Source organism: Massilia sp. (assembly GCF_031995545.1).
Taxonomy (GTDB): domain Bacteria; phylum Pseudomonadota; class Gammaproteobacteria; order Burkholderiales; family Burkholderiaceae_D; genus Telluria.
This window is the reverse complement of record NZ_DAMAGA010000004.1, coordinates 80622-137976: the sequence shown is the minus strand read 5'-3', so window position 1 is coordinate 137976 and position 57355 is coordinate 80622. Positions and strand designations below refer to the sequence as shown.

Sequence of the window (57355 nt, the reverse complement as noted above, 5' to 3'; positions counted from 1 at the left end):
ACCTGCTGTTCTTCCTGCTGCGCGACGGCCGCATCGTCGCTGCGCGCATCCAGCGCGCGGTGCCGCTGAGCGTCGCGTACAAGGGGCGCCTGTTCCAGAACTTCACCACCGTGATCCGGGCTACCGTGAAAGGCAATGTGCTGGTGGCGATGGCGCAGGGTGCACTTGGCGGACTGATCTTCTGGATCCTGGACGTGCCGGGCGCACTGCTGTGGGGCGTGGTGATGGCGATGCTGTCGCTGCTGCCGGCGGTGGGTGCGGCGTTGGTGTGGGCGCCGGTGGCGATTTATTTCCTGGCGACGGGAGCGATCTGGCAAGGGATCGTGCTGGCGGCCTATGGCGTACTGGTGATCGGGCTGGTGGACAACATCCTGCGCCCGATCCTGGTCGGCAAGGATACCAAGCTGCCGGACTACGTGATCCTGCTGTCGACGCTGGGCGGGATGGCGCTGTTCGGGCTCAACGGCTTCGTGATCGGGCCGGTGATCGCGGCCCTGTTCATCTCGGCGTGGGACCTGTTTGCCCGCGCGGACGAGTTCCACGAAGACTGATCACAAGGGCGGGCCCGAGCGGCCCGCCGCCTGACGGCACTTATTGCGCTTGTGCGTGCGCTGCCAGGTGTGCTGCCACCGCCGGCGACACGGCGTCGGCGCCGCGGGTCATGCGGTACAGGGCCCAGACGTTGGTGCTGGTCGCATGACCGGCTGCCAGCGGTGCCGGCTGGAACAGGTTGCGCACGAAGCGCGCCACGGCGCTGGCCATGGCGGACAGTTGAACGGCGGCGGACGGGTGAATGGACAGGGTCGACATGATGTTCTCTCTCAGATAGTTGCGCTGTAATGACGTTAGTATGCGCTCTTAGAGATAGAAATCAAATTGCAATCCATGATACGAGCCATTCACAGATCATCTATCTTGAATTGAAGGCCGGCAATTGACGGAATATGCCGTTGGATCGTCTCCTGTCTGCCATACCATCAGCCTGCGCCAGCCGCCACCGGCCCCACCGAGCGCATGATCTGCAACACTGCCGGTCCCAGCAACACCACCAGCAACGCCGGGAAAATACAAAAGATCAACGGGAACAACAGCTTGGTCGCAATCTTCCCCGCATTCTCTTCGATCAGCTGACGCCGGCGCGTGCGCAGCTGCTCCGACTGCACCCGCAGCGCGGTGCCGACACTGGTACCGAACCGGTCCGCCTGGATCAGCATCTTGGCCAGGTTATCGACATCTTCGACCCCGGTACGCAGCGCCAGGTTGCGCAACGCCTTTTCCCTGGCGCTGCCGGCGCGCAGTTCCAGCGTTACCAGTTGCAGCTCTTCCGCCAGCACCGGGCTTTTCAGACCGATCTCGGCGCCGACGCGCGCCAGCGCCGCGTCCATCGCCAGGCCGGCTTCGACGCACACCGTCATCAGGTCCAGCGCATCCGGGAAGCTCTCGAAGATCTCGCGCTGGCGCGTGGCGATCTTGCGCTTGAGGATAATGTCCGGCACGTAGTAGCCGACCGCGGCGGCGGCAATCAGGTACAGGAAAGTCACACTCATGGTGCGGTTGCTGTCATGGCGCAGCAGCAGGAACACGGCCAGCGGCAGGCCGACCGTCAGCGCGGTCTTCCCGGCGTGGAACAGGCCGGGCGTCGAGGCACCGCGCCAGCCGGCGTTGATGAAGCGAAGGCGGATCGGCGAGCCTTCCCAGCCTTCGGCCGGCACCGACAGCCTGGCCAGCGGCTCGGCCAAGTGCGCCAGGCGCTCGCGCCAGCTGCGGGTGGGAATGCGCGCCACGCTGTCGCGCTCGTCGAGCGCGTTCAGGCGGGTCTTGACCGGGTCACGCGTAAGCAGCAGCATCGCCGCGGCGGCGCAGCCGAAGATGGTCAGGAACAGGACCGCCAGGATCAGGAGTTGGACTTTGTTCATTGCAGAATTCGGTTCAGGATAATGTCGACTGCGGCTTACATGCGGATGCGCACGATCTTGCGGATCGCCAGCACGCCGAAGATCATCATCAGGATCGCGGCGCCGCTCAACTGGCGCCCGACCGGGTCATGGATCAGCACCCCCATGGTGGTGGGGTTGGTCATGTACATCACGCTGCCGGCGCCGAACGGCAGCAGGCACAGCACCCAGGCCGAGATGCGGCCCTCGGCCGACAGCACGCGCACCTGGCCGGCCAGCTTGTGACGGTCGCGGATGATGGTGCTGATCGAGCTGAGCAGCTCGGTCAGGTTGCCGCCGCTCTCGCGCTGGATCAGTACCGCGACCACGAAGTACTGCAGGTCCATGCTCGGCACGCGCTGCGCCAGGTTGCTCAGGGCGTCGCCCATCGACACGCCGAAATTGACTTCGTCGAACGCGGCCTTGAATTCCTCGCCCAGCGGCGCCGGCACTTCCTCGGCCGCCAGTTTCAGCGCGGTCGGGAAGGCGTGGCCGGCGCGCATCGCGCGGCCCATCATGTCCAGCGCTTCCGGCAACTGGCGCTCGAAGCGGGTCAGGCGCGCCTGGCGCGCACGCGCCAGCTGCATCAGCGGCAGTGCCGCCGTCGCCAGGGCGGCCAGCGGCCACGCCGCGCCGGGCAGGCCGAGCCAGATCGCCAGCATCAGTCCCGGCAGCAGAAACACTGCGCACACCAGAAGCAGGCGCGAGACCATGTAGCCGGCGCCGGCCTGCTGCAGCATGCGGTCCAGGCGCCGGGTGCCCGGCAGGCGGCGCAGCAGCGCGTGGGTGTCCGGGTTGTCGCTCAGGCGGCGTTCCTTGACGATGGTGACGTCGAGTTCGCGCACTTCGGCGCCGATCACGTTGCGCAGGCGCCGCGCGATGCGCTCGGCTTCCGGGTTGCGGTGCGCCGCCCAGCCGACGTACAGGCCCCAGACCAGCAGCATGACGGCGGCGAACAGCACCGCGATGAACAGGATGAATGTGGTATCCATTGGTAGCGTCAGTCCCGAAGCGATCAGCGCGGCTCGAAGATGTGCGGCGCCAGGTTCACGCCGAAGGTGCGCAGGCGCTCGGCGAAGCGCGGACGCACGCCGGTGGCAACCGACTGGCCCTGCACCGTGCCGTCGTCCAGCACGCCGGTTTGCTTGAAGGTGAAGATCTCCTGCATCGTGATCACCTCTCCTTCCATGCCGGTGATCTCGGAGATCGACAGCACCTTGCGCTTGCCGTCGGTCAGGCGCGACACCTGGACCACGACGCCGACCGCGGAGGCGATCTGCTGGCGCATGGCTTTTGGCGGCAGGTTCGGCGCCGCCATGCTGATCATGTTTTCCAGGCGCGTGAGTGCATCGCGCGGGGTATTCGCGTGGATGGTCGCCATCGAGCCTTCGTGGCCGGTATTCATCGCGCCCAGCATGTCCATCGCTTCTTCGCCACGCACCTCGCCCAGGATGATGCGGTCCGGACGCATACGCAGTGCGTTCTTCACCAGCGCGCGCTGATTGACTTCGCCGCGCCCTTCGATGTTCGCGGGACGGGTTTCCAGGCGCACCACGTGCGGCTGCTGCAGCTGCAGTTCGGCCGCGTCTTCCACCGTGACGATACGCTCGCTGTGGCCGATGAAGCCCGAGATCACGTTCAGCATGGTGGTCTTGCCGCTGCCGGTGCCGCCCGAGATCACGATGTTCACCTTGGCCTTGCCCAGGCCCTGCAGCACTTCGGCCATGTCGGCGGTCATGCTGCCGTACGAGACCAGGTCGGCCAGGCGCAGCGGATCGGCCGAGAAGCGGCGGATCGACATCACCGGGCCGTCGATCGCCAGCGGCGGGATGATCGCATTCACGCGCGAGCCGTCCGGCAGGCGTGCGTCGACCATCGGGCTCGATTCGTCGATGCGGCGGCCCACGCGCGAGACGATCTTGTCGATGATCTTCATCAGGTGGGCGTCGTCGTTGAAGGTGACGTCGGTCAGTTCCAGCTTGCCGCGCCGCTCGACGTACACCTGCTTGTGGGTGTTGACCAGGATGTCCGACACCGTTGGATCCTCGAGCAGCGGCTCGAGCGGGCCGAAGCCGAGCATCTCGTTCTGGATGTCGCGCGTCAGGGTCTTGCGCTCGGCGTCGTTGATGACCACCATTTCTTCTTCGAGCAGGCGCTCGACCAAGAGGCGCAGTTCCTGGCGCACCTGGTCGGAACTGAGGCGCTGCATGCTTTCCAGGTCGACGCGGTCGAGCAGCGACTCGTGGATGCGGGCCTTGAGCTGGTGGTAGGCGCGGTTGTCGATCGGGCCGCGCTGGGCCACCGGACGCGGGGTGCTGGTGGTGCTGCCGAGACGTTCGCGCAGCGAGATTGCGGAGGTATTCATCGTGCTGCCTTCCTGCGGTCAGGCGCGCCGACACGGCGCTTGAACATGCGCGACATCAGGCCTTCGGCCTGCTGTGGCGCGGCTTCGCCGGTGAGCTGGCGTGCCATCTCCAGCAGCGCGGCGCTCAGGGGCGCCTCGGGCGCCAGGCGCGTGACCGGCACGCCCTGGTTCACCGACTTGGCGGCGGCGTCGTAGTTGTTCGGCATCGTGACCTTGATCTCGGTGTCGAACGCTTCTTCCAGGTCCTTGAGCGTGATGTCGCCGTTCCTGTCGTAGCGGTTGATGATCAGCTCGACCTTGTCGCGGCCGTAGTCGAGGTTGCGGAACACCGTCAGCAGGCGCTTGCCGTCGCGGATGTACGGCAGCGTCATCTGCAGCACCGGATAGATGGTGTCGGCGTGGTCCAGCGCCCGGATGCTGACCGGGTCGAGGCTGCGGCCGACGTCCAGCACCACGAAGTCATACTGGCGGCGTGCCAGCTTGATGATGGCGTCCACGTGCTCGGGCTTGACGTCGCTGGCGTGGGCCGGATCGGACGGCGCGGCCAGCACGCTGAAGTTCGGCGTGACGCTGACCATGCTCGAGGCCAGGAACGACGGGTCGAGGCGGTGGATCTGGGTCGCGACGTCGGACAGCGTGGCCAGCGGCTTGTTGTCCGAGACGAACAGCGAAGCGTCGCCGAACTGCAGGTTCATGTCGATCAGCGCCACGCGCTTGCTGCCGCCCTGCGACAGCGCGTAGGCCAGGTTGGTGGCGAGGAAGGTGGAGCCGCTGCCGCCCTTGCACGAGATGAAGGCCAGCACCTGGCCCTGGGCCGCACCGTGGTGGCCGATCTTTTCGTGCGCGCGGTCGAGCGCTTCGCCCAGCGCCGCGATGCCCGGCGCCGCCGGCAGGACTTCGCGCACGCCGGCGCGCATCGCACGCAGCAGGAACTCCTGCGACAGGTCGCCGGTGAGTACGATGAAAGCCATTCGCGGGAACAGCTGGCCGATGCGCTCGAGCTGGTCGAGTTCACCTTCTTCGGGGCGCGGCTGGTCGACGATCAGGACGTCGGGCACGGCTTCGTCGGCCATGGTCGACAGGCGCGCCGGCGAGCCGGCGATCATGTCGACTTCGTCGCTGCCGGGGCGGTTGCGCAGCTGGCGTGCCAGCTCGATCAGGTGGCGCTCGTCGCGCGAAAGGACTGCGATCTTCACGGTAACCTCTTAGCGCCCGAACGCCGAGCCGGCCTGCTGGGGCTGAGGATTGGCGTAGGAGTCGTTGTAGTTCTTGACGATCTCGACGGCGCTGTTGCCGTCGATGGTGGCCGGGCGGCGCTGCGGCTGCGGATCGGCGATCTGGCGCGCGACGATGCTGCGCACGCTGGCGCCGTCGGTGGCCGGGCCGTCGGTGGCGCAGCCGCCCAGCAGGGCCGCCGCGCTAACGAGCGTCAGCGACAGTACGATGCGGATCTGTTTCATGGCTTGTCCTTTGCGGCGGCATTCTTGACTGCCGCACCTTCGTGTTTACCTTCGAGCAGGAACTCGGCGCGGGTCGGCGCCACATAGGCGTCGGTCGGCAGCGCCGGCACCGCTTCCATCGGCTTGACCAGGTGCGGCGTGACGATGAACACCAGCTCGCTTCGGTCGTTCTGGAAGTCGCTGCTGCGGAACAGCGAACCCAGCACCGGCACTTCGCCCAGGAACGGGTAGCGGCGGATGTTGCTGGTCACGTTATTGCGGATCAGGCCGCCGATGGCGAAGCTCTGGCCATCCTGCAGCTGCACCGTGGTCGAGGCGCGGCGGGTGGTGAAGGCCGGCAGGATGGCGCTGGCCGCGCCGTTCAGGCTGACGCCGATGCCCTCGCGGTTCAGCTCCGATACTTCGGGCGCCACGCGCAGGTTGATGCGGCCGCTACCCAGTACGGTCGGAGTGAAGCGTACCGCGACGCCATACTCTTTCTCTTCGAGCGTGATGGTGTTGTTGCCGCTGGAATTGTTCTGCGCCACCGGAATGAAGATCTTGCCGCCGGCGAGGAAGCTGGCCTCCTGGCCGCTGATCGCCATCACGTTCGGCTCGGCCAGGATCTTGACCAGGCCGTCGCGGTTCTCGCCGTCGATGGTGAGGCTCTTGGCGCCGTTGCCGATTGCGCTAAGGCGGCCGGCGCCGCCGCTGAGCAGGTTCGACAGGATGCCGTAGGTCCAGCTGCCGTTGCTCTTCGAGTAGCCGGCCTGGGCGCCGAGCTGGTCGACCAGCGACTTCGACACTTCGGCGATCTTCACTTCCAGCATGACCTGCTGCGGCGCAGCCACTGCCAGCATATTGATCACCGAGCGGTTCGGCGCCTTGACGTCGGGCTTGCTGGCACTGGCCGGCGCGGTCGCGGCGCCGGTGCCGGCACCGGCTGCCGGCGGGCTGCCTGCCTCGCCGCCGGAGACCAGTTGCGCGCCCTCGTTGAACGCGGTGGCCAGGTCCACCAGCTGGCTCGCCACCAGCGCGTCGCTGACGGTGCCGGACAGGATCAGGGTGTTGCCGCTGTTGCTGATGCGGATCTCTTTCTCTTGCGGGAACAGGGCCTCGAACTGGGCGCGCAGCGCGCCGGTGTCGATGCCGACGTCGATGTCGATCACGGTCGAGCGCTTGTCCTTGCCCGACACGATCATATTGGTGCTGCCGACGCTGCGCGGCACGATCACCACTTCGCTGGCGCTTGGCACCACGACGTCGGCGACTTCGGGCGCGCCCACCGTCACCTGGGAGGCCGGGGTGCAGAAGCGCTTGATCTGCGATTTGCCGCGCACCAGTGCGATGCGCTGCGAGATACCGGCGCGCAAGTCGATGCAGTCGCCCGGCGGCGCAAGGGCGGTTGCGCCGGCAACGGTGGCCGGCGCGCTCCTGGCGCCGGCGGCGTGGCTGGCGTCCATCGCCAGTGCCAGCGCGCAGGCCAGCAGGGTCTTGTTGAAAGCAGGTTTCATGGCGTTCTTCATTCGGATCATTGCGAGGCGGCGCCCAGGCCGCGGATAACCATCACGCCGTCGGCCTGGCGGGCCGGAGCGGGACGCGCTGCGGGTTGACGGGCCGGGACCGGGGCCTGGACCACGGCCGGAGCCGGGGCCGGGGCTGGTACGGCCTTGGCCGGCGGCAGGCCGAGCACCGATTCACGGGTGGCGCCGCCGGTATTGGCCGGCTGCGGGTCGACCTGGTTGCGCAGCACCAGCGACAGCGAACCGATGCTGCGTGCAAGGTCGAGCTTCTCGACCTGTTCCGGCGCCAGTTCCAGCGTCACGGCATTGACCACACGCGGCTTGGTGTCGTCCACCACCGAGTCCTGAGCCACGGCCAGCACCAGGATCCGCTCCAGCACGATCTTCGAGATCGAGGCCTCGCGCCCGCCAAAGTCGGATGCCGGCTGGGTCAGGTTGACCAGGATGTCGACGTAATTTCCCGGCAGGGCGAAGCCGGCCACGCCGACCACGTCATTCACGCGCACCGTCATGGCACGCTTGCCGGCGGCGACCACGGCCGACAGGCCGCCCAGCGTCCCCGGCGGGGCCAGCTTCGACTCGAGCAGCGGTTCGCCGCGACCGATGTCGGAACGCGCCACCCGGCCTTCGAGCAGCTTGGGATCGGTGACCGCGCCCGGTGGCAGCGCGCCTGCCGGCCACTCGGCCAGCTGCAGGTTGGCGGCCGCCAGGCGCGAACCCTGGCCGATGTCGGTGGCGGCCACCACCACGTGGGTGCCGGCGGCGCCCTGCTCGCCCATCCACTTGGCGGCCAGCACCACGGCGCCCAGCGCCAGCACCAGGGCCACGCCGATGATCAGGAATGCTTTTGAATTTCGCATGGTCGTTCTCTCTACGTCTGTCTTATTTGCCGCGCTCGCGGCGTTCCAGTTCAGCGGGGCGGCCAGGGGCGCCCGCGGCAAAATAGTTGTCCCAGGCCCAGTCCAGCGTGCTGCGGTTCAGGGCCGGGGCGCGCTCCTCGAAGCGCGCCAGGTCGCGCAGCTGGCGCACCAGGTCGCGCGGGTAGCAGGCCAGCAGCGGCACGCCGTGCTGGCGGTGGCGCTCCAGCAGATACTCGAACATGCCCTCTTCCACCGTGACGCCGATGCGGGCGCAGGCCTGGCCGAACAGCTCGGCGTATTCGGCGGCCGACGCCGGCGGCACCTCGATCTTGTAGCCCAGGCGGCGCAGGAAAGCGCCATCCGACAGGCGCTGCGGCACGAAGTTCGACGAGAACACCACGATCACGTCGAACGGCACCTGGAAGGTGTGGCCGGTGTGCAGCGTCAGATAGTCGACGTTACGGTCCATCGGCACGATCCAGCGGTTCATCAGCGCTTCCGGGGTGCAACGCTGGCGCCCCAGGTCGTCGATGATGAAGATGCCGCCGTTCGACTTCAGGTGCGGCGGCGCCTGGTACAGCCGGGTGTGCGGATCGAAGCGCAGGTCGAGCATGTCGAGCGTGAGTTCGCCGCCGGCCAGCGCCGCCGGACGGCGCACGCAGCGCACCCAGCGCGCGTCCGGCGCGGCGCCGCGATCCAGGCCGCCGCCGCCGCGTGCTTCGCACTCGCCTTCGACCACGTGCTGCACGCTGTCGAAGAAGGGAATCACTTCGCCGTCGACCATCAGCGCGTACGGCACCGCGATAGTGCCGTGCAACAGGTCGCGCAGGCGCTCCGCGAGATAGGTCTTGCCGCTGCCGGCCAGGCCGTGCAGGAACAGCGCGCGGCCCGAATTCATCGCCGCGCCCAGTTGCGCCAGCACGTGCCCGTTGACCACGATGCCTTCGAACGCGGCATGCATGGCGGCGCGCGTGACGTGAACTTCGGCCACGCTCTGCGCCGCCACCTGCGCCGTGTAGGCGGCCAGGGTCACCGGCGCCGGACCGGCGTAGGCATTGCGGCCGACGGCGGCGCCGGCGCGCGCACGGCCGGCCTCGGTGAGGACATACGACAGGTCGGCATCGGTACCGCTGTTGCCGACGCGCGCCACCTCGACCAGCTTTTCACCCCGCAGGAAGGCCACCAGCGGATCGATCACGCCCACGCTCAGCTTGAGGTGCGCGGCCAGTTCGGGCAGACGCATCTGGCCGCGCTGATACAAGACCTTAGACATTAGCTCGGCCAGGAACAGGAACGGCAGGCCGGTTTCGTCGACCGTGCGCGGCGCCCGCATGTCCGATGGCAGCTGAGGCGGCAGCATCGACTGGACCGCATCGTTCACAGCGGCAGCTCCCCGAAGGTGCGCAGCCACACCACGCAGCCGACCGTCGCCACCGCGATGGCCACCGCATACGGCAGACGGCCGCTGGCCGCCGCCGGTGCTTCCACTTTCAGGGCGCCGCCGGACAGGCCGGACAGACCGCTGTGCAGCACCATCTGCAGCGCATTGCCCAGCAGCTGGCGCAGGCTGCCCTGCCACAGTGCCCAGGCCACAGCCAGCACGCCGCCGGACAGCAGGGTGGCAAGCGCCACTGCCAGGATGTCGCCGGCGCCGACGAAGGCGCCGACCATGGCGAGCAGTTTGACGTCGCCGGCACCCATCAGGCGCAGTGCGTACATCGGCATCAGAATCGCCAGGCCCAGGGCCAGGCCGCCCAGCGCCGACAGGACGCCGAGGCCGCCCATCGGCACCCCGAACAGCCCCTGCCCGGCCGGCAGCAGCGCGTGTAGCGCGAGCGCGGCCAGCGCGCCCGGGAACACGATCGCGTTCGGGATGCGGCGCGAACGCACGTCATGCGCGACGGCGGCGGCGAGCAGTGCGAACAACAGCAGGAGTGGAAGAGATGACAAGGAAAGCTCCGGGTAAAAAAAATCCGGAACGCTCAGGCGTTCCGGACAGCCGCCCGCTGGGGGCACGTAGACGAAACTGACTTAGCTAGGCTTGACGGTGCCGTTAACCAGCTTCGACAGCTTGTCGAACAGCTTGTTCGTCTCCGTCCCCAGTGCAGCGGCGCCAACGCCGATCACGCCGGCGATCAGGGCTGCGATCAGTGCGTATTCGATTGCGGTAACGCCGTCTTCGTCCTTGATGAAGTTCTTGATGAAGGTCATGATAGTTCCTTAGTAAAAATATAGAGAGTTAAAAACTGCTTGGCTTATGCGCTCGTCCATGCGGCCATTGCCGCGATGAAGCAGACGACTGCGACAAGGGCCGTGAGAACGACGTACGACATGGCCGGACCTTCACTTCTCTCGTACTGCTGTTCCGGTTTGTCCTGGTTGTCGTACACGTTTGCTCCTGTCCTGTTGCCGCCGTACCGCATGATCCGATACGCAGCGCATGGATAGAATCTTACGCAGCCGGATGATCGTTGCCATCCGTCAAAACTCCCTTTTTGCACGGTACCTTGTGCCTGGGGCGTCTAGTACATTGGTACTAGCACCCCGTAGGAACGGTCCTTCGAGACCTCTGGGGCGGGCAACCTGTCAGGACAGGCCGTGCTTGGTGGCGTAGACGTACAGTTCGAGCCGGTTGGCCACGTCCAGCTTCTGGTAGATGGTGGTGAGGTGGTTGCGCAGGGTGCGCTCGGAGATGAAGGCGCGTTCGGCCAGATCCTTGTTGAGGGCGCCGTTGCCCTGCACGATCAGCTTGACCACTTCGCGCTCGCGCGCCGTCAGCGAGCCGATGCGTCCGGCTTCAGGATCGACCTTCGGCGCGGCCGGCGTCACCAGCTGGCCCAGCAGCGCCTGCATCAGCGACTGATCCAGCCACAGCTCGCCGCCGTGCACCTTCTTCACCGCCAGCAGCACGTCCTCGGTCGGCGCTTCCTTGCTGACCACGCCGCGCGCGCCGAGTTTGACGGCAGAGGCCAGCGTGGCCTGGTCGCGGTTGGCGCTCAGGATCACCACGCGGCTGACGCCGTTCTCGAGCAGCGCCGGCAGGAATTCGAGCGAGCTGCTGCCCTTCAGGTCGAGGTCGAGCAGGACAATGTCGGGTTTCAGGTCGGCGCACAGGGTGCGCGCCTCGATGCCGTCGCTGGCGCTGCCGACCAGCTCGAAGCCCGGCCCTTCGGCCTGGATCAGGCGTTCCAGGCCCCACAGCATGGTCTTGTGGTCGTCGACCAGCAGGATGCGGATCGTCATGGATTCTCCTTGGTTTCTTGTTTTAGGTGGGGATACGGATGCGCAGCAGGGTCTGCTTGGCATCGGATTCGACTTCGAGCGTGCCGCCCAGCGCCGCGGCGCGCTCCGAGATCGAGCGCGGGCGGAACGGCGCCACGGTATGGCCCTGGGCGTCGCCGGCCGGGTTGAAGATGTCGATCGCCAGCTGGCCGCTGCCTTCTTCCTGCGACACGAACACGCCGGCGGTGCGGGCGCGGGTGTGCTTGCAGATATTGCTGATGCCTTCGGTGACGATCTGGAACACCTCGGCTGCCATGCGGTCGTTGATCGCGGCTGCGGCATCGACTTCGAGCATCACGTCGACGCCGTAGAAGGTCTGCACCTGGCGCAGCTGGCGCCGCAGCGCGATCAGGAGTTCCGGCTCTTCCTGGCGCCCGCTCTTGAAGCGGTGCGCGAAGTCGCGCATGTCGCCGATCACGCCGCTGCACATCGCCAGCAGGCGGTCCAGTTCCGGCGCCACTGCACTGTCGTCGCCGGCCTGGTTGCGGATCGCCGCCACCGCGTGGCGCAGGCCGATATAAGGCTGGATGGTGCTGTCGTGCAGGTCGCGCGCGATGGTCTGGCGTTCGCGGAAGGCGGCCTCCGAGGCCAGGCGGTCGAGCAGGTCGATGGTCTCGATCACCGGAATCGCCTGCTGCACGATGTGCTTGAGGAAGGTGGCGTCACCGCGGCGCAGGCCGCGTCCGGTGACGAAGATCCGCCCCGCCCCCTTGCGCAGCGGCAGCGAGGCGCAGATGAAGGCGTCGCTGTCGAGCAGGTCGGCGATCTGGGCGCAGTCGTCCGGGTCGAGCTGGCGCCATTCGCGCTCTTCGACGGCATAGCGCAGCGCGGTCGGCCGCGCCGGCAGCCAGCGCGCCAGCAGGTCGGCGACGCCCTCTGGCAGCCAGGCCGGCAGCCGTTCCGCCAGGCCGGCGCGGTACAGGGCGGCGCCCTTGTCCAGCGCCAGCAGCGGCCCGACCGCGGCCTCGCTGGCGCGGTTGTGGCTGATCGCACGACCGCTGCGCGGGTGATGCACGGTATTGAGCATCCAGCGCTCATGGCTGTCATGCATCAGCAGCACGCAGGTGGCGCCGCCATAGAAGCGCAGGATCTTTTCCATCAGCGAATCGAGCGTGTGCTGCACGCCGAAGCGGGGATTGGACAGCCGGCTGACGTCGCGCAGCAGCGCCAGGCGGCGGCGCTGGTCGACCGCCAGCCCGCCCCAGAATGCGATCATGTAGCCCAGTGCCAGCACGAAGGTGGCGCGCAGCAGCAGGATGTGCAGCGCGCCCGTGCCCTGGGCGCCCAGCACCGCCAGGGTGACCATCAGCACCGAACCGAGCGTCAGGCGGGCGCCGGCATCGAAGCCGTGGCGGAACGAAGCTGCCAGGATGGCGAAGAAGAAGAACGAAAAGAACGGGCTCACCGCGCCGCCGCTGGCGAACGCCATCAGGCCATACCAGCCGATGTCGATCCAGTACACCACCGGTCCGTGCCAGAAGCCGGCGCGGCGACGCGCGATCAGCAGCAGGACCAGGCTGTGGATGGCATACGCGGCGAACACCAGGCGCGCCGCCGGATTGTCCACCGTGACGGCGGTCGGGCCGATGTACATGGTGAGCAGCGCCGACACCGCCAGCAGCAGGCGCATGCCGAACACCATCCAGACTTCAGTATCGGGTGCCGTGGCGCGCATGCCGGGCACGACAGGCGCCGGTTCGTCGGAGAGCGCTCCGGCGGAGCGCGGATCGGTTACGAAAGAAACGATGTTTTGATACCAACTCATGTTGTGCGGCACCGACAGCGGCGCGTATTTATCCCTGGAAAAATACGAAAATACAGAAATTGCCTTGTAGAATTCCCGAAGCTTACCGCATGCTGCGGGCATATCCACCGAAAAATTGTCCGAATGTCGATGTTTCCGTCCCTCCGCCGTCAGTCCGGCGCCACAGTCGTCGAAATGGCGATTATCGCACCGGTCTTCCTGCTGGTGCTGCTGGCGCTTGCCGAGCTCAGCTTGATGTTCTTTGCCACGCTGACCATGCAGTACGCGGTGCGCGAGGGTGCGCGCTACGCCATCACCGGCCAGAGCAACCTCGACCCCGCCACCAGCAACCAGCAGCGCTACAACGCCGTCATCCAGAGCATGCGCGACAACTCGCTCGGCTTCTACGACCGGCTGGCGCCGAAGATCTCGGTCAACGGTGTCGGCTACGCTGCCGGCGGCTACAACAACACCATGTTCGGCACGGCAGGCACGATTGTGGTGCTGCAGCTCACCTCGCAGTGGCCGGTGACCACCCCATTGCTGTCGCAGTTTTTCAAGGACGGCAAGTACACCTTTGTCGTCGGTGCCACCATGCGCAACGAGTATTTCCCTTGATGATCAAACTTCGCGTATTTCCTTCGCCATGAAGTTCTATCCTAACCGCGAGCGCCAGCTTGGCGTCGCCGCCGTCGAAGCAGCCCTGCTTCTCCCCCTGTTGATGCTGCTGCTGTTCGGTATGATCGACGCTGCGCGTGCCCTGCAGGCCAACATCATCATGACCAATATCGGGCGCGAAGGCGCCAATCTCGTGTCGCGCAGCGGCATCGACCTGGAAGATGGTGCCCAGGACGTGATCTATGCACTCATGGCGAGCGCGCCGCCATTGGATGTCAACAAGCAGGGCATGGTGTACATCACCCGGCTGATGGGCGTGACCGCCAATGGGGTGACCAACAATGTCATCGTCGACCAGTACCGCTGGGACGACGCCAGCCGCAAACTGGGCGCCAGCTTCAGCGGCTACCGCCCGACCAGCAAGGTCTATAGCTGCACCGGTTGGAACACCGCGAACGGCCAGTGCACGTCAATCAGCAGCACCAAGCGCCCGCCGACCACCATCCTGTCCGGCAAGCTCGACAATGGTGAAGTGGTGTACGTGGTCGAGACCTTTTACCGCTACGACATGCTGTTCACCGGATTCGCCGTCGGCGGCCTGAGCCTGGCCGACTTTGGGCCAGACCTGTATTCCTTTACCGTGTTCTGATCGTTCTCGACATGACTTCACTTCTTCACCGGCAGCGCGGCGCTGTCTCCATCATGGTCGCCCTGACGATGCTGGTACTGCTTGCCCTCGTCGGCCTTGTGATCGACGGCGGCCTGGCTTATCTGGTCAAGGCGCGCCTGAACGCGGCGGTCGACTCGGCGGCACTTGCCGGCGGCCGTGCAGTCACCAGCGGCAATAGCCAGGCCGAGCAGATCGCCAGCGCCCAAGCCGCCGCTGCCGATTTTTTCGCCGCCAACATCCCGTCCGACTATCTCCTGTCAAAACCGACGCTGCTGAGTACAAAGGTCACCTTCAACCAGGGGCAGGCCACGATCGATGTCAACGCTGAAGCACCGATGCCGGTATCGGTCATGCAGGTCATGGGATTTTCCTCCCTCAAGCCAACTGCCTTTGCTCAAACCATCCGGCGCGATCTTGACATGGCGTTCGTGGTCGATACGTCCGGTTCCTTGAAGACCCAGGCAGCGGCCGTGCGAACATCCACAAAGACTTTTCTGAACAAGTTCAACGTATCCCAAGATCGTGTTGGCCTGATCCATTTCGCTTCGGGCGCCGAAGTCGATTTTCCAATCAATCAATCGGCACGCGGATTCAACCGGACAGCCATGCTCAAGAAGATCGATAGCTATACGTTTGAAGACGGTACTGCTTCGGTCGAGGGAATGTGGAACGCCCGTAATCAGCTGAACTCGATTCCGACCAATAATCGTTCGACCATGCGCGTCATCGTCTTCTTTTCTGACGGCGCCCCCAGCGCCCTTGGCTCGATCATCAACTTTGTCAATGTAAGCGATTGTCCCTATGCGGGCACCATCGACAAGACAGTCGACAATTCCAGAAACCCTGCGATCGGATACGGCATGAGCGATTTGGACAGCAGCACATTTTCTTACATTAGCACCAGTTGCCAGACAATACGCAACAATAGAATCATGACGCGCAGCCTGCCTGTCTGGTATAACGCCCATGACAATAAGCGCGAATTCCAGGTTGTCACGGACAAGCCGCGTGCAGTGAGCGCCGACCTGACTTCGGTCGATGCCATCAGGCGCAACGTCGAGCTTGCTTCTCGCAACCTCGCGGAAGCCGTTGCCGATAAGGCGCGTGACGAAGGCATCGTCGTCTTTACGCTCGGAATGGGATCTTTGTTAAAGACCAAGGGCGACTACGATGGCGATACCGGCGAGATGATCCTGAAGTGCATGGCCAACGTGGCCGACGCGCCGTCGCGCTGCTACAACCCGAACAGGCCGGTCGGCATGTACTGCTATGCCGCCACCGAGGCCGACCTGACGCCGTGCTTCTCGCGCCTGGCGTCGGCGATCCTGCGCATCACCAAGTAAACTCGCTGCTCAAAAGGAACGGGCCGGCATGCGCGCGCATGCCGGCCCGTCCTTCATCCATCCTGCTGCATCACGATCTCAACGCTGGGCGTTGGTCTCGTCTGCCTTGTGGATGTCGCCCTCCTTCAGCGCTTTGCGCACCTTGGCCACGTCGGCCGCGCCCACCGGCGGCGCCTTGTTACCCCAGGCGTTGCGCACGAATGTCGCCAGGTGCGCGGTTTCCTCGTCCGACAGGCGCCAGGCGAAGCCCGGCATGCCGAGGTCGGACGGCCGCAATTCGGTCGACGGCAGACGCGCGCCGGCCAGGATCACGCGGATCAGCGAGGTCGGATCGTCCTGCAGCACGGTCGGGTTGCCCGGCAGCCCCGGAAACACGATGCGGCTGGCCTGGCCGTTGACGCGGTGGCATTGCGAGCAGTTGTCGAGGTACAGCTGCACGCCGCGTTCCTTGTCGTCGCCGCTCATGATCTTGCGGAAGGTGGCGTCGCTGGCGGCGAAGCTGGTGCGGCCCTTGCCGGTCGCGGACAGGCTCTTCAGGTACAGGGCCATCGCTTCCAGGTCGGCATCCAGCATCTGGCTGGTGCTGTGCACCACCACGTCCTGCATCGGCTCGCCCAGCACGCCGGTGTGGCTATTGCGCGCGGTCTTGAAGGTGGCGACGATGTCCTGCACGCTCCAGTTGCCCAGGCCGCTGGCCTTGTCGCCGCGCAGGTTGACCGCCAGCCAGCCGTCGATCAGCGGGCCGCCGGCGAGGTACTCGGGACCGGATTCGTCCAGCGCCAATTCCTGCAGCGTGGCGGCGCGCGGGGTGTGGCAACTGCCGCAGTGGCCCAGGCTCTGCACCAGGTAGGCGCCGCGCCCGATCTTCTGGTCCGAATACCTGGCCAGGTCCATCGGCGCCTGCACCGGCGCGAAGGTCTTGCGCCAGATCCCGAGCGGCCAGCGCATCGACAGCGGCCAGGTGATGTCGGTGCCGCGGTTGGCCGCGTTCACCGGCGCTACGCCGCGCATGAAGTAGGCGTACAGCGCGCGCAGGTCGTCGTCGCTCATGCGCCCGTAGGACGGATACGGCATCGCCGGGTACAGGGTGCCGCCTTTCGGATCGATGCCGTGGCGGATCGCGCGGTCGAAGTCGTCCAGGGTGTAGTTGCCGATGCCGGTCGCCTTGTCGGGGGTGATATTGGTGCTGTAGATATTCCCCACCGGCGACTGGATCACACGGCCGCCGGCGAAGGCCTTGCCGCCCGGCGCCGTATGGCAGGCGATGCAGTCGGAGGCGGTGGCGACGTAGCGTCCGGCCTCGATCAGGCGCGCATCGACATTGGCCAGGTTGGCCACCGGGCCGGCGTCGATCTTGCGCGTCTCGGTCGCCGCGGTCGCGTAGAAATACAGGATGGCGAATACCAGCAGCGCCAGCACCGGGATCGCGATCAGGATTTTCTTGAGAGGGCTCTTGGTCATTGGATCGTGCCCTTTCATGCCTGGACCAGCGGACCGGGGTTGGCGACGTACTGCTCGCGGATCGCTTTCGCGCACCAGTAGGCCAGCGCGCCGACCATGCCGGTCGGGTTGTAGCCATTATTTTGTGGGAAGGCATTCGCCCCCGGCACGAACACATTCGCCACATCCCACGACTGCAGGTAGCGGTTCAGGGCCGAGGTCTTGGGATCGGACCCCATGATCGCGCCGCCGCAGGTGTGGGTGCTCTGGTACTGGTTGATGTTGTAGTGGCTGCCGGGCTTCTTGGCGTCGCCCTTCATCGCCAGCGGGTTCAGCACCTTGCACATCTCCTGGGCCTTGTCGACCAGGTACTGGGATGCCACGATCTCGTTGTCGTGCCAGTCGAAGGTCATGCGCAGCAGCGGGCGGCCGAACGCGTCCTTGTAGTTCGGGTCCAGGCTCAGGTAGGCATCGTCGTACGACATGCAGGAACCCTGCACCTCATAATAGAACGAGTGGCGCATCGCTTCCTTGGAACCCTTTTTCCAGGCGCTACCCCAGCCCGGCACGCCCGGTGCAGTGGCGATGCCGCGCACCGGACCGGCGCCCGGCTGGCGCGCCCAGACGATGCCGCCGCCGATGAAGCCGCTCTTGGTCGGATCGTTGCGGTTGCCGTTCAGGTCGTCCATGGTGGTGCCGCCGCCACCGATGCCCATGAACTGGTTGGCCTGCACCGTTTCGTCGAAGAACAGCGAGACCCGGTTCAGGTTCTGGTACGAGTAGTTCTTGCCGATCGTGCCGGTGCGGGTCTCGGGGTCGTACGGAGTGCCGATGCCGGACACCAGCATCAGGTGCACGTTGTACAGCTGGAACGCGGCCAGGATCACGATGTCGGCCGGCTGCTCGGATTCGCGGCCCTGGGCGTCGAGGTAGGTGACGCCGGTGGCCATCTTGCGGTCTTCGGTGAGGTTCACCTTCAGCACCTGCGCATGGGTGCGCAGTTCGAAGCCCTTGCGGCCGCGCAGTACCGGCAGGATGCAGGCGTTCGGGCTGGCTTTCGAATAGTTGAGGCAACCATAGTCGGAGCAGAAGCCGCAGAAGTTGCACGGTCCCATCTGGCAGCCGTAGGGATTGATGTAAGGGCCAGATGCATTGGAGGCGGGAATCGGATACGGGTGATAGCCCATCTCGCGCGCAGCCTTATAAAACCATTCGGCGCCGAGGTAGTTCGGGTTCGGCGGCAGCGGATAGTCGCGCGTGTGCGACCCTTCGAACGGGTTGCCGCCCTCGACCTGCTGGCCGTTAATCACACCGGCGCGGCCCGAGGTGCCGCATACGTATTCGAACATGTCGAAATGCGGCTCCAGGTCTTCGTAGGTGACCGGGAAATCCTGGATCGCCATCCCGGCCGGCAGGATCTTGCGCCCGTAACGGCTCTCCATCTGGCTGCGGATCTTGAAGTCTTCCGGCAGCGCGCGGAAGTGGCAGCCCGACCAGTGGCTGCCGGCACCGCCGACGCCGGTACCCGGCTTGAACGAGCCCATGCGCCGGTACGGCACCGCGGTGGCGTTTGGATTGTGGCGCACGGTGACGGTTTCCTGGTGCAGCGACTGCAGGTACTTGCGGTGCACCGAGCCTTCCAGCTCGTCGACCACGCGCGGATAGGCGAAGTCGGGTTGCGTATCGCGGTCGGCGCCGCGCTCGAGCGCCACCACGCGCAGACCGGCGTCGGTCAGTTCCTTGGCCAGGATCGCGCCCACCCACCCCATGCCGACGATCACGACGTCGGTCTTTTCTTGTACGATTGCCATCTGCGCTTACCCTCTCCTTCCCGATTGATCGACCGGCCCCAGCGGGTACGGCTTGTCGCGGATCGTCACCCATTCCAGGTAGTCGGCACGCGAGCCCGGATAGCCGAGCATCTTCCACGAACCCATGTTCTTGTTGCCGCCGTGGATCGGGTCGGAGAAGTAGCCGTTACGCACTTCGCTGAGGAAGTCGGCGAAGAACAGCTTGGACGAGATGTCCTTGAGCTTGATCTTGCCCGCCTCCAGGTCCTTCAGCACCGCCTCCTGCATGCGGACATCGAGATCGGCGAAGGCCTTGCCCGAGAAGCTGGCGGCGCAGTGCTCGTCGACGGCGCGGATGCCGACCCGGATGATGTCCTTCAGCGTCAGCTTGCCCTGGTAGCCGAATTCGGGTTCCGCCTCCATGAACGGGCCCTGCATGTACCAGATTTCTCCGGCCGCGTAGGGCGATTGCAGGTGGCGGTCGAGGAATTCCGGCACGCCGAGTTCGACGGCGCCGGGGCCGTGCTCATCCTGCGGGATCAGGCGGTCGCAGGCGGCGACCACGAACTTCCACTCCCTGGCGTTCAGGAAGCGTGGCCGGTAGGGACCGGAATCGGCGCCCGGCTTGACCTCGGCCGTGGTGCGCGGGTTCGGCGCCCCGGCACCGGCGGCGGGCGCCGGCCCGTTCTGCTGCAGGGCCGCCGCGGCCCCGGCGCCCATGGGCACGAACACCAGCGACTTGATGATGTTGCGGCGTGTGGAAGACTTCTTGTCGTCAGACATGATGGGATGCGCTCCTGTATGCGGCCTGAATGGACCGGATCGGGAAACCGTACTCCTTTCCCGAAAACAGGGGCGCGCCGTTATTGCCATGAACGTATCAAACGGTCGCGGCCGCCATGTCGAATGCGGCGCGAAGACGAGGCGTGCCGGCATGCCGCCTGCTGGAGACGGTAGCGGTGGGAAGCGGCAGCCGGGTGACCCCGGCTGCGCTGGCTCAATGCGGCGTGCTCAGAGCAGCTTGTCGAGCGTGATCGGCAGGTCGCGCACCCGCTTGCCGCAGGCGTTGTAGACCGCGTTCGCCACCGCGGCGGCGGTGCCGGTGATGCCGATCTCGCCGATGCCGCGCGCGCCGGCCGGGGCATGCGGGTCGGCGATGTCGGTCCACAGCACCTCGATCGGGGGCACGTCCAGGTGAGCCGGCACGTGGTATTCGGACAGGCTGGGGTTGACGATGCGGCCGTTGCGTTCGTCCCACAGCGTTTCTTCCATCAGCGCCAGTCCCAGGCCCATGATCATGCCGCCGCGGAACTGGCTGGCCGCGGTCTTGGCATTCAGGATGCGCCCGCAGTCGAACGAACCGAGCAGCCGGGTGACGCGCGGCTCGCCGGTGACGGCGTTGACACGCACCTCGCAGAAGATCGCGCCGTAGGAATGCATTGACCAGTGCTGGGTCTCGAGCGGCAGCGGCGCCTTGGCCATGACTTCGATCCGGTCGCGTCCGGCGCGCGTGAGCAGCGCCGCGTAGCTCTCGTAGCGCCCGGGATCGTCGAGCTTGCACAGGCCGCCGTCGTGGCCGCGCACCTGCTCCGCATCGAGCCCGGCCAGCGGCGAATCGCGCCCGGCCAGCGCCAGCAGCTCGGTCAGCAGCGCCTTGTGCGCGGCGTGCACCGAGATGCCGATCGAGGCGCTCTGCTGCGAGCCGCCGGCCAGCACCGTGCCCGGCAGGGTCGAGTCGCCATACACGAACGTCACCTGCTCGAGCGGCACGCCGAGGCGCGCCGCGACCACCTGCGACTGGGCGGTGGCGGTGCCCATCCCCATCTCGTGCGCCGCCACCTCGACCCGCACCCGGCCGTCGCGTTCGAGGGTGATGCGGGCGGCGCCGCCCGGCATGCGGTAATACGGATAGGTCGCGGTGGCGCAGCCCAAGCCGACCAGCCATTCTCCTTCGCGCCGCATGCCCGGCTTGGCGTGGCGCGCCTGCCAGCCGAAGCGCTCGGCGCCGAGCCGATAGGCTTCGATCAGGTGGCGCGACGAGAACGGCGTGCCCTTGGTCGGGTCCTGCACCGGCTCGTTGCGCCGGCGCAGCACGATCGGGTCTAGCCCCATGCGCTCGGCCAGTTCGTCCACCGCGCATTCGAGCGCGAACGAGCCGACCGATTCGCCCGGCGCGCGCATGAAGGTGTTGGCCACCATGTCCATCGTTGCCGTGCTGACGTTGAGTTTCATGGTGCGCGCCGCATACAGGCAGCGCGCCGGCATGATGAACGGTTCCGGCATGTTGTTGTGCTCGGTCATCGGGGCGACGCCGGTCTGGATCAGGGCCGAGAAACGGCCGTCGTCGCCGGCACCGATCGCCACCCGCTGCTCGGTCAGGGTGCGCCCGCCGACCACGTGGTAGACGCCCTCGCGCGAGAGCATGATGCGCACCGGGCGCCCGGCCAGCCTGGACGCGGCCGCCGCCAGCACCTGGTGCTGCCACAGCGCCTTGCCGCCGAAGCCGCCGCCCACGAAGGGTGAACTGACGTGGACCTGGGTTTCCTTGATGCCGAACACCTCGGCCATCGACCAGGCCGTGTGCGCCACCGCCTGGGTGGCGTCGTGGATCCTCAGCTCGTCGCCATCCCAGGCCACCGTGGCGGCGTGCAGCTCGATCGCATTGTGGTTCTGGCGCGGCGTGGTGTACTTGGCGTCGACCTGGTACGGCGCGGCCGCCAGCTCGGCCTCGGCATCGCCCTTGATGTCTTCCAGCGGTTCGCCCTGGAAGTTGCCGGTCTTGGTGCCGTTGGCCTTGGCTTCGTCGAGCGTGGTCACCGCGTGGGTGCTCTCGTAGCTGACCCGCACCAGCGTGCAGGCGTGGTCGGCCTGCTCCTGGGTCTCGGCCAGCACCAGCACCACCGGCTGGCCGTTCCAGTGTACCGCGTCGTCCTGGAATACCGGCAGCGCTGCGCCGCCGGCCGCTTTCGGCTTGCTCATGAACAGCGGCACCTGCTTCATCTTCGGCGCGTTACGGTAGCTCATCACCAGCACCACGCCGGGCGCGGCCTCGGCCAGGCTGGTGTCGAGGCTGGCGATGCGTCCCTTGGCGATGGTGCTGTAGACCAGCGCCGCGTAGGCCATGCGGTCGAGCGGAATCTCGGCCGCGAACGGCGCTGCACCTTGCACCTTGAGTGCGCCGTCGACGCGCGATACCGGCGCTCCCACCAGCGGATGGTCCTGGGCGATCAAGGGATCGGGGCGTCCGCCCGGGATCAGCATGTCGGGCGCGTGCTCGACCGCCTTCTGCATGATCGCCTGGCCGGCTTTCTGCATGTTCTGGATGATGTTCATGGGGTTCTCCTGGCCGGCGCGGCAATCTTGCACGCGCCGGGATGTGTGCGGTTGGCTGGACGGTCGCTCAGGAACGGGCGGCGCCACGCGCGCTCAGTTCGCCCAGCACCGCCACCATGGTGCGCTGCGCCAGCTCGATCTTGAAGCCGTTGTCGCGCAGCGGCCGTGCGGCCAGCATCTCGGCCGCGGCGGCCGCTTCGAACGAAGCAAAAGCGGCGGGCCGGCCACGCAGCGCGTCTTCCAGCACCCGCGCGCGCCACGGCTTGTGGGCCACGCCGCCCAGCGCCAGCCGCACGTCCTTGACCATGCCGTCCTCGACTTCGAGCGCGGCCGCCACCGAGATCAGGGCAAAGGCATAGCTGGCGCGGTCGCGCACCTTGCGGTAGGCCGAGTGCGACGCTATCGGCAGCGGCTTGAGTTCGATGCCAGTAATCAGTTCGCCCGGCAGCATGACCGTCTCGCGCTGCGGATGGTCTTCGGGCAGCAGGTGGAAGTCAAGGAACGGCACGCTGCGCGCCCCGTTGGCGCCCAGCAGATGCACCTCGGCGTCGAGCGCGGCCAGGGCCACACACATGTCCGACGGATGGGTGGCGACGCAGGCGCTCGACGCGCCCAGCACCGCGTGGTTGCGGTTGGCGCCGTCGAGGGCGTCGCAGCCTTCGCCCGGGTTGCACTTGTTGCAGCGCGCGCCGGTCTGGTCGTAGAAATAGGTGCAGCGGGTACGCTGCAGCATATTGCCGGCCACGGTCGCCATATTGCGGATCTGGCCCGAGGCGCCGGCCGTGATGGCGCGCGCCAGCAGCGGAAAGCGTTCACGCACCACGCGGTGTTCGGCCACGGCGGTATTGCTGGTGGCGGCGCCGATCAGCAGGCCGCCGCCGGGACGCTCCTCGATGGCTGTGGACAGCCCGGTGACGTCGACCAGGGTGGCAGGATGCTCGACATTCTCGCGCATCAGGTCGACCAGGTTGGTGCCGCCGCCCAGGTATTTGCTGCCTGCAGGCGCGCCTAACCGCACAGCCTCGGAAGGATCGTGGGCGCGGGCGAAGGTGAACGGATTCATGCTTCCTCCTGCGCGCGCTGCGACGGCTGGCCGGCGTTGACTTCGGTGACGGCAGCGACGATGCCGTTGTAAGCGCCGCAGCGGCACAGGTTGCCGCTCATGCGCTCGCGCACCTCGTCGTTCGAAAATTCGATGGTGTCGCTGGCCAGGTCGCCGGTCACGTAGCTCGGCACGCCGCGGCGCAGCTCGGCGGCCATGCCGACCGCCGAACAGATCTGGCCCGGGGTACAGTAGCCGCACTGGAAGCCGTCGTGCTCGATGAAGGCCTGCTGCAGCGGATGCAGCGCGCCCTGCTCGGCCAGCCCTTCGACCGAGGTGATCGCGCGGCCCTGGTATTGCACCGCCAGGGCCAGGCACGACAGGATGCGTTTCTCGCCGTCGACCAGCACGGTGCAGGCGCCGCAGGCGCCCTGGTCGCAGCCCTTCTTGGTGCCCGTCAGGTGCAGATGTTCGCGCAGGAAGTCGAGCAGCGACACGCGTGGGTCGCTGGGCAGCGCGACGTCGAGCCCGTTAATGGTGACCGTCGATTGCATGGCATAGCCTCCTGGTCTGCTCAGTAGATAAAAAGCGAAGATGCGCCGCGGCGTCAAAGACCGGTTGGAGCGCCAGAAGAGTTTATAGTTCACTAATTCGCCGCGGCGCACGGTTGAGTGACTGTCGGTTATCAGAAAAGGACCCGGGGATGAACCTGCGCACAGTGCAGCCCGGTTTGCCGCAGTTGGCTATCCTGATGCCTGCCTCGATAGCTTTCACAGGAAACGCCATGACGAAACGGCTTGTCTCGCTTGCCCGCGCCGCGCTGATCGCGCTGGTCACACTGCTCATTCTGATGGCGCCCGCAGCGCGCGCCGCCGAGCCAATCCGCGCGATCACTGACCTCGGCAACGGCATCTACCGCTTCCAGAACGACACCCATTATTCGGTGTTCATCGTCGGCAAAAAGGGCATCCTGATGACCGATCCGATCAACGCCGACGCCGCGCGCTGGCTGCGCGCCGAGATCGATCGCCGCTTCGGCAAGCTGCCGGTGCAGTACCTGGTGTATTCGCACAACCACGGCGACCACGTGTTCGGCGGCGAAGTCTGGAAAGGTCCGGGCACGCGCGTGATCGCCCAGCGCAAGGCCGCCGCCGACCTACGGCGCAACCACGCCCCGACCGCCCTGCCCGACCTCACCTTTGGCGACCGCCTGCAGCTCGACTTCGAGGGCCGCGCGATCGAGCTGCGCTACCACGGCCCCAACAACGGCGCCGGCAGCATCAGCATGTATGTGCCGGACGCGAAATTCCTGTTCGTGGTGGATTGGATCGTGCTGAAGCGGCTGCCGTGGATGGAACTGTATTACTACGACCTGGACGGCATGATCGACTCGCTGCAAGAAGCGCTGGCGCTCGACTTCACGCTGGTGGCGCCGGGCCACGGCGCGGTCGGCGGCAAGGCCGAGGTGCGCGAATTCCTGGCGTACCTGGAAGACCTGCGCGGCGCGGTACTGGATGGGATGAACGCCGGCAAATCCCTGGCCCAGCTGCAGCAGGAAATCCGGCTCGACAAATACGCCGGCTACGCCAAATACCGCGAATGGCTGCCCCTGAACATCAAGGGCGCCTACGAGCAGCTGGCCCGCACCTCGGGCCGCTTCGGCCAGGAGAAATAATGGTCAGGCGGGTGGCGCCGCCAGGTCCATCCCCAGCTTGAGGACGGCGCCGACATTGCGCGCCGCCGAGCGCAGGTTGAACGCCGCGTCGGCCATCGCTTCGGCCGCGGTGCACGCCTTGCGCACCGTGCTGAAGGTGGCGTCGATGCCGTGCGCATGCACGGCTGCGGCGTCCGGCGCCAGGCAGCCGCCGATCGCGATCACCGGCTTGCCATGACGCTGCGCCACCCGCGCCACGCCGACCGGCGTCTTGCCGTTGACGGTCTGGCTGTCGATGCGGCCTTCGCCCGTGAAGACCAGGTCGGCATCCTTCAGCGCTTTGTCCAGCCCGACCGCGTCGGCCACGATCTCGCTGCCGGGACGCAGGCGCCCGCTCAGGAAGGCCAGCATCGCCGCGGCGATGCCGCCACCGGCGCCGGCACCTGGCACCTCGGCCACGTCGTGCCCGGTATCGCGCGCGACGATGGCGGCGTAGTGGCGAAGATTGGCGTCGAGCTGGGCCACCATCTCGGGCGTGGCGCCCTTCTGCGGCCCGAAGATGGCCGAAGCGCCCTGCGGGCCGACCAGCGGATTGCTGACGTCGCAGGCCACCTCGAACACGCTGTCCTTGACGCGCGGGTCGAACCCGGACAGGTCGATCCGTGCCAGGCGCGCCAGCGCGGCGCCGCCCGGTCCGATCTGCGCGCCGTCCGCGTCAAACAGGCTGGCGCCGAGCGCCTGCAGCATGCCGGCGCCGCCGTCGTTGGTGGCGCTGCCGCCCACGCCCAGGATGAAGCGGCGCGCGCCGGCGTCGAGCGCGGCGCGGATCAGCTCGCCCGTGCCGCGGCTGGTGGTGATCAGGGGATCGCGGTCGGCCGGTGGTACCAGCTCCAGGCCGCTGGCGGCGGCCATCTCGATCACGGCGATGCGCTCGCCGTTGGCGTCGCCGCTCAGGCCATAGAAGGCCTCGACCTGGGTGCCGAGCGGGCCGGTAGCGGGCAGCACCAGGCGCTGGCCGCCCGTAGCCGCGGCCAGGGCGTCGACCGTGCCTTCGCCGCCGTCGGCGACCGGTACCTTGACGTAGTCGGCGTGCGGGAAGATCTCGCGCAAGCCGGCCTCGATGGCGCTGGCCGCTTCCATCGCGGACAGGCTCTCCTTGAACGAATCGGGTGCAATGACGATTTTCATGCTTACTCCCTTGTCAACGGTTGACCAGACGCGCCGGCACCACCAGCACCAGCATGGCGCCAACGAACAGCACACTCGACAGCAGATACAGCGCCACGTCGGTACTGCCGGTGGCGTCCTTGATCCAGCCGACCAGGAAGGGGCTGAGGAAGCCCGCGATCTGGCCCATCGAATTGATCAGGGCCAGGCCGGCGGCGGCGGCCGCGCTGCCCAGGAAGGCGGCCGGCAGCGGCCAGAACATCGGCAGGCCGGTCAGCGCACCCATCGTTGCCAGGCTCAGGCCGATCATCACGATCACCACGTTGCTGGAGAAATTAGCGGCCAGCAGCAGGCCGACCAGCGCCATCAGCAGCGGCGCGGTCAGGTGCCAGCGCCGTTCGCGCCGGCGGTCGGCCGAGCGGCCCACCAGCACCATGAACACGCCGGCGAACAGGTAGGGAATCGCACTGAGCCAGCCGACCGTGGTCGCGTTCTCGAAGCCGAGCGCCTTGATGATCGACGGCAGCCAGAAGTTGATCGCGTACACACCCATCTGGATGCTGAAATAGATGAAGCCGAGCATCCACACGTGCCAGTCGCGCAGCACCTGGCCGAACGAATGCACCGCGTGCACACCGCTCGAACGCTGCTGTTCGTCGCGGTCGAGCGCGGCCTGCATGGCGGTTTTTTCCTCGTGCGACAGCCACGACGCCTGCTTGATGCCGTCGTTCAGGTAGAACCAGACGCCGACGCCCAGCAGCACCGTCGGCACGCCCTGCAGCAGGAACAGCCACTGCCAGCCATCCATGCCGCCCTGGCCATGCGCGAAGTGGCTCAGCATCCAGCCCGACAGCGGGCCGCCGATCAGGCCTGATACGGGGATCGCGGACATGAACAGCGCCATCACCTGGCCGCGTTTATGGGACGGGAACCACTTGGTGAAGTACAGCACCATGCCGGGGAAGAAGCCGGCTTCGGCCACCCCGGTGAAGAAGCGCAGCACATAGAATTCGAGCGGGGTGGTAACGAACAGCATGCAGGCCGAGAGCGAGCCCCAGGCCACCATCATCACCGCGATCCAGCGCCTGGCGCCGAAGCGGTGCAGGATCAGGTTGCTTGGCACGCCGAAGGCGACGTAGCCGAGGAAGAAGATGCCGGCGCCGAGGCCGTAGACGGTTTCGCTCAGCTGCAGCGCGTCGAGCATCTCGAGCTTGGCGAAGCCGACGTTGACGCGGTCCAGGTAATTGAACAGGTAGCAGACGAAGATGAAGGGAATCAGGCGCCAGGTGGCCTTGCGATAGGCGCCGTCCAGCACGGCGGCGTCCGGATCCGTACCCTGGATGCCGGGAACGCTCGTGGAATTGCTCATGGTGTCTCCGAGTTTGTTTTGTACAAAAATTCGTGCATGACTATCTACAATTATCGGTCAAACCGGCTACTACCCGCGTCGGCGCTTCGCACCAATGGCGCCTGCCTTCCCACAGCTTTTTTCGTGCATTTACACAACAAGACTGATGAGTCAACGTGCTGGATAGCTTGCGCAGCGGCTTGTGCATAGTCACAATCGCACGATGCACACACTCGACACCGCCCTGGCGCAGGACATCGTCACCCGTACGATGCAGATCATTCCGTTCAACGTCAATGTCATGGACGCCAATGGCGTGATCCTGGCCAGTGGCCAGCGTGAGCGCATCGGCGAAGTGCATGCCGGCGCGCTGCTGGCGCTGGCGCGCAAGGTGACGGTCGAGATCGATGCCGCGTCGGCGCCTGCGCTACACGGCGCCCAGCCCGGCACAAATTTGCCGCTGAGCGTCGGCGGCCAGGTGTGCGGCGCGGTCGGCCTGAGCGGCGAGCCGCAGCAAGTGCGCCAGTTCGGCGAACTCGTGCGCCTGACGGCGGAGATGATCCTGGAACAGGCGGCGCTGACCCAGGAATTGCAGGGCAATGCGCGCTATCGCGAAGCGTTTGTGCTGAACCTGATCCGCTACGAGCCATCGTCGCGCGCCGAACTGGAGGGTTGGGCGCGCCGCCTGGGCTTCGGCATCGAGCGCACACACGTTGCGTTTCTGCTGGAGCTGCATGCGCAGCACGAGGATGCGGGGCAGTCGCTGTCCGAGCTGCAGCGCCTGCAGATGCGGCTGCAGACCAGGCGCGAAGAAGCCTTGAGCGCCACCGTCGGGCCGGGCGAGATGGTGCTGCTCGAATCGATGGACCCGGGCCGCAAGGGCCTGGATGGTCTGCCGCAGCGCCGGCTGCAGGCGCTGTCGAACCTGATGCGCGAAGAATGCGCCCTGCCCTTCACGCTGTCGATGGGGATCGCCCAGGCCGGGATCGAGGGCGCCGCGGTGTCGTACGGGAGCGCACGAACGGCGGCGCGCCTTGGCCGCGTCCGCGCACCCGGCCACCAAACCCACAGCTATTACGAGCTGACATTGCCGGTGCTGCTGTCCGGGCTGGATACCGGCTGGCAGGCGCACGAACTGCGCTTGCCGATCGCGCGCCTGGCGCAGGATAAGAGCGGCGCCATGTTGCGCCTGACCCTCGACACCTGGTTCGCGCGCGACGAAAACCTGGCCGCCACCGCCGCCGCTCTCGGCATCCATCGCAATACGCTGGACTACCGGCTGCGCCGCATCGGCGAGTTGACTGGCCTGAATCTTGGGCGCAGCGAGGACAGGTTGCTGCTGTACGTATCGGCGCTGCTCAGTCCACGCTAGCGTCCGAGGCGCCGCAGCTGGGCCGCCTGATAGGCGCCGAACGTATCGCTGAACAGGCAACGGACCAAGGGATCGTCGACCACGTCGGCGTCCTCCAGATCGCGCTCGGTGTCGGCGTCGAATACAGTGTCGTTGATGCGCATGTACATCGAGGTCAGCGACTCGCCCAGCTCCAGTGCGGCGTACAGCTTGACGGCGGGGATCTCGGTGGTCCAGCCGAGCGGGCCGGCATCCGGCGCGGCCGTGGTCGCGCTCGCGCCGTCGAGCAGATAGCGGAACTGCGTCGCGGCGCCGGCGTGATCGTACAGCGTCAGCTGCCAGATGCGCGGACGGTCGAAGTAGTCCGATGCGGCTTCGACGTCGCCATACTTGTGCAGCAGTCCTGAACGGCAGTATTCCAGCACGCGCTCCTGCTGGGCATCCGTCAGCACTGCGCCGTCGCCCGCCAACAGGCGCGCGATCTCGCTCGTGTGCGGCGGCGCGGCATTGCCTTCGTAGGCATAGTCGACATCCTGAGCGCCGACCGGCGCGATCCAGTCAAGCGGCTTCGCCGGATGCAGGCCGGCGCCATCGAGCCGTACCGAGACGCCCGGGTTCAGCCGCACAACCTGCGCTGCCGGCAGCGCTTCACCGACCTCGCGCGTGAATTGCGCATAGGTGATCGGGAAGAAGGCGCGGTTGTACCACGACCACGGCTCCTGCACGAACTGGCAGGAGCTGGGCACCACGTAGCGCGGCGCCAGCGCCTGCAACTGATCGATCCATTCCTGCGGCAGTTCCGGTGGCGCGGCGGCAGCGCGCGATGGCGCCAGCACTTCCAGTTCGCGCATGGTCTGGAACGGCCACAACACCATGTCCCACGGCCCCTCGCGCACCAGCTGCGCCAGCGTGCCGTCGTCGATCCACGAATCGACCACGTTCAAGACGTTCAGGCCGGCCGCGCGTACCTGGAACATCGAATCGACGTCGGCATCCATCGCCTCGCGCGGCGTCACCGCGAACGGACCGACCGTCACAGCCTCGTTCAGGCGCAGCGGATGGACATCGGTGAAGCCGAGCCGGCGCACCATCTCGAACAGCTCGTCGAAGATGCAGTAGATGTACAGCGGCGTGTCGCGCGCCAGCAGGTCCAGGCTCTCGAGCGAGCAGTGGTCGTCGTGGAAGTGCGAGATGAACACGGCGTCGAAACGCTGCTCGCGGATGCGCGCCTGATCGAAGCGCACGTCCGGAAAGGCGTGGCAGTTACGGCTGAAGGGGTTTTCGAAGATGGTGTCGAAGGCAATACGGGTGCCCTCGCATTCGAACACATAGCCGGCATGCAGAATGCGTGAAACGGTCAGTCCTGTGGCCATGTGTGCGGTCTTTCTTTGCAAAGCCGGCATTCTACAACGGTGCCAACCCGCCGGCAGCCTGTAGAATCGCGGTTTTGCACGAGCTCTTCCATGCGCCCACACGATACGCCGCCCGCCCTTGATGCATCCAGCTCGGAACTGATCCTCGGTCTGGATGACCGCCCGGCCCCGCTGCTCGGCATGCTCGCGGCCCTGCAGCACCTGCTGGCGATCATCGTCCCGATCGTCACGCCGGGCCTGCTGATCTGCCAGGCGCTGGGCGTGGCGCCGCGCGACACCAACCTGATCGTCTCGATGTCGCTGGTCATTTCGGGCATCGCCACCTTCGTCCAGTGCCGCCGTTTCGGTCCGTTCGGCGCCGGCCTCCTGATCGTGCAGGGTACCAGCTTCAATTTCGTCGGTCCGCTGATCGCGGGCGGCGCGCTGATGGTCAAGGAAGGCACGCCGGTGGAAGCGGTGATTGCCGCGATCTTCGGCGTGGTGGTGGCCGGCTCCTTCATCGAAATGGGCGTGTCGCGCATCCTGCCGTTCGTGAAGCGCCTGATCACGCCCCTGGTGACCGGCATCGTGGTGCTGATGATCGGCCTCACGCTGATCAAGGTCGGCCTGATCAGCATGGGCGGCGGCTATACCGCGATGGCCAACGGCAGCTTCGCCAACGGCGAGAACCTGCTGCTGTCCGGCGTGGTCCTGGGCATCATCGTCGCCATCAACCGGGTGCCGGTGGTGTGGATGAGAAGCGCCGCCATCGTCATCGCGCTCGCCGTCGGCTACGCGCTGGCGGCCTGGCTCGGACGGCTCGACTTCACCGGGATGCATGAAGCGCCGTGGTTCCAGGTGCCGACGCCGCTGCACTTCGGGCTCGGCTTCTCGTGGTCGCTGTTCGTACCGATGCTGGTCATCTACCTGGTGACGTCGCTGGAAGCGATCGGCGACGTCACCGCCACCAGCAAGGTCTCGCGCCAGCCGGTCGAAGGGCCTCTGTGGATGGCGCGCATCAAGGGCGGCGTGCTGGTGAACGGCGCCAACTCGCTGCTGGCCGGCATCTTCAACACCTTCCCCAGCTCGATCTTCGCGCAGAACAACGGCGTGATCCAGCTGACCGGCATCGCCAGCCGCCATGTCGGCATGTGGATCGCGCTGTTCCTGGTGATCCTGGGCCTGTTCCCGGCAGTGGCCGGCGTGATCCAGGCGGTGCCGGAGCCGGTGCTCGGCGGCGCCGCGATGGTGATGTTCGGTGCGGTCGCGGCGGCCGGGATCAACATCCTGGCCAGCGTCCACCTCGACCGCCGCGCGCTGTTGATCATCGCGGTGTCGCTGGCGCTGGGCCTGGGCGTGTCGCAGGTGCCGGAATTCCTGGTGCACATGCCGGCCGCGGTGCGCAATGTGCTGGAATCGGGTGTCGCCACGGGCGGCCTGTGCGCGCTGGTGCTGAACTGGTTCCTGCCAGAGACGCCACCGGTCACTCATTCGGGAGAACGATGATGTGGGGACGTCGCATCTTCGCCGCAGTGCTCTCCCTGCTGGTGACTCTGGTTACCGGCTGGGGCGTGCTGGCCCTGTGGTTCCAACTATCGCGTCCTTGGGCGCTGGCGTTCGGGGCGGCCTGGTGCCTGCTTGGCCTGGCCGTGCTGGCGGTGACCTTGATCCCGCAAGGTCGGCGCTACTGGCGTCAGGCCTTGTTGGCCTGCGCCGTCGGCATCGTGGCGATGGGCGCCTGGTGGCAGGGCCTCAAGCCCTCGCATGACCGGGTCTGGGCCGACGATGTTTCGCAGATGCTGGAGTCGCACGTCGACGGCGACATCGTCACACTGGAGAACGTGCGCAACTTCGAATGGCGCACCGAAACCGACTACACGCCGCGCTGGGAAACGCGTCAGTACGACCTGCGCAAGCTGGAGTCAAGCGACCTGATCCTGTCGTACTGGATGGGACCGCACATCGCGCATACCCTGATCGCCTTCGACTTCAAGGACGGGCGCAAGCTGGTGTTCTCGCTCGAGATCCGCAAGGAGCGCCAGGAATCGTTCTCCGCCATCGGCGGCTTCTTCCGTAACTTCGAGCAGGTGATCGTCGCGGCCGACGAGCGCGACATCGTGCGCACGCGCAGCAATGTGCGCGGCGAACAGGTGTATCTGTACCGCCTGCGCGCCAGGCCGGAACAGCTGCGCGCGGTGCTGCTCGATTACCTGGAACGGGCCGAGAAGCTGCGCCAGCATCCCGAGTGGTACAACACGTTGACCAGCAACTGCACCACCATCCTGTTCGAACTGGCGCGCCGCATCGCTCCCGGGCTGCCGCTCGACTGGCGCCTGCTGGCCTCGGGCCACTTCGCCGAATATGCCTACGACCAGGACGCGCTGGCCCCGGATCATCCGTACGCGGAACTGCAGCAGCGCGGCTTCATCAACGAACGGGCACATGAGGCGGATCGCAGCGGTGCCGACTTCTCGCGCGCGATCCGCACCGGCGTGCCGGGCATCGAGCGGCCGTGACGATCCGGCGCGCGCTCGAAGTGTGGTGCGCGCCGATGGAATCTGGTGGCCGGTTTGCGTGCGCTCAAACCGATTGCACGCACCCGGTTGTTGCTGTGGAATTTCTCAGATACAACTAGATCGGTTCAAACCGGGGAGACCGCAATGAGAGACAGATCGCAACAAGGATTCGCACCGCGGGCCATCGCCCTGTTTTGCGGGCTGGCGCTGGCACAGGGCGCAGCGGCCAGCACCTGCTTCGGCACGACCGACAGCGGCCGCATCGAAGGCGCCGTCACCCTGCCCGCCTCGGGGCCGAACTTCGCGCCCTATTCCGCGCTGGGCATCCAGCTCGGACGTACCTATGTGCACGCCACGGTGCGCGACATTGTCGCCGCCGCCTACCGCGACCTGGAGACGATCCAGCCCGGCGTGACCTACGTGTATGGAGAAACGGGCCTGCGCGCCGGCGGCCCGATGCCGCCGCACCGCACCCATGAAACGGGCACCTCGGTCGACTTCATGGTGCCGGTGCGTTCCAGCGACGGCAGCGCGGCGCGGCTGCCGGCATCGGCCGCCAACCGCTTCGGTTACGACCTCGAATTCGACAGCAAGGGCACGCTCGGCACGCTGCGCATCGACTTCGTAGCACTGGCCGCGCACCTCGACCAACTGAGCCAGCAGGCGCGCAAGCACAATGCGCCGATCAAGCGCGTGATCTTCGACCCGGCGCTGACCCAGCACCTGTTCGACACGCCGGCCGGGCCGCGCCTGAAGTCGCTGCCGTTCATGGCATCCAAGCCGTGGGTACGCCACGACGAGCATTACCACGTCGACTTCGCGATCCGCTGCGCACCACGGCGCTAGCGGACCGCGTCAGTCGATTAGCGCGACTGCAGCGCCGCGATGCGCTCTTCGATCGGCGGGTGGCTCGAGAACAGCGCCATCGCGCCGCCCTTGCCCGAGATACCGAAGGCGCTCATGTTCTTCGGCAGTTCGCCTTCGGCGATGCCGCCCAGGCGGCGCAGCGCGGCGATCATCGGCTGCTCGCGGCCCATGATGGTGGCGGCGCCGCGGTCGGCGCGGAACTCGCGCTGGCGCGAGAACCAGGCCACGATGATGCTGGCCAGGATGCCGAACACGATCTCGCACACGATCACCGTGACCATGTAGCCGATGCCGGGGCCGGACGACTCCTCGTCGTTCTTGCGCAGCATGCTGTCGACGAAATAGCCGACGATGCGCGCCAGGAAGATGACGAAGGTGTTGACCACGCCCTGGATCAGCGTCAGCGTCACCATGTCGCCATTTGCGATGTGCGCCACTTCGTGCGCCAGCACCGCTTCGACCTCGTCCTGGTTCATCGATTGCAGCAGGCCGGTCGACACCGCAACCAGGGAGCTGTTCTTGGTGGCGCCGGTGGCGAAGGCATTCGGCTCGCCTTCATAGATCGCCACTTCCGGCATCCCGATGCCGGCCTTCTGCGCCTGGGCCGCGACGGTATTGAGCAGCCACTGCTCGGTGCTGTTCGATGGCTGCGTGATCACGCGCGCGCCGGTCGACCACTTGGCGATCGGCTTCGAGATCAGGAGCGAAATGAAGGAGCCGCCAAAGCCCATCAGGGCGGCAAAGGCCAGCAGCATGCCGAGATTCAGGCCGTTGCTGGTCAGGAAGCGGTTCACGCCAAGCAGGCTTGCGCTCAGGCTCAATACGAGCATGATCGCCATGTTGGTGGCGAGGAACAGGAAGATGCGTTTCATGGATGTCCTTTCGGGTTCAAAAAAATGATTCAGGTATTCGGTTCGGCAGCCGCCTGGGCCATGCCATCAAGCGCTTCGGGATCGAGGCGGCGCACCGCCACGCGCGCGATGCGGCGCTCCTCGATCGCCAGCACCTCGTAGCGCAGGCCGTCGAGTTCGAGCGCCTGGCCGACTTCCGGCATGGTCTCGAAGCGCGCCAGCAGCAAGCCGGCCAGCGAGGTGTAGTCGGCGTCGTCGCTGACCAGGCTATCGGTCTCCAGCACCTGCTCGAGCAGGTGCAGGTCTGCGCTGCCGTCGACTTCCCAGGTGCCGTCGGCCTGCGGGCGGATCGCCGGCTGCTCGTCTTCGTCGGGGAATTCGCCGGCGATCGCCTCCAGGATGTCGACTGGCGTCAGCAGGCCCTGCACCACGCCGAATTCGTCCGTCACCAGCACCAGCTGGCCATGGGCGCGCTTGAGCGTCTCGATGGCTTTCAGCACACCGGCGGTATCGGGCAGCACGATCGGCGCGCGGATGGTGTGGCCGGCCTTGTCGTCGATCCAGCCCTGCATCGCCAGGCTGCCCATCAGGTCCTTGGTGCGGGCGATGCCGACGATGTTGTCGAGCTGTCCGCGGCAGACCGGCAGCAGGCCGTGCGGGGTTTCCTGCAACTGGCGCAGGGTGTCTTCCGGCGCGGCGTCGAGGTCGACCCACGACATGTCCGACCGCGGCGTCATGATCGAGCGGATCGAGCGGTCGGCCAGGGTCAGCACGCCGCTGACCATATTGCGCTCCTCGACCGCGAACGCGTCCTGCTGCTGTTCCTGCTCGTCTTCCGGCACATCGGTGGCTTCAGCGCGCTTGCGGCCACCCATCAGGCGCAGCACGCTTTCCGCGGTGCGGTCGCGCAGCGGCACGCGCGCCTCGTTCTTCAGGAAGTTACGGCGCGCGAACTGGTTCAGGGTCTCGATCAGGATCGAGAAGCCGATTGCCGCATACAGGTAACCCTTCGGAATGTGGAAGCCCAGGCCTTCGGCCACCAGGCCCAGACCAATCATCAGCAGGAAGCTCAAACACAGCACGACCACGGTCGGGTGAGCGTTGACGAAGCGCGTCAGCGGCTTCGAGGCCAGGATCATGATGCCGATCGAGATGATCACGGCCGCCATCATGACGCCCAGTTCATCGACCATGCCGACCGCCGTGATCACGGCGTCGAGCGAGAACACGGCGTCCAGCACCACGATCTGCGCCACCACGGCGGCAAAGCCGGCGTAGACCTTGGACTGGCTGACGACGTGGGTCACGCCTTCGAGGCGCTCGTGCAGTTCGACGGTGGCCTTGAACAGCAGGAAGATGCCGCCCACCAGCAGGATCAGGTCACGGCCGGAGAACGACAGCGGCCCGACCGAGAACAGCGGCGTGGTCAGCGTCACCAGCCAGGAGACAATGGTCAAGAGGCCGAGGCGCATCGCCATCGCCAACGTCAGGCCGATCAGGCGCGCCTTGTCGCGCTGGTGCGGTGGCAGCTTGTCGGCCAGGATCGCGATGAAAATCAGGTTATCGATCCCGAGCACGATCTCCAGGACCACCAGTGTCAGCAGACCCGCCCAGATGGTCGGGTCGAATAGCCATTCCATGTTATTGCCTCATTAAAAATTGTCACGCGGTCCCGGCTACCTGGCGTGCGGACGACGCGCTGCATCGTCCGCCTTGGTGGCGCGGGAAAAGAATCGGCCCGGCGCGCGCGGCCTGCGGCCATCACGGGCGCAGTCGCACAGCGACGTTGGCGGGCAGCGGATTACAGCGTGGGAGGCGGTTTCAGCGGAGGATAGGCGGACTGGCCGTGGACGAGCGGCGCCGCGGGCGCATGACTGCGTCCGGGATGGAGGATCAGCTGGAGGGTGCCGTCTTCGTTTACCTGGTCGTGCAAGTCGGCCACGGCGGGCGGCTCGTCGGAATCGAGGTCGCCGCCGGAGCGGGTGTCGAACAGGTGCGAGAAGAACGAATCGCTATCGGCGTCGACGGGTGTCGCGCCGTGGGAAGCTGCCGACTGCGGATGCGCTGGCTGGGCATGCTGGAACGCGGCGACCGACATCGACATCGCCAGGACATTCAGGGGAAACAGCAGGATCAGACAGATGACGAATAATCGTCGCATACATACATCGGAAATGATAACGGCCCAAGTATAGCATGCGCGGCGCGAGCGCCCTGTGGCGCCCGGCTTTCAGGCATCCCGACGGTCGGCCGTCTGCGCCGCTAGCGCTTACGGCGCCGGCTGCCGATCGTGCGTCGGCCCGGCGGTGACCGGCCGCCCCGCCTCCCACCTGAGCCGGTCGATGCACATGCGGCGCGCGGTCTGCGCCACGTCCCAGGCGTGATAGACGATCCAGGTCTGGCTGCCGTCAGGCGAGGTGGTGAAGCTGTTGTGACCCGGCCCGACGACCGCTCCCGGAACGCTGCGCATCAGCAGCGCCTCGTGCCCGCCTTCGGGCCGGAGGTATGGCCCGAGCGGATGGTCGGCCACCACATAGCTGACGCCATAGTTGTCCTTCTCCCAGGCGCCGCCGCTGTAGAAACAGTAATACAGCCCGTCATGCACCAGCACCGACGCGCCCTCCACCGTATGCCAGTCATAGACATTGCCGTACATGGTGCGGCCCTTGCGGAACACGTGCCAGTCATGGTGCGGACGCGCCACCACGCGCGGCGCGCCGGCCAGCGTGGTCATGTCAAGCAGGCGGTCGACCACAATGCCGGTGCCGACCCGGTGGTCGTCTTTTAGCTCAAGGAAGTCGACGCAGTAGAACAGGTACCACTGGCCATCGGTGTCGCGGAATGGATGGGCGTCGATCGAGAACGGCTGGTCGGGCACCAGGATGCGGCCGCTGTCGACGAACGGCCCGGCCGGATGCTCGGCCACCGCCACCCGCAGCTGCTGGTCGGTACCTTCTGGCGCCGAGCCGGACGAGTAGTACATGTAGAAACGCCCGTCGTGACTCGCCACCTCGGGCGCCCAGTAATGCTCGGCGCCATTCGGTTGCAAGGCGTGGCCGAGCGACTCCCAGGTGACCAGGTCGCGCGAGCGCAGCACCGGAATCTGGCGTCCGTCGGCGCCGCCGGGCGCGGTGCCGTAGGCGTAGTAGCAACCGTCGTGCCTCAGCACGAAGGGGTCGGCCATGGTGTCCGGGTATACCGGATTCTGGTATGTCTGCTGCATCACGTCTCCTGAAAGCCGCCGGCGCCCGTGAGGACGCCGGCGGCGTGTGTGCTACCTTCCAACCTTACATCTTGAAGCGCAGGCTGACGCCATACGTGGTCGGGTTGTAGCGGATGTCGCGCGGCTGGTAGTCGCCCAGGCTGCTCTCGAACTTCTCGCGGGTCAGGTTGATCGCGTCGAACTGGAGCGACACCTTGTCGTTGATTTCGTAGCCGATGCTCAGGTCGACGAAGGTGTTGGCCTTGACGATGCGGTCCTGGTTGTACGGCGCCTCGGCGATCTGCTCGACGTAGTCGCCGCGGCGGGTAGCCGCCAGGCGCGCGGTGATGCCGCTGCCTTCATACAGCAGCGCCACGTTGTAGTTCTGCTTGGCCACGCCCACCAGCGGCGTCTTGGTGAACGTATCGCTGCCGAAGCTGGTCTTCGATTCGTTCTCGCCGTCGATCCAGGTGTAGTTGAACTGCGCACCGAAGCCGCTCCAGGCGCCCGGCAGGAAGTCGAAGAACTTCTGGATGCCGAATTCGGCGCCCTTGAGCGTGCCCTTACCCGAGTTCTGCGGACGCGTCACGCGGTAGGTCTGGCCGTCGATGACTTCGTCCTGGGTGAAGCTTTGCAGGTAGCCGTCGATGTCGCGGTGGAACAGCGCCACCTGGGCGTAGCCGTTCTTCTGGAAGTAATACTCGAGCGTGGCGTCGATGTTGGTCGACTTGGTCGGATCGAGTTCCGGATTGCCGGCGCCGCCGCTGCCCGGCGCATTCACCGTTGGCGTAATCAGCGACAGGGCCGGGTTCAGCTGGCCGAAGTCGGGACGGGTGATGGTCTTACCCACCGACAGGTGCGACTGCCAGGCATCGGTCCAGGCCACCACCGCCGAAGCGCTCGGCAGGAAGTTGGTCTCGTGGGTCGACAGGTCGACGTCGGACACCTGGTCGCCGATGCGGCTCTGGCCGCGCAGCTTGCGATTCAGGCGGATCACGCGCGCACCGGCTTCGCCGCTGACTTCGACGCCGGCGATCTCGGTTTTGTAGCGCCCGGCCAGGTACAGCGTGGCGCTGCGTTCGCGCTGGTCGAACAGGCGCGCCGGATCGTCGGGAATGCGGCCGGCGCCAACGCCGTAGGCTTCGCGCACCGCATCGGCATTGTCGATCAGGTAGTCGCTCGACGGCGTGGCCCATGGGCCACCCAGGCGGTCCAGGCCGGGGACGATCTGCTGGAAGTCGGCACCGAACAGGCCGAGCGGAGTCGGACGCACGCCGGTGAAGTCGGCATGGCCTTCGGCGCCGTGGTAGCTGGCCTTGCGCGACGACAGGCGTACGCCGCCCAGCACCGCGTTGAAGAAGCCGTCGCCGCTCAGGCGATAGATGGCGTCGCTGCGCCATTGCAGCTGGCTGCCGGCCTGCTCGTTCCAGTTCTGCACCAGGCCGCGCAGCACGTACTGGCTCGGGTCGCGCATGGCGTTGGCGCTGCCCGGGGTGGTGATGCTGTTGAAGCCACCGTGGCCGTCGGCGCCATACGCGTACACGCTGGCGCTGGCGCCCGGCACCTGCTGGTCGACGATCAGGGTGTCGTTGACGAACTTCGATTTGGTGTAGCCCAGCTGCGAATCGATCGTCAGCGGACCGTCCGCATACTTCAGGCCCAGGTTCAGGTAGTGGGTGGTGGTGCGTTCGTTCTGGCCCCAGGTACTGGTGGCGCTGTACGGGTCCCAGTCATAGTCGCCGCCGAACTGCGCCGCCGGCGCGTTGGCCGACAGGATCGGGCACACGGTGCCGCCCAGCGCACAGTTGCTTCCTTGCGGCGCCATCACCACGTCCGTCAGGCGCGGCGCCCAGGTGACGTTGCTCATGATGTAGTTGACCGCGTTGCGTCCCTGGTAGCCCATGCCCAGGTACTGGGCGCTGGCCTGCAGGCGCGGATTGATCTTCCACTGGAAGGCGCCGTGGATGCTCTGGCGTTCGCGCTCGCCGCTGTTGTAGATGCCGCCGATGTTGGGCAGCTGGCCCAGCACGTCGCCGGCGCGCGCCGGTGTGAACGGGCCGGTCTCGCCCAGGCGCACGGCGGTGCCGTCCTGGTTCACCGAGAACACATTGGTCGGACGGTCGTTGTACTGCACCGGATAGGCCCAGTTCTCGCGGTTGACGGCGACGTCGAACAGCGCGCCCATCTCGCCGAAGTCGGTGTCCCAGCGGTTGCTGACCAAAAAGCCGCCGCCTGGATTGTGCTTGTTCTTGGTGGCGCTGCTGCCGTTGGTCTTGTTCAGGCGGTCTTCGACGTAGCCGGTGGCGGTGAAGCCTTTCGAGTCGAACGGGTTGCGCAGGCGGATGTTGACCGCGCCGGCGATGCCGCCCTCGAACTGGTTGGCGGTCGCCGATTTATAGACTTCCATGCCGCCGATCGACTGCACCGGCAAGTCCTGGTAGGCCAGGCGGCGGCCGGCGGCGGTGAAGATCTCGTTGCCGTCCAGCGTGGTGGCGACGTCCGGCAGGCCGCGGATGATGACGGTGCTGGTCTGGCCGCGGTCGCGTCCCACCTGCACGCCGGCCACGCGCTGCAGGGCGTCGCCCGCGGCGCGGTCGGGGAACTTGCCGATGTCGTCGGCGTTGATGGCGTCCACCACCTGCACCGCGTCGCGCTTGATCGTCTCGGCCGAGCGCAGGCTCTGGCGCAGGCCGGTCACCTGGACCACGGCCGCATTCGCCGGAGCCGGGGCTGCCGTTGCCGTTGCATCGGGCGTAGCCGGCGCGGGCGGCACGGTCTGCACTGCCGGCGCATCCGCTTCCGCTGGAGCAGCCGGCGCGGGCGAGGCAACTTGCGCGGCCGGCTCGGTGGCCTGGGCTGCGGCGGTTGCGCTATCGTTCGCGGTTGCGGTCTGCGCCAGCGCGGGCGCGCCGTAGGCCGACATCATCATGATGGCGGCGCAGATCGGCTTGACTTTCAATCGGGACATGCTTTCTCCTTGTTTCTGTATGAAGTCCCCCAGGCCGGTCTGGCCGGCGCGGGGCCGCGTAGCATATCAACATCTCAACAATTGCGGCGTCCGCCAGAGCGCGGCGCACGCCTTCCAACCACTCACCAACATGTCAGCGCGCCTGTAATGACAGGGCTTCTTCGCGCTCGGTCCACCCCGGTGCGAACACCGCGCCCCCGGCATCGAACAGGAAGGCGCGGCTGGCCGGGAACACCAGTTCGACCTTGCTGCCCGGCGCCGGTGGCGCGATATCGGCATCGCATTTCACCGCCACCATCTCGCCGACGCTACCGGCAGCACTGGTGGCATCGTCGACGTGGGCATACACCAGCGTCACGTCGCCCAGGTACTCGACCAGGGCCACGGTGGCGCCGATGGCGCCGTCGTGGCGCCCGTCGCTTACGCCGGAACGCACGATCTGCAAGTGCTCCGGGCGCACGCCGAGGGTGACGCGCGCACCGGGCGCCGCACGGCCAACGTCCGCCGCCACCTGCACCCGCGTCCCGCCGGCCAGCTGCACGCTGGCGCTGCGCCCACTCTCGCCGGCCAGCGTGGCTTCGAAAAAGTTCATGCGCGGCGAGCCGAGGAAGCCCGCCACGAACTTGTTGGCTGGCCGCTCGTACAGGTCAACCGGGGTGCCGACCTGCTCGATGCGCCCTCCATTCAGGACCACGATCTTCTGGCCCAGCGTCATCGCCTCGACCTGGTCGTGGGTCACGTAGATCATGGTGCTTTGCAGTTCCCGGTGCAGGCGTGCCAGCTCGACCCGGGTCTGGCCGCGCAGCGCGGCGTCCAGGTTCGACAGCGGCTCGTCGAACAGGAACACCTTGGGCTTGCGCACGATGGCGCGTCCGATCGCCACGCGCTGGCGCTGGCCGCCGGAGAGCGCTTTCGGTTTGCGCTCCAGCAGGTGCTCGATCTGCAGGATCTGCGCCGCGCGCCCCACCCGCTCGGCGATTTCGCTCTTGGGTACCTTGGCCAGCTTGAGCGCGAAGCCCATGTTCTCGGCGACGCTCATATGCGGGTACAGCGCGTAGCTCTGGAACACCATCGCGATGCCGCGCCGGCTCGGCTCCACCGTGTTGCTGACTTCCCCGCCGATCGACAAGGTGCCTTCGGTGATGTCTTCCAGGCCGGCGACGATGCGCAGCAGGGTCGACTTGCCGCAGCCGGACGGGCCGACGAAAACCACGAACTCGCCGTCCGCGATCTCGAGGTCGATGCCCTTGATCACCTGGTTGTTGTCGTACTGCTTCCTGATGCCGCGAAGGCTAACCGATGCCATGATGCGTTCCTGCCTTTCCTGATACTGTCATTGCCGCCCTCACCCTTTCAGTCCGCTGGCCGCCAGGAAGCCCTGGGTCACGCGGCGCTGGAACAGCACGTAGGCCAGTCCCACCGGCAAGGCCCCGAGCAGCGCCGCCGCCATCAGCTGGGCGTAGCGCACCCCGAACGCGTCGTAGGTCTGGGTCAGGCCGAGCGGGATCGTCATCATCTCGTTGGAGGTGACGATGATGAACGGCCAGAGGAAGTTGTTCCAGGCGCCGATGAAGGTGACGATCGCCATCGCCCACACGATGTTGCCGGAGATCGGCAGGTACACGCTCCACAGCACGCGCAAGGGGCCAGCGCCGTCCATCACCGCCGCCTCGCGGAAGTCGGCCGGGATCTGGTCGAAGAATTGTTTGAATACGTAGATGACCACGGGCGAGACCACCTGCGGCAGCACCAGGCCGGCATAGCTGTTGATCAGGCCAAGCTGGTTCATGGTACGAAACAGCGGCACCAGCAGCGCCTCGAACGGCAGCAGAAAGGCCAGCATGGCCACGCCGAACAGCAGCGCGCGGCCGCGGAAGCGCAGCTGCGAAAAGGCGTAGGCGGCCATCAGGCTGATCGCCATCGTGATCACCGTGACCAGCAGCGCCACCAGCGCGCTGTTGAACAGCCAGCGCGGCATGTTGCCGGCACTGAGCGTGATGCGGAAGGCGTCCAGGGTCCAGTCCCGCGGCAGCCAGTGAAAGACTGCGGACACGGTTTCGTGCTCCGGACGCAGCGCGGTGGACATGGCCCACAGCAGCGGGAACATCCACAGCGCCGCCAGCACCACGCAGGCAACGACGCCGGCGACCGTCCAGCCGAGTTGAGTGCGCCCCTTCATGCTCTTCTCCTGATCACGCGCACCATCCAGGCATGCAGCAGCGACAGCCCGATCACCACGAACACGAAGGCCATCGCGATCGCCGCCGCGTAGCCGGCGTCGCTGTAGGTGAACGCGGTCTCATACATATAGTGCAGCGTGACGCGGGTGGTGTTGAACGGCCCGCCCACGGTGAGGATGTAGGTCTGGCCGAAGATCTTGAGCGAGGCGATCAGCTGCAGCAGCAGCGCGGTGCCGATCACCGGCCGCAGCTGCGGCCAGGTGATGGTGCGAAACAGCGTGAAGCCGCGCGCGCCGTCCAGCGCCGCCGCTTCGTACAGCTCGGCCGGGATATTGCGCAGGCCGGCCAGCAGCATCAGCATATTGAAGCCTACCGTCCACCAGATGGTGCCGAGCGCCACCGCCGGCATGGCCCAGTCGACGTCGGCCAGCCAGGCGCGCTGGCCGCCGACGATGTGGTTGATCACGCCCGACGACGGCTGCAGCATCCAGTCGGCGATCAACGCCATCACTGAAATCGGCAGCACGTAGGGCAGGAAGAAGGCGCCCTGCAGCCAGGCTTGGAAACGCGTGAAGCGGTGCACCAGCAGCGCCATCAACAGGCCCAGGCCGACCAGCGGAATCACGGTCAGCAGCGAAAAATAGAAGGTATTGGCGAGCGAAGACCAGAAGCCGGGATCCTGCACCAGGGTGGCGTAGTTGGCCAGGCCGACGAAGCCGCTGGTGCGGGTCAGGCTGCTCTCGGTGAGACTGAGCCAGAAAGTCTGCAGCGCCGGCGCCAGGAAGAACAGTAAAAAGGCGGCGATGAACGGCGCCAGCAGCAGCGCGGCGGACAGGCCCTGGCTGCGGGTGGCGCCGGCGCGTGCGGAATGCGGCGCGCTGGCCTGGCGGGCGGGCATGGCGGGCTGCATCGGAGCGCCCGCATTGCTGGATGAAGTCGGCATCGGCGTCTCCATCAGTAGCGCGGCGGTGCCTTGCGCAGCAGGCGCGCGGCGTCGGTTTCGAACATGCGCATCGCCTCGAACGGCGTCAGCTGGCCGGAGAGCGCGCCCGGCATGAACTTGGACGCCATCGATTCGACCGGCCCGGCGGCACCCATGTACCAGCCGTCCGGATCGTAAACTACGTTCTGCGCGGCGGCGGCGTATTCTGCGTTGGGCATCAAGGCGCGCGCCTGCGCCGATTCGGCCACTGGGCGATAGGCCGGCACGTGACCGCCCTCGGCCCAGCCCATCGAGTTGCGGCTCACATAAGCGACGAAGGCCAGCGCGCCGCGCAGCTTGTCGGGCGCCATCGGGCGGCCCTCGTTGGCCGGCAGCGCGAAGGCGTGCGAATCGGTCCAGGTGCTGGCGTCCTGGTACAGGCGCGGCAGCGGCGCGATACCGTAGTCGAAGCCGAGCGTGCGCTGGCGCGTGGTGCGCACCAGTTCCGGCACTTCCCACACGCCGTTGAGCATGAAGGCGGCGCCGCCGCCCATGAACTGGCTGGTGGACGCCGGATAGTTCAGGCCCGCCTGCGCGTAGCCGCGGCTGAACCAGGCGCTGACCTTGGCCAGTTCTTCGACGCCGGCCGAGCCGTAGGCGAAGCGGCCGTTCTCGATCAGAGGAACCTTGCGCTGCGCCAGCAGCGACAGCCACAGGCGCCAGATCGCGAACGAGCTCTGGTTCGCTTCCATCGCCAGCCCCGCCCTGCCGGTGCGCTCGCGCGCAATGCGAAACGCGGCGGTAAGCGCCTCAAAGCCCTCGATCGGGGCCAGGCGCCCGGCGCCGTCCAGCAGGCCGGCCTTGCCGGCGAGCGTCTTGTTGTAGTACAGGACCAGCGGGTGCATGTCGAGCGGGATCGCGTAGTTGCGGCCCTGGTAGCGCGACTTGGCCCACTGGCGCGGAAAGTAATCCTCGCCTTTCAGGCCGGCAGCAGCCAGTTCGGCATCGAGGATCGGGCGCAGCACGCCACCGCCGGCCAGGTTGGGCAGGCGCGACAGGTGAACGGTGGCGATCTCGGGACCGGCGCCGACCACCGCCGAAGTGATCAACTTGGTGTAGAACGGTTCGCCCCACTTCAGCGTGGTGCTGACCACGCGCACCGCGCGCTGGCCGGCGTTGAAGGCATCCACCAGCGCCTGCATGCGCGCGCCGTCGCCGCCGCTGAGCAGCGTCCACATGCGGATCTCGACCGGCGCGCGGGTTTGCGCCAGCGCCGATGCGCCCGGCATGCCGAGCAGCGTGGAGGTGGCGAGGAAGCTTCTGCGTTGCACTACGTGGTCTCCGTATTTATCCTGAGCCGAGGGACCGGTTACCGGTGCCGTCGCCCTGATGTCTGTTGTCGCAACCTGGCCATGTGAAGCGGGATCTGGCCCGGGGCTGAAGTTGCAACCTTGCTATTGTCCTCATTCCAGCCTCGAGACGGCGCACGACCGTGCGCAAAGCGTGGTCAACAAGAGACACTTGCGTGCGCCGATATCGCTACTTGATCAGCGTCGTGCCCTTCACCGCCGGCTGGCCGTCGACCCAGTGCAGGCGGTCGATGTACAGGAAACGCCGGTCGGCGCGCTTGCCGTCGGGGTGCATTTCCCAGGCGTGATAGGCGATGTAATCCTCTCCGCCCGCCTTGAACACGCCCTGGTGCCCGGGCCCCATCAGATGCACATCGGCGCGGCTTTTCAGGAACGGGCCGTCGCCGACCGGCTGGCATGGTCCGGTAGGGCCGGAGCAGACGGCGTGGCCGACCGCATACGAGCCGTCGCCGAAATCGTTGGCCGAATACAGCAAGGTGTATTTCCCGTCGCGCACCACCATGGTCGGCGCCTCGATCACCTTGCCTTCCCACGCGCGGCCATTGGTCAGCAGCATGGTGGGCTGGCCCACGGTGGCCAGGCCGTCCGGGCGCAGCTCCTGCACGAACAGATGGGTCGGCCGGTTGCAGCAATTGCCGTCGCTCTTGAAGTACAGGTACAGGCGGCCGCCGTCGAGCAAGGGGCTGGCGTCGATGGTGCCGCCGAGCGCCGCCTGGCACACTAGCGGCTTGCTGGCCCGGTCAACGAACGGCCCGGTCGGCGCGCGCGACTCGGCCACGCCGATGCACTGCTTGTCGCTGGCGCGGTCGTGCGCGGTGTAGTAAAGCAGGTAGCGCTGGCCGACCTTGATCACCTCGGGCGCCCAGACGTGCGGTACCGGCTGCCGGATCCAGCTGGCCAGCTTCGGCATCGCGTCCGGCAGCGCGCGCCAGGTGTGCAGGTCGGTCGAGTGGAGCAGCTGCACGTGGCGCTCGTTGGCATTGGTGGCGTAGGCGTAGTAGCCGCCGCCATCGGGCAGCACGAAGGGATCGGGGAAGTCGCCGATCGAACTCGGGGCCGGCTGGGCTACGCCGAGAGCAGGCAGCATCAGGGCCAGGGTTGCGAGCAGGTTGCGCGTGATGCAGTGTCGGGGCTGCCGGTCAGGGCCGCTGGCGGCGTGGCCGGGTGCGGCGGACGGCGCGTGCACGTACGCCCCTCCGGCCGGTGCGGAAGGTTGATGCAACATGGGTTTGTCTCCTCTGCGTGCGCATCGATGGCGCATCTATGGCAGAGATCATACGGACAGCCGGCGTCGCTTTCGTATATCGAAATGCGCGCGAGCTATGCCAAATCCGTATCCGTCGAGCTTAGAACCTATCCCGGTAGGTGGGAGGAAGTTCATGCCGATGCGTGGCAGGCGTGAGCAAGGCGCGAGGAGGCCGCGTGGCTAGCCACGCAACGACGAGCAACGCAGCGCACGCCTGTCAGGCGCGGAAGGAACGACTCTCACCTACCGGGATAGGTTCGAAGTCAAACGAATGGTTCGTGACCGACGGGGGGCGCGCGACCGGCGGCTTCGCGCAGCGCCGTCAGCATTGCCTCGGCCGATGGCGACAGGTGATGGTTGCGGCGGGTGATGATGCCGTACACGCCCGCATGCAGCTTGACGTCGAGCGGCAGCAGCGCCAGCGTGCCGTCGTCCAGCATCGGCTGCACCAGCTCGGGCGCCAGCGCCGCCACCCGGTCGCTATCGAGCAGCAGGCGCGGCACCAGCGGCAGCGAAATGGTCTCGATGATGTCGAACGGCTGCTCCAGACCGTTGGCGATGAACAGCGCCATCAGCTGGTCGCGCAGGCGTCCCGGCGGCGGCAGGATCCAGGCGGCGCGTGCCAGGTCGGCGAGGCCGGGTTGCGGCTGCGCGAGCCAGGGATGGCCGGCGCGCACGACTAGGCGGTGCGGCTCGTCGGCCAGCGGTTCGAACTCGAGCTCGGCCGCGGCGGCAGTGTCCGGAATGCGGCCGACCACAATGTCGATCTCGCCGGCGCGTAGTTGTTCGACCATGGTCTTGCTGGAGTCGACTGCAACCGCGACCTGCACGCGCGGGTTGCGTTCCTTGAGCAGCTTGAGTGCCTGCGGCAGCAGCGTGGCGGCCGGCGCGCGCACGCTGCCGACGCTGACGCGTCCGCCAAAACCGTTCTGGCCCTGCATGATTTCCTGGTGCGCGGCGTCCATCTCAGCCAAGGCCGCACCAGCGCGGCGGATCAGCACCTCGCCGTACCAGGTCGGCGCCACGCCGCGCGGCAGACGTTCGAACAACGGCACGCCCAATGCATGCTCCAGCTCACCGATCAGCTTGGACGCGCCAGGCTGGGTCAGGCCGGCCGCTTCGGCGGCGTGCAGGATGGACGCGTGACGGCCCAGCTCGACCAGCAGCACCAGGTGCCGGGTCTTGAGGTGGAAGCGGATGAAGCGGGTTGAGGATGAGTTACGCATGCGGCATCGCGAGGTGGATGTCGTTGAATCCTAAAGTAATTCGCGGATAGGCGTCAATTGTGCCTGAGTCCGGTATTTGTCCCTGGGGTGCCGAATCGGCGGTTTTGCGATCGGGGAAGCACACAGTTGTAATGCCTTGCTATGTCACCTGAACGAAGAATGTACCCACATCGGTAGCCTCGGTCCAATCAGAAGGATTGGCATCAATAAACAAATATCCGACCGCATCGGACAGGCCGAAGATGCCTTTACATCGTAACGGGAAGTCAGCGCCATACAGCTGCAATACAAACCGCTGGGAGCCGAGATCTATTGGCTCTGCCTGTAGTAGATCGGGCAATCCGCCTATTTTCGATCCGCCGATGCTTTGATTACCAGAATGACTTCGATCAATACTTATGTCTAACGCAGGAATGCTCGCTCCACCAAAAACCTCGGCACCTCTTGCATGCAGGATTACTCGTGTGTAGCCTTTCCGTAAACAATCAAGCTCGTCGCGAACGCCATGATAAGTAATGCAATCTAGAAAATAGGCTATAGGAGAAAAATAGGAAAAGACAGAGATAGTAGATCTGCAGGCAATGCACAACTGGCATACAAGTTCAGGAAATTCGTTGGGAATGAAGCAATGAGCGTCAGTTCTTCTCCTTCGGGGCTACACGGCCACGGAATGAGGTTCCCAATATAAGCACCGCCTCCTAACCTCGGCCTTGGAGCCCTAATCGATGGCGGGGCGAAATTCAGCTTGTATGAGTTCATTTTCCGGCACCTTATAGATTAGTTGCCAATAAACTAGTTCATTTTTTCCAAGCCCACTCCACAAATCCAACCTGATTATCGACTGCTTCAGAGTGAATTATTTTCATCACGCCGCCGGAAGATTTCACCAACAAGTAATTTCTTCAGGCCATAGTCATCGTAGGCGAAAAACTTAGGCACGTCGCAAGCGTTTTCGACACTGATTTTACTTTCATTCTCATAGATATCCGTTACAACCAGGGCATTTGGGGAGATGCCATAAAATTAGCGCAGCGCGTCTAGTTTTTTACTGGGAACAAAGCCAGGATGGCTTTCGATTATGCGCCAGTCACCAACATCACCCACCTCCAGCAACGAATAACTGTCGATAGGAATTGGGGGAACAATCCACCTTTCCTCCATACTGTGATCGAATATTGGCCGCTCGGAAAAATAATCGAATATTTCCGCCACGGCACCTATCGAGACTTTAGTCACTACTCGTCCAAAACCGAATTTTCCATTATCTAATTTGAATGCAAAAATATCTCCCGGAGCGACTTTGTTTCGCCTCTTTCTTTTCGCTGTTGCAATGTTTACCTGCTTGACTTCCATCTCTTCAAACTTCGATAAGACATCATCATCCACATCCACCTTGAATGCTAAATTCAATGTGTACCGAAGTTCTTCAATCGTCGGCTTCCTCGATAGGTCCCGTTCGAACTGTCTACTAAAATTACGAAGGAAATGACGTACAGAATCCAGGACCGCATCGCCAGTCATTAATTCTGGTTCTCCAGGAATAGCCCACCAGCCCATCTATTACCTCCTCGACGGCCATCGCCGAAAATTACTAAACCAACCAAAGTCGATTACAACCCCAATGTCGCTTGCTAGCCACTGACACCTGTTATCCAATAAATATCTATAGATCCCGTTCTTAATAACAGCTTCTCCGTCAGCATCGACAACTCTAACCGACCTCCCAGTCCTCTGCGATAAAACAAGGACATCCAAGCTTTTCGGGACTGTACTCCAGAACATAAGCCGATTTTTTCACAAGGGTCTCCAAGTCGCCTGATCAATAGCGACCGCTCTTTTCTAGACCTTCCACTGTATTTCATTGAACATCCTCGATTTCCACAGATAGGTGCATATTTGACAAACCCTCTCGTGCATTTTCTACGACCATTCCGCCCAAGGATCGTAGGTAAAAGATTCATCAATCCCAATAAAATTCACGCCACGCAACCCTACTTGCAGAGCCCTGTTGCGGAAAGTTGCATTGCAAACTAGCCTTCCAAGCTCAACACATTCAAAAAGCGGCGGGATCGGAATATCTTTGAGGGTGAACTTATCAATTTTACTAAAGAATGGAACGCCGGGAAAATATCGATGGGTCATAGCCTCCCCCGTCTCCACCACTTTTTCTACTTCAAAATTCGACCTCTCAAGATCCATCAGTGGAAGATGAACAGCGGGAAGAAATATGGAATAGTCTTTCTTGGGCCGACTGCCGTCTGAGTATTCAATCTCTACAGGTATGCATCGAAAATCCACCAAAAGACTGTTACAGACATCAATAAATAGACTCGACACATACTTCGTGCCGGTTCCATAAAAATCAAAATCCATGTCGGAAATTTCTGTGTCGGTGATTTTTACCGAGTAGTTTTTCTTAACAGGGACGGCAGCCGAATTTGGGTCGATGCTGTCCCACTCCCACTCACTTGGCTCGCGTTCCTCTGCAATGAAGTATGGACATCCATGACCATCCGCCTCGTATTCCAAAACATATGCAGCGTTACTCATAGTAGCCTCCCGGTCACTTGATCCAGCAAAAACTTCCCCTGTTCTAAGCCGTCCACCGCTGAACGTTGAATAGCCTTTATACCTAGAGCCAATTGCATATCTGACAGACGCCAACACTTAAACATATTATTTAAATGATCAAGCTGACGTCTTATTTGGTTGGTGTAATGAGAATGACCCGACCAATGTCCTGGCATGGCCAAGAGTTTTGCCATCCTTTCGCTCCCGGGCAAGAACATACCGTTGGATGGACCATCCCCATCGAACCCAATCGAGCGTAATCGGTTGAACATTTTCTGGTAATCTCCGTGTTTCAAAAGTTCCTCGGGGATCAAATGGTGATTGGCCATCCCATCCCCTCTTGTCGCACCCATTCGCTTTCCGAGTTTGGTCGAGCACCATCCGAGTGGATCGGCATGACGTGTCGGCGCATCCGAGTACCCATATAAGCTTACGCCGCCTACCAATCCGATCGGGTCTTGGCTGATGTATCTTCCGACATCCGGATCGTAGTATCTGAACGTGTTGTAATGCAGCCCAATGGCGCTATCTTCGTATTGACCTGGATAGCGCAGCATTTGATCCGTTCGTTGTAGCTCTAACGTTCCCTCCTCGCGAACGAATTTGCCCCATGCTGCATACCGTCCCGTCCAAGCCAGCTTACCTATCTCGTCCGTCAGCTCAAGCGGCATACCCACTGTATCGGTATGAAAGTAGTAGATTCTCGGCAAGCCGCATGCCCTCTTATCCTCCCTCTCGGTCATTCCATCCATAAAAACCGCGTCGACCCGTGCCAGTGGCGTATATATCTGCTGTGGACTGTATAGGTAACTGCTGACACTCCCCTCCCTTACTTCCTGAGCCATGCACAATCCCTGCCACACGAATCGTTTACGTGCCACGCGGCTCGAGCCGCCGATATCCTGGCGAGTATCCTTGCTGCCAATTCTTCGTCCGATCGGGTCATAATCAAACCTGCTCTCCGTCACACCCTGCCCGTCTTCGCTCACCACCGCAACCAGCCGATCCTCGGCATCGAAGATAAAGCGCTGACTCAAGCGAGATCCCTTGCGCTTGTAGCGAACGTTCCCCCACGGGTCGTAATCAAAGCGGATATCGCCCCACACCATCAGCCGGTTGCCTTCGACCCTGCCCGCGCTCTTGCCGTGGCCGTGCTCCAGCAGATTGCCCGCCGCGTCCCACGCAAACCGTTCCTCGCTCGGCTCAACGTCGCGGACCTGACGCAGCAGGTGGCCCGCCGGGTCGTAGTGATACGTCAGCCGCCCACGAACGCTATCGCGCTGTTCGGCCAATTCGCCTAACCGGTTGTAACGATAACTGCGCCAGAACTGCCCCGTCCCAGGCCCCAGCGCAGCCGGATCGAAACCGGCCGCCTGCCAGCTGCGCCGGCCAAGCTGGTCGTAGCCGGTGCGCTGCGTAAGCCGTCCCTGCGTGCGCAGCACCTCGCGGTGCAGATCGTCGCGCTCGAAGTCGCTGATCACGCGTTCGCCCATCCGAATCTGGTGTACGTGGCCGGAGCCGTAACTGAGCATGTCGAAGCGCTGCCCGTACGGCAGGACGAGCGCGGCAATGTTGTCGAGCGCATCTAGTTCGTACGCGACCGTGCCCTCGACGCCATGCTCGGCGAGCAGCCGGCCGGCGTTGTCGTAGTCGAACGAGACGCTGCTGGCATTGACCCCGACGGCGGCGCCGGCTGCGGTCGGGACGCGTTCCGCGCTCACCAGGCCATCGGCCACATTCCAAGCGTAGGTGCTGACCGAAGTCGCCGTCTCCTGCACCAGCAGGCGCCCCATCTTGTCGCGCTCGAAGCGGGTGGTGCGGCGCGCGCGTTCGGGCGCGCCTGCGGTGATCGATCCGAGCTTATCGATCGCGGCCAGCTCGCCGGCGGCGTCATAGCGCAGCAGCCGCTCGACGCCGTCCGGGCGCACTTCGCGCCTCAAGCGGTCGCCGGCGTCATACTCGAACCCGTAGCGCGTCGCCGGATCGGTTTTGAATTCCTGCAGCCGTCCGCGCGCATCGTAGCGATACAGCAGCCGGCGCTCCGCCGGATCGATCGCCTCGACCACCTGGCCGCGCGCGTTGCGCAGCCAGCGGCTCTCGGCTTCGCGGTAACGCTGCATCACCAGCAGCCCGGCGGTGTCGTAGCGGTACTCCTGGACGCTGGCATCGGGTAGCGTGATCCGCACCGGTTCGCCGGTCGGCAGACGTTCGAAGCGCGTGCTCTGGCCCAGCGCATCGGTCACCATCGCCAGATGACCGGCGGCGTCGTAGTCATAGCGCGTGGTCTTTCCCGAGCAGTCGGTATAGCGCGTCATCTGGCCCAGTGCGTTCCAGTCCATCATAAATTTTTTAAAAACACTTTCTTGGATGGACAATCCCCATTAAACAAAACACTTTATGAAACGTTTGCGACACCGCATCGCATATCCACCTGCTGCCTATATGCTCGAACACCCGCGTTCAATCAGCCATCATTGACGACTCAGCCTATAGGATACTTATGCCAGCCCGATTACTATGCATGCTCGTTTTGTTAATAGGAATAAGCGGCTTCAGTCATGCCGCCCTTCCTCGCTATGCAACAGAATTGCAGAAATACTCAGAGTTTGACAAGCCATCTGCGGACGCGATCAGATTGCGTGTCAGCGTCGCGACCGAGAACGCGTCGCGACCAGAAAAATCGGTCGCCACCGGCGATATCCTGCTGTGCGGCGCGCGCGAGTGCTATCGTGCACGCACTGCGGGCCTTACGGCCATGCACGATACTGCAAGCGGCAAAGCAAGCACATTGGCCGACGTCACCATCCCGCGCATTACCATCACCGATGTCTATTTCAGCGATCCCGGCAAATCGGGACTATCGGGACAGATCAAGCTCCAGGCGCCTCTGATCATCGAAAAGGATTTTCACGGCATCGAGATTTTCATTACGGTTCGCAAGCAGGTCAACGGACAGCGCGCAGATTATGTACCTGCACAATCCACAAGCATGTATTTCAATACCGAAAGCGAATTGGTACATTATTCCCCCGCCATCGCTACTGTTGCCCAATTATCGCGCGGCGTGACGCTCACCATCCCTTCCGCCGCGCTCGATCGGCCGCATCTATTCCACGTCGGTGTTCTCGATGTCGGTAAAGCGTTTGCCAGCGTTGATATCTTTCCTTACACCGCCTTGAATAAGGCACTAACCGTCGATGCCACGGCACTGCGCGCGCCCGTCACATCCGACGAGCAGATCGTACCGTTGGCACCGGCACTCGACGCCGCGTCGGCGGCCGCGTCCACTGCGGTGCCGAGGTTGACGTCGCATATCACCCTGCCGCGCACCGGCGTGATCGAGGCCGCGGCCCTGGAACGCGCCGCTGCCGCCGCGCCGACTCGCGCCGTACCGGAAGCCAATGCCGCCAAGTCATGCGCGGAATATCTGGCGCAACCGGTGGTATTCAGCCTGCTCAACCTGACGCTGTTACAAACCGGCGCTGCGCGCATCAAAGCATGCGAGAACATCAAGCCGTATGTGCATATGGTGTACGTCAACACCGCCGACAAACGGATTCGCTTCTCCGTGCCCTACCGGCTGTCGACGACTGGCAAAGGACACGCGCCGCAGCTCGGGCTGCAACGCATCACCGAATTCACGCCTTCAGCGATCGCGCTGATCAACGGCTTTACATGGGAAGGCGATTACGGCCTCGTCGCCGGTGGAAGCGGCGCCGCTGAAGGCATCGTGCGCTCGGCAGGCGTGGCGCTGGGCGACAACGTGATCGGCGGCGGCAGGATGTGCAGCGGCTGCGCGACGGACACCTTGCAGTTCGTCATGGGTTTCTCGACCGACCTGGCGCGCCCGGACTTTTTCTCCACCCGCTCTCCAAACGCGATTGGCGCCTACTCCTTCAATACCGTCAGCCCGACTAACTCCGTCGTCAAGAGCGGCAGCTGCCAAACGCCAGGATCGCCAGGTCGCTGGACGGCAGTCGGCGCCTCGAACGGTCGCATGCTGCTGGTCTCCTCCACTTCCGGCGGCCAGACCTCCGCTGCGGAGCTGTGCACGGTATTCAAGGCGCTCGCCATCAACAACGCGCTGCGCCTGGATGGCGGACCAAGTGCGGCCATGGTGGTCAGCGGTACGGTGCTGAACGAATTGACCGGGATCGACCGGATCAAGTACGGCGCATTGCGCCGCATCGCTTACCCGCTGCGCGTCAGTCATTGATGCTGACACGCAGGCGGCGTGGCCGGCGCAGCAGCCGCGCCAGCCCGGCCTTCAGCTGACGGCTTTGGCGCGCGCCTTGTGCAGCTTGCGGTAGCTGTCGATCAGGCGCTGGTGGCGCTCCAGGCCTTCCAGCGCCATGCTGGTCGGCGTGAGGCCGTAGAAGCGCACGCTGCCGTCAACCGAACCGAGCGCCGCGTCCATGCGCGCATCGCCGAACATGCGACGGAAACTCCCGACGTAGTCGTCCAGCTCCAGCTCGTCGTCGAGCGTCACTTCCAGCACCACGTTCAGCGCCTGGTAGAACAGTCCGCGCTCGACCGTGTTGTCGTTGTACTGCAGGAAGGCGCCGACCAGCTCGTGCGCATCCTCGTGCTGCCCCAGCGCCAGCTGGATCTGCAGTTTCAGTTCGAGCACGGTCAGCTGGCCCCACTCGGTGTTCTCGTCGAACTCGATGCCGATCAGGGTGGCGATGTCGCCATATTCGTCCAGCTCGCTGTTCTCGAGGCGATCGAGCAAGGCTTCCAGCGCATCGTTGTCCAGCCGGTGCAGGTTCAGGATGTCTTCGCGGAACAGCAGCGCTTTATTGGTGTTGTCCCACACCAGGTCTTCGACCGGATAGACCTCCGAGTAGCCCGGCACCAGGATGCGGCAGGCGGTCGCGCCCAGGCCGTCGTGCACGGCCATGTACACTTCCTTGTCCATCTCCTGCAGGATGGCGAGCAGGGTCGCGGCTTCCTCGGCGTTGGAGTCGTGCCCCTTGCCCGAGAAATCCCACTCGACGAAATCGTAGTCCGACTTGGCGCTGAAGAAGCGCCACGACACCACGCCGCTGGAATCGATGAAGTGCTCGACGAAGTTGTTCGGCTCGGTGACCGCGTGGCTGGAGAAGGTCGGGCGCGGCAAGTCGTTCAGGCCTTCGAAGCTGCGGCCCTGCATCAGCTCGGTCAGGCTGCGTTCCAGCGCGACTTCCAGGCTCGGGTGGGCGCCGAACGAGGCGAACACGCCGCCGGTGCGCGGGTTCATCAGCGTCACGCACATCACCGGATAGGTGCCGCCGAGCGACGCGTCCTTGACCAGCACCGGGAAGCCCTGCTCTTCCAGGCCCTTGATGCCGGCCACGATGCCGGGATACTTGTCCAGCACCGCCTGCGGCACGTCCGGCAGCGCCAGCTCGCCTTCCAGGATCTCGCGTTTCACCGCGCGCTCGAAGATCTCGGACAGGCACTGCACCTGCGCTTCGGCCAGCGTGTTACCGGCGCTCATGCCGTTGCTGGCGTACAGGTTCTCGACCAGGCTGACCGGGAAGTACACGGTGTCGCCGTCCGAATGGCGCACGAACGGCAGCGCCACGATGCCGCGCTCGGTGTTGCCGGAATTGGTGTCGAACAGGTGCGAGGCCTGCAGCTCGTCGTCCGGGTTGTAGATGGCGAGGCAGTAGTCGTCGAGGATCCCTTCCGGCAGCGCATCGTCGGCGCCGGGCTGGAACCAGCGCTCGTTCGGGTAGTGCACGAACGGCGCGTTGGCGATGTCCTGGCCCCAGTAGGCGCCGGCGTAGAAGTGGTTGTTGCTCAGGCGCTCGATGTATTCGCCGAGGGCCGAGGCCAATGCGCTTTCCTTGGTCGAGCCCTTGCCGTTGGTGAAGCACATCGGCGAATGGGCGTCGCGGATGTGCAGCGACCACACGTTGGGCACGATATTGCGCCAGGACGCGATCTCGATCTTGATGCCCAGGCCCGCCAGCAGGCCGGACATGTTGGCGATGGTCTGTTCCAGCGGCAGGTCCTTGCCGGGGATGAAGGTGCTGGTCTCGCTTCCCGGCTGCAGCGTCAGCAGCGCCTGGGCGTCGGCGTCCAGGTTCGCGACTTCCTCGATCACGAACTCGGGACCGGTCTGCACCACTTTTTTCACGGTGCAGCGGTCGATCGAGCGCAGGATGCCCTGGCGGTCTTTCTCGGAAATGTCGGCCGGCAGCTCGACCTGGATCTTGAAGATCTGCTGGTAGCGGTTTTCCGGGTCGACGATATTGTTTTGCGACAGGCGGATATTCTCGGTCGGGATGTTGCGGGTGTCGCAATACAGCTTGACGAAGTAGGCCGCGCACAGCGCCGACGAGGCCAGGAAGTAATCGAAGGGACCGGGCGCCGAGCCGTCGCCCTTGTAGCGGATCGGCTGGTCGGCGATGACCGTGAAGTCGTCGAACTTGGCTTCCAGGCGAAGCTTGTCGAGGAAGTTGACCTTAATTTCCATGAGAGAATTCCAAAATGTCGCTTAAAACGGGATGGGCGCGATTATCCCTTGTTTCAGCCGTTCGGCATAGGCAAAGCCGCCCTTGTGTAGGATATGGCAACACCTCGGCAAAGGCCGCCGTGCTATGCTCTGCGCCACTTCTTTGATGGGATGAGCGATGATGTCGAAACTGGGCGTGGCGGTGGTGGGGATGTCGATGATGCTGCAAGCCGTGGCCCAGGAGGCCCGGCCGGACCCGAAGGCCACCGAAGCGTGGACGCCGGAGCCGGCGCGCATCGTTCCCGGCACCGCCACGCGCGCGCCGTCCGATGCGGTGGTGCTGTTCGACGGCACCGATGCGCGCGAGTGGGTCTCGGCCGCCTCCCCCGCCAAGGCCGCCGGCTGGACCGTGGCCGACGGCACCCTCACGGTGCGCGGCGGCAGCGGCGACATCCAGACCCGGCGCACCTTCACCGACTACCAGATCCACCTCGAATGGCGCGTGCCGGCCACACTGACCGGCACTGGTCAGGCCCGCGGCAACAGCGGCCTGTTCCTCTCGACCGGCACCGGCAACGGCTACGAACTCCAGATCCTCGACTGCGCCGACAACAAGACCTACGTGAACGGCCAGGCGGCCAGCATCTACAAGCAGCACGTCCCGCTGGTGAATGCCTGCGCCGCTGCGGGAGAATGGCAGACCTACGACGTGATCTGGACCGCGCCGCGCTTCGGCGCC

At 65.2% G+C, this 57355-nt stretch carries 49 protein-coding genes (2 of these 49 only partly in view); 11 read left to right on the top strand and 38 right to left on the bottom strand.

All coding sequences use genetic code 11. The features are described from left to right. Positions 1-551, top strand: the 3' portion of a protein-coding gene (locus RTQ83_RS05295; protein ID WP_312511796.1) for an AI-2E family transporter. Its footprint begins 508 nt before the window's first position; only the last 551 of its 1059 coding nucleotides appear in the window; its start codon lies off the left edge, out of view; its stop codon occupies positions 549-551. A gap of 40 nt (positions 552-591) precedes the next feature. On the opposite strand, the gene RTQ83_RS05290 is transcribed toward RTQ83_RS05295, so the two are convergent. From RTQ83_RS05290 to RTQ83_RS05225, 14 genes are all read right to left on the bottom strand, one after another. Then, on the bottom strand, positions 592-810 hold the full coding sequence (locus tag RTQ83_RS05290; RefSeq protein WP_312511794.1) for a hypothetical protein: 219 nt from the start codon (positions 808-810) through the stop codon (positions 592-594). Positions 811-977: 167 nt separating this feature from the next. After that, positions 978-1916: a type II secretion system F family protein gene (locus tag RTQ83_RS05285; RefSeq protein ID WP_312511792.1), complete on the bottom strand. Its 939-nt coding sequence runs from the start codon at positions 1914-1916 to the stop codon at positions 978-980. 35 nt (positions 1917-1951) lie between these two features. Beyond that, entirely contained in the window at positions 1952-2926 is a 975-nt protein-coding gene (locus tag RTQ83_RS05280; RefSeq protein WP_312511791.1) for a type II secretion system F family protein, read from the bottom strand. 23 nt (positions 2927-2949) lie between these two features. Next, a complete protein-coding gene (locus RTQ83_RS05275; protein WP_312511789.1) occupies positions 2950-4299 on the bottom strand; it encodes a CpaF family protein in 1350 nt (449 codons plus the stop codon). Continuing rightward, a complete protein-coding gene (locus RTQ83_RS05270) occupies positions 4296-5495 on the bottom strand; it encodes a CpaE family protein (protein WP_312511787.1) in 1200 nt (399 codons plus the stop codon). The genes RTQ83_RS05275 and RTQ83_RS05270 overlap by 4 nt, the downstream gene beginning before the upstream one ends. A gap of 9 nt (positions 5496-5504) precedes the next feature. Further along, positions 5505-5759: a hypothetical protein gene (locus RTQ83_RS05265; protein WP_312511786.1), complete on the bottom strand. Its 255-nt coding sequence runs from the start codon at positions 5757-5759 to the stop codon at positions 5505-5507. Continuing rightward, on the bottom strand, positions 5756-7252 hold the full coding sequence (locus RTQ83_RS05260) for a type II and III secretion system protein family protein (RefSeq protein WP_312511785.1): 1497 nt from the start codon (positions 7250-7252) through the stop codon (positions 5756-5758). The genes RTQ83_RS05265 and RTQ83_RS05260 overlap by 4 nt, the downstream gene beginning before the upstream one ends. Positions 7253-7269: 17 nt before the next feature. Beyond that, positions 7270-8121 carry a Flp pilus assembly protein CpaB gene (cpaB, locus tag RTQ83_RS05255; RefSeq protein WP_312511784.1) on the bottom strand — a complete coding sequence of 284 codons (852 nt, stop codon included), beginning with the start codon at positions 8119-8121 and terminating at the stop codon, positions 7270-7272. A gap of 22 nt (positions 8122-8143) precedes the next feature. Beyond that, positions 8144-9502 (bottom strand): ATP-binding protein, encoded by a 1359-nt coding sequence (locus RTQ83_RS05250; RefSeq protein ID WP_312511782.1) that lies wholly within the window; start codon positions 9500-9502, stop codon positions 8144-8146. Beyond that, positions 9499-10071 carry a prepilin peptidase gene (locus RTQ83_RS05245; protein ID WP_312511780.1) on the bottom strand — a complete coding sequence of 191 codons (573 nt, stop codon included), beginning with the start codon at positions 10069-10071 and terminating at the stop codon, positions 9499-9501. Before RTQ83_RS05245 ends, RTQ83_RS05250 begins: the two co-directional genes overlap by 4 nt. An 81-nt stretch (positions 10072-10152) precedes the next feature. Beyond that, a complete protein-coding gene (locus RTQ83_RS05240) occupies positions 10153-10332 on the bottom strand; it encodes a Flp family type IVb pilin (RefSeq protein ID WP_312511778.1) in 180 nt (59 codons plus the stop codon). 44 nt (positions 10333-10376) lie between these two features. Continuing rightward, the gene (locus RTQ83_RS05235; protein WP_312511776.1) at positions 10377-10511 is read right to left on the bottom strand and encodes a hypothetical protein; all 135 of its coding nucleotides are present in this window, start codon (positions 10509-10511) and stop codon (positions 10377-10379) included. A gap of 196 nt (positions 10512-10707) precedes the next feature. Further along, positions 10708-11364, bottom strand: coding sequence for a response regulator transcription factor (locus RTQ83_RS05230; protein ID WP_312511774.1), 657 nt, complete (start codon positions 11362-11364; stop codon positions 10708-10710). A 22-nt stretch (positions 11365-11386) separates the two neighbouring features. Beyond that, complete coding sequence (locus RTQ83_RS05225; protein WP_312511772.1) at positions 11387-13078, bottom strand: sensor histidine kinase; 1692 nt, start codon at positions 13076-13078, stop codon at positions 11387-11389. Positions 13079-13297: 219 nt separating this feature from the next. Between RTQ83_RS05225 and RTQ83_RS05220 the strand changes: the two genes are divergently transcribed. The 3 genes from RTQ83_RS05220 to RTQ83_RS05210 are packed head-to-tail and all read left to right on the top strand — an operon-like array spanning position 13298 to position 15778. Beyond that, positions 13298-13765, top strand: coding sequence for a TadE/TadG family type IV pilus assembly protein (locus RTQ83_RS05220; protein ID WP_312511770.1), 468 nt, complete (start codon positions 13298-13300; stop codon positions 13763-13765). A 28-nt stretch (positions 13766-13793) separates the two neighbouring features. After that, positions 13794-14414, top strand: coding sequence for a TadE/TadG family type IV pilus assembly protein (locus RTQ83_RS05215; protein ID WP_312511768.1), 621 nt, complete (start codon positions 13794-13796; stop codon positions 14412-14414). 11 nt (positions 14415-14425) lie between these two features. After that, positions 14426-15778, top strand: a complete 1353-nt coding sequence (locus tag RTQ83_RS05210; protein WP_312511765.1) for a VWA domain-containing protein — start codon at positions 14426-14428, stop codon at positions 15776-15778. Between the two features lie 78 nt (positions 15779-15856). On the opposite strand, the gene RTQ83_RS05205 is transcribed toward RTQ83_RS05210, so the two are convergent. The 6 genes from RTQ83_RS05205 to RTQ83_RS05180 form a co-directional block, all read right to left on the bottom strand. Then, entirely contained in the window at positions 15857-17239 is a 1383-nt protein-coding gene (locus tag RTQ83_RS05205) for a cytochrome c (protein ID WP_312511762.1), read from the bottom strand. A 14-nt stretch (positions 17240-17253) separates the two neighbouring features. Further along, complete coding sequence (locus RTQ83_RS05200; RefSeq protein ID WP_312511760.1) at positions 17254-19029, bottom strand: GMC family oxidoreductase; 1776 nt, start codon at positions 19027-19029, stop codon at positions 17254-17256. A 6-nt stretch (positions 19030-19035) separates the two neighbouring features. Then, positions 19036-19791 carry a gluconate 2-dehydrogenase subunit 3 family protein gene (locus RTQ83_RS05195; protein ID WP_312511758.1) on the bottom strand — a complete coding sequence of 252 codons (756 nt, stop codon included), beginning with the start codon at positions 19789-19791 and terminating at the stop codon, positions 19036-19038. Between the two features lie 228 nt (positions 19792-20019). Beyond that, on the bottom strand, positions 20020-22341 hold the full coding sequence (locus tag RTQ83_RS05190; protein WP_312511755.1) for a xanthine dehydrogenase family protein molybdopterin-binding subunit: 2322 nt from the start codon (positions 22339-22341) through the stop codon (positions 20020-20022). 67 nt (positions 22342-22408) lie between these two features. Continuing rightward, positions 22409-23404, bottom strand: coding sequence for a xanthine dehydrogenase family protein subunit M (locus RTQ83_RS05185; protein ID WP_312511752.1), 996 nt, complete (start codon positions 23402-23404; stop codon positions 22409-22411). Next, positions 23401-23937 (bottom strand): 2Fe-2S iron-sulfur cluster-binding protein, encoded by a 537-nt coding sequence (locus RTQ83_RS05180; RefSeq protein WP_312511750.1) that lies wholly within the window; start codon positions 23935-23937, stop codon positions 23401-23403. The genes RTQ83_RS05185 and RTQ83_RS05180 overlap by 4 nt, the downstream gene beginning before the upstream one ends. Positions 23938-24167: 230 nt before the next feature. Between RTQ83_RS05180 and RTQ83_RS05175 the strand changes: the two genes are divergently transcribed. Further along, on the top strand, positions 24168-25058 hold the full coding sequence (locus tag RTQ83_RS05175; protein ID WP_312511748.1) for an MBL fold metallo-hydrolase: 891 nt from the start codon (positions 24168-24170) through the stop codon (positions 25056-25058). 3 nt (positions 25059-25061) lie between these two features. Here the strand turns inward: RTQ83_RS05175 and RTQ83_RS05170 are convergent, their stop codons facing one another. Further along, on the bottom strand, positions 25062-26225 hold the full coding sequence (locus RTQ83_RS05170) for a glycerate kinase (RefSeq protein ID WP_312511746.1): 1164 nt from the start codon (positions 26223-26225) through the stop codon (positions 25062-25064). A gap of 13 nt (positions 26226-26238) precedes the next feature. Then, positions 26239-27573 (bottom strand): MFS transporter, encoded by a 1335-nt coding sequence (locus tag RTQ83_RS05165; RefSeq protein WP_312511743.1) that lies wholly within the window; start codon positions 27571-27573, stop codon positions 26239-26241. Between the two features lie 202 nt (positions 27574-27775). Between RTQ83_RS05165 and RTQ83_RS05160 the strand changes: the two genes are divergently transcribed. Next, the gene (locus RTQ83_RS05160) at positions 27776-28924 is read left to right on the top strand and encodes a sugar diacid recognition domain-containing protein (protein WP_312511740.1); all 1149 of its coding nucleotides are present in this window, start codon (positions 27776-27778) and stop codon (positions 28922-28924) included. Here the strand turns inward: RTQ83_RS05160 and RTQ83_RS05155 are convergent. Beyond that, on the bottom strand, positions 28921-30276 hold the full coding sequence (locus RTQ83_RS05155; RefSeq protein WP_312511737.1) for an MBL fold metallo-hydrolase: 1356 nt from the start codon (positions 30274-30276) through the stop codon (positions 28921-28923). The two genes, RTQ83_RS05160 and RTQ83_RS05155, sit on opposite strands and share 4 nt — an antisense overlap. Positions 30277-30366: 90 nt before the next feature. Between RTQ83_RS05155 and RTQ83_RS05150 the strand changes: the two genes are divergently transcribed. From RTQ83_RS05150 to RTQ83_RS05140, 3 genes are all read left to right on the top strand, one after another. Further along, on the top strand, positions 30367-31761 hold the full coding sequence (locus RTQ83_RS05150) for a uracil-xanthine permease family protein (RefSeq protein WP_312511735.1): 1395 nt from the start codon (positions 30367-30369) through the stop codon (positions 31759-31761). Beyond that, the gene (locus tag RTQ83_RS05145; RefSeq protein WP_312511733.1) at positions 31758-32771 is read left to right on the top strand and encodes a DUF4105 domain-containing protein; all 1014 of its coding nucleotides are present in this window, start codon (positions 31758-31760) and stop codon (positions 32769-32771) included. Before RTQ83_RS05150 ends, RTQ83_RS05145 begins: the two co-directional genes overlap by 4 nt. A gap of 144 nt (positions 32772-32915) precedes the next feature. Continuing rightward, the gene (locus RTQ83_RS05140; RefSeq protein WP_312511731.1) at positions 32916-33617 is read left to right on the top strand and encodes a penicillin-insensitive murein endopeptidase; all 702 of its coding nucleotides are present in this window, start codon (positions 32916-32918) and stop codon (positions 33615-33617) included. A 17-nt stretch (positions 33618-33634) separates the two neighbouring features. On the opposite strand, the gene htpX is transcribed toward RTQ83_RS05140, so the two are convergent. The 14 genes from htpX to RTQ83_RS05070 all read right to left on the bottom strand — a co-directional run bounded on the left by htpX (position 33635) and on the right by RTQ83_RS05070 (position 52549). Continuing rightward, positions 33635-34510 carry a protease HtpX gene (gene htpX, locus RTQ83_RS05135; RefSeq protein ID WP_312511727.1) on the bottom strand — a complete coding sequence of 292 codons (876 nt, stop codon included), beginning with the start codon at positions 34508-34510 and terminating at the stop codon, positions 33635-33637. 29 nt (positions 34511-34539) lie between these two features. Beyond that, entirely contained in the window at positions 34540-36129 is a 1590-nt protein-coding gene (locus RTQ83_RS05130; protein ID WP_312511725.1) for a TerC family protein, read from the bottom strand. 161 nt (positions 36130-36290) lie between these two features. After that, positions 36291-36650, bottom strand: a complete 360-nt coding sequence (locus RTQ83_RS05125; protein ID WP_312511724.1) for a hypothetical protein — start codon at positions 36648-36650, stop codon at positions 36291-36293. Between the two features lie 108 nt (positions 36651-36758). Then, on the bottom strand, positions 36759-37712 hold the full coding sequence (locus RTQ83_RS05120; protein ID WP_312511722.1) for a glycoside hydrolase family 43 protein: 954 nt from the start codon (positions 37710-37712) through the stop codon (positions 36759-36761). Between the two features lie 64 nt (positions 37713-37776). Then, the gene (locus RTQ83_RS05115) at positions 37777-40659 is read right to left on the bottom strand and encodes a TonB-dependent receptor (protein ID WP_312511719.1); all 2883 of its coding nucleotides are present in this window, start codon (positions 40657-40659) and stop codon (positions 37777-37779) included. A 133-nt stretch (positions 40660-40792) separates the two neighbouring features. Further along, positions 40793-41965, bottom strand: a complete 1173-nt coding sequence (locus tag RTQ83_RS05110) for a sn-glycerol-3-phosphate ABC transporter ATP-binding protein UgpC (RefSeq protein ID WP_312511717.1) — start codon at positions 41963-41965, stop codon at positions 40793-40795. Positions 41966-42004: 39 nt separating this feature from the next. After that, entirely contained in the window at positions 42005-42838 is an 834-nt protein-coding gene (locus RTQ83_RS05105; RefSeq protein ID WP_312511715.1) for a carbohydrate ABC transporter permease, read from the bottom strand. After that, entirely contained in the window at positions 42835-43782 is a 948-nt protein-coding gene (locus tag RTQ83_RS05100; RefSeq protein ID WP_312511712.1) for a sugar ABC transporter permease, read from the bottom strand. The genes RTQ83_RS05105 and RTQ83_RS05100 overlap by 4 nt, the downstream gene beginning before the upstream one ends. Before the next feature lie 11 nt (positions 43783-43793). Next, entirely contained in the window at positions 43794-45092 is a 1299-nt protein-coding gene (locus RTQ83_RS05095; RefSeq protein ID WP_312511710.1) for an extracellular solute-binding protein, read from the bottom strand. A gap of 208 nt (positions 45093-45300) precedes the next feature. After that, positions 45301-46356, bottom strand: coding sequence for a glycoside hydrolase family 43 protein (locus RTQ83_RS05090; RefSeq protein ID WP_312511708.1), 1056 nt, complete (start codon positions 46354-46356; stop codon positions 45301-45303). Positions 46357-46640: 284 nt separating this feature from the next. Continuing rightward, positions 46641-47603 carry a LysR substrate-binding domain-containing protein gene (locus RTQ83_RS05085; protein ID WP_312511706.1) on the bottom strand — a complete coding sequence of 321 codons (963 nt, stop codon included), beginning with the start codon at positions 47601-47603 and terminating at the stop codon, positions 46641-46643. A 1023-nt stretch (positions 47604-48626) separates the two neighbouring features. Beyond that, a complete protein-coding gene (locus tag RTQ83_RS05080; RefSeq protein ID WP_312511703.1) occupies positions 48627-49160 on the bottom strand; it encodes an Imm26 family immunity protein in 534 nt (177 codons plus the stop codon). 363 nt (positions 49161-49523) lie between these two features. Further along, positions 49524-50153 carry a hypothetical protein gene (locus RTQ83_RS05075; protein WP_312511701.1) on the bottom strand — a complete coding sequence of 210 codons (630 nt, stop codon included), beginning with the start codon at positions 50151-50153 and terminating at the stop codon, positions 49524-49526. Continuing rightward, positions 50150-52549 (bottom strand): RHS repeat-associated core domain-containing protein, encoded by a 2400-nt coding sequence (locus RTQ83_RS05070; protein WP_312511699.1) that lies wholly within the window; start codon positions 52547-52549, stop codon positions 50150-50152. Before RTQ83_RS05070 ends, RTQ83_RS05075 begins: the two co-directional genes overlap by 4 nt. Positions 52550-52695: 146 nt before the next feature. On the opposite strand from RTQ83_RS05070, the gene RTQ83_RS05065 reads away from it, so the two are divergent. Beyond that, on the top strand, positions 52696-54390 hold the full coding sequence (locus RTQ83_RS05065; RefSeq protein WP_312511697.1) for a phosphodiester glycosidase family protein: 1695 nt from the start codon (positions 52696-52698) through the stop codon (positions 54388-54390). Between the two features lie 51 nt (positions 54391-54441). On the opposite strand, the gene RTQ83_RS05060 is transcribed toward RTQ83_RS05065, so the two are convergent. Continuing rightward, on the bottom strand, positions 54442-56637 hold the full coding sequence (locus RTQ83_RS05060; protein ID WP_312511695.1) for an OsmC domain/YcaO domain-containing protein: 2196 nt from the start codon (positions 56635-56637) through the stop codon (positions 54442-54444). A 157-nt stretch (positions 56638-56794) separates the two neighbouring features. On the opposite strand from RTQ83_RS05060, the gene RTQ83_RS05055 reads away from it, so the two are divergent. Then, positions 56795-57355, top strand: the 5' portion of a protein-coding gene (locus tag RTQ83_RS05055) for a DUF1080 domain-containing protein (protein ID WP_312511693.1). The gene runs 195 nt beyond the window's last position; 561 of the gene's 756 nt are visible here — the first part of the coding sequence; its start codon is at positions 56795-56797; its stop codon lies beyond the right edge, outside the window.

What these genes read in the sequence shown, in the direction of transcription:
- RTQ83_RS05290 (WP_312511794.1), bottom strand. Translation starts at nt 810, where the DNA reads ATGTCGACCCTGTCCATTCACCCGTCCGCCGCCGTTCAACTGTCCGCC.
- RTQ83_RS05285 (WP_312511792.1), bottom strand. Translation starts at nt 1,916, where the DNA reads ATGAACAAAGTCCAACTCCTGATCCTGGCGGTCCTGTTCCTGACCATC.
- RTQ83_RS05280 (WP_312511791.1), bottom strand. Translation starts at nt 2,926, where the DNA reads ATGGATACCACATTCATCCTGTTCATCGCGGTGCTGTTCGCCGCCGTC.
- RTQ83_RS05275 (WP_312511789.1), bottom strand. Translation starts at nt 4,299, where the DNA reads ATGAATACCTCCGCAATCTCGCTGCGCGAACGTCTCGGCAGCACCACC.
- RTQ83_RS05265 (WP_312511786.1), bottom strand. Translation starts at nt 5,759, where the DNA reads ATGAAACAGATCCGCATCGTACTGTCGCTGACGCTCGTTAGCGCGGCG.
- RTQ83_RS05260 (WP_312511785.1), bottom strand. Translation starts at nt 7,252, where the DNA reads ATGAAACCTGCTTTCAACAAGACCCTGCTGGCCTGCGCGCTGGCACTG.
- cpaB (WP_312511784.1), bottom strand. Translation starts at nt 8,121, where the DNA reads ATGCGAAATTCAAAAGCATTCCTGATCATCGGCGTGGCCCTGGTGCTG.
- RTQ83_RS05240 (WP_312511778.1), bottom strand. Translation starts at nt 10,332, where the DNA reads ATGACCTTCATCAAGAACTTCATCAAGGACGAAGACGGCGTTACCGCA.
- RTQ83_RS05230 (WP_312511774.1), bottom strand. Translation starts at nt 11,364, where the DNA reads ATGACGATCCGCATCCTGCTGGTCGACGACCACAAGACCATGCTGTGG.
- RTQ83_RS05225 (WP_312511772.1), bottom strand. Translation starts at nt 13,078, where the DNA reads ATGCGCGCCACGGCACCCGATACTGAAGTCTGGATGGTGTTCGGCATG.
- RTQ83_RS05220 (WP_312511770.1), top strand. Translation starts at nt 13,298, where the DNA reads ATGTTTCCGTCCCTCCGCCGTCAGTCCGGCGCCACAGTCGTCGAAATG.
- RTQ83_RS05215 (WP_312511768.1), top strand. Translation starts at nt 13,794, where the DNA reads ATGAAGTTCTATCCTAACCGCGAGCGCCAGCTTGGCGTCGCCGCCGTC.
- RTQ83_RS05210 (WP_312511765.1), top strand. Translation starts at nt 14,426, where the DNA reads ATGACTTCACTTCTTCACCGGCAGCGCGGCGCTGTCTCCATCATGGTC.
- RTQ83_RS05205 (WP_312511762.1), bottom strand. Translation starts at nt 17,239, where the DNA reads ATGACCAAGAGCCCTCTCAAGAAAATCCTGATCGCGATCCCGGTGCTG.
- RTQ83_RS05200 (WP_312511760.1), bottom strand. Translation starts at nt 19,029, where the DNA reads ATGGCAATCGTACAAGAAAAGACCGACGTCGTGATCGTCGGCATGGGG.
- RTQ83_RS05195 (WP_312511758.1), bottom strand. Translation starts at nt 19,791, where the DNA reads ATGTCTGACGACAAGAAGTCTTCCACACGCCGCAACATCATCAAGTCG.
- RTQ83_RS05190 (WP_312511755.1), bottom strand. Translation starts at nt 22,341, where the DNA reads ATGAACATCATCCAGAACATGCAGAAAGCCGGCCAGGCGATCATGCAG.
- RTQ83_RS05185 (WP_312511752.1), bottom strand. Translation starts at nt 23,404, where the DNA reads ATGAATCCGTTCACCTTCGCCCGCGCCCACGATCCTTCCGAGGCTGTG.
- RTQ83_RS05180 (WP_312511750.1), bottom strand. Translation starts at nt 23,937, where the DNA reads ATGCAATCGACGGTCACCATTAACGGGCTCGACGTCGCGCTGCCCAGC.
- RTQ83_RS05175 (WP_312511748.1), top strand. Translation starts at nt 24,168, where the DNA reads ATGACGAAACGGCTTGTCTCGCTTGCCCGCGCCGCGCTGATCGCGCTG.
- RTQ83_RS05170 (WP_312511746.1), bottom strand. Translation starts at nt 26,225, where the DNA reads ATGAAAATCGTCATTGCACCCGATTCGTTCAAGGAGAGCCTGTCCGCG.
- RTQ83_RS05165 (WP_312511743.1), bottom strand. Translation starts at nt 27,573, where the DNA reads ATGAGCAATTCCACGAGCGTTCCCGGCATCCAGGGTACGGATCCGGAC.
- RTQ83_RS05160 (WP_312511740.1), top strand. Translation starts at nt 27,776, where the DNA reads ATGCACACACTCGACACCGCCCTGGCGCAGGACATCGTCACCCGTACG.
- RTQ83_RS05155 (WP_312511737.1), bottom strand. Translation starts at nt 30,276, where the DNA reads ATGGCCACAGGACTGACCGTTTCACGCATTCTGCATGCCGGCTATGTG.
- RTQ83_RS05150 (WP_312511735.1), top strand. Translation starts at nt 30,367, where the DNA reads ATGCGCCCACACGATACGCCGCCCGCCCTTGATGCATCCAGCTCGGAA.
- RTQ83_RS05145 (WP_312511733.1), top strand. Translation starts at nt 31,758, where the DNA reads ATGATGTGGGGACGTCGCATCTTCGCCGCAGTGCTCTCCCTGCTGGTG.
- RTQ83_RS05140 (WP_312511731.1), top strand. Translation starts at nt 32,916, where the DNA reads ATGAGAGACAGATCGCAACAAGGATTCGCACCGCGGGCCATCGCCCTG.
- htpX (WP_312511727.1), bottom strand. Translation starts at nt 34,510, where the DNA reads ATGAAACGCATCTTCCTGTTCCTCGCCACCAACATGGCGATCATGCTC.
- RTQ83_RS05130 (WP_312511725.1), bottom strand. Translation starts at nt 36,129, where the DNA reads ATGGAATGGCTATTCGACCCGACCATCTGGGCGGGTCTGCTGACACTG.
- RTQ83_RS05125 (WP_312511724.1), bottom strand. Translation starts at nt 36,650, where the DNA reads ATGCGACGATTATTCGTCATCTGTCTGATCCTGCTGTTTCCCCTGAAT.
- RTQ83_RS05120 (WP_312511722.1), bottom strand. Translation starts at nt 37,712, where the DNA reads ATGCAGCAGACATACCAGAATCCGGTATACCCGGACACCATGGCCGAC.
- RTQ83_RS05115 (WP_312511719.1), bottom strand. Translation starts at nt 40,659, where the DNA reads ATGTCCCGATTGAAAGTCAAGCCGATCTGCGCCGCCATCATGATGATG.
- RTQ83_RS05110 (WP_312511717.1), bottom strand. Translation starts at nt 41,965, where the DNA reads ATGGCATCGGTTAGCCTTCGCGGCATCAGGAAGCAGTACGACAACAAC.
- RTQ83_RS05105 (WP_312511715.1), bottom strand. Translation starts at nt 42,838, where the DNA reads ATGAAGGGGCGCACTCAACTCGGCTGGACGGTCGCCGGCGTCGTTGCC.
- RTQ83_RS05100 (WP_312511712.1), bottom strand. Translation starts at nt 43,782, where the DNA reads ATGCCGACTTCATCCAGCAATGCGGGCGCTCCGATGCAGCCCGCCATG.
- RTQ83_RS05090 (WP_312511708.1), bottom strand. Translation starts at nt 46,356, where the DNA reads ATGTTGCATCAACCTTCCGCACCGGCCGGAGGGGCGTACGTGCACGCG.
- RTQ83_RS05085 (WP_312511706.1), bottom strand. Translation starts at nt 47,603, where the DNA reads ATGCGTAACTCATCCTCAACCCGCTTCATCCGCTTCCACCTCAAGACC.
- RTQ83_RS05080 (WP_312511703.1), bottom strand. Translation starts at nt 49,160, where the DNA reads ATGGGCTGGTGGGCTATTCCTGGAGAACCAGAATTAATGACTGGCGAT.
- RTQ83_RS05075 (WP_312511701.1), bottom strand. Translation starts at nt 50,153, where the DNA reads ATGAGTAACGCTGCATATGTTTTGGAATACGAGGCGGATGGTCATGGA.
- RTQ83_RS05065 (WP_312511697.1), top strand. Translation starts at nt 52,696, where the DNA reads ATGCTCGTTTTGTTAATAGGAATAAGCGGCTTCAGTCATGCCGCCCTT.
- RTQ83_RS05060 (WP_312511695.1), bottom strand. Translation starts at nt 56,637, where the DNA reads ATGGAAATTAAGGTCAACTTCCTCGACAAGCTTCGCCTGGAAGCCAAG.